This window comes from Micromonospora sp. NBC_01405 (assembly GCF_045040155.1).
Taxonomy (GTDB): Bacteria; Actinomycetota; Actinomycetes; order Mycobacteriales; family Micromonosporaceae; genus Micromonospora.
The window spans coordinates 7199130-7256800 of the sequence record NZ_CP109532.1 but is presented as its reverse complement, the minus strand read 5'-3'; the positions used below and the strand labels follow the sequence as shown (position 1 = coordinate 7256800).

The window sequence follows — 57671 nt, the reverse complement described above, 5'->3', positions numbered from 1 at the left end:
CCGGGGCCCTGCTGACCTGGACGGTGACCCTGCTGGTGCCGCTGGCCGTCGCGGTCGCCCTGCTGGCCGGGCCGATCGTCGAGGCGTTCAGCTCCGGCCGCAGCCCGGCGGAGCTGGCCGCCGGCGCCCGGATGCTGCGGGTCTTCGCCCCCCAGTTGCCGCTCTACGGCATCGGCATCGTGCTCACCGGGGTGCTCCAGGCACACCGCCGGTTCGCCTGGCCGGTCATCGCCCCGCTGCTGTCCAGCCTCACCGTGATCGTGGTGTACCTGGCGTTCAGCGCGGCCGAGGGGCGCCGGGCCACGGTCGCCGGGGTGAGCCGGGGCGGCGAACTGGTCCTCTCCGGCGGCACCACCCTCGGCGTGGTGGTGCTGTCGCTGTCGCTGCTGATCCCGCTGCGCCGGTTGGGCCTGCGGCTGCGCCCCGGGTACGCGTTTGACGCCGACGCCCGGGCCCGCGTCGGTGGGCTGGCGATGGCCGGTGTGGTCACCGTCACCGCCCAGCAGATCGCCCTCGCGGTGATCATCAAGAGCACCTCGGGCGGCCCCACCGGCTCCCTCCAGGTGTTCAACCTGGCCCAGACGATGTACCTGCTGCCCTGGGCGGTGCTGGCCGTGCCGCTCGCCGTCGCCGCGTATCCGACCCTCGCGGCGGCGTCGGCGACGGGCGACGAGGCCACCTACCGGGCCACCCTCGCCTCGACCACCCGGGGGGTGTTCCTGTTCAGCTGCCTCGGCGCGGCGGCGCTGGCCGGCACCGCCGCCCCGGTCGCCGCGCTCTTCCGCCCGGACGACCCCGCCCCGGTCGCCGCCGGGATCGCCGGCTTCGCCCCGGGCCTGCTCGGCTACGGGCTGTTCGCGGTGCTCTCCCGGGCCCTGTACGCCCGGGGCGACACCCGGCCGGCCACCGCCGCGATCAGCGTCGGCTGGCTCGCCGTGCCGCTGGCCGTCGCCACCCTCGCGGCACTGCTGCCCCGCGCCGACCGGGTGCTCGCGGTGACCCTGGCCAACTCGGCCGGGATGCTGCTGCTCGGCGTCCTGCTGCTGCTCGCGGTGCGCCGCGCGGCCGGTCACGTCGCGCTGGCCGGCGGGGCCCGCGCCGGGGTGGCCGGGCTGCTCGGTGGGGCCCTCGGCGCGCTCGCCGGAACGGGCGTCGCCCGGGTGCTGGCCGGGGCCGGCGACGGCACCCCGACGGCACCGGCGGCATTCGTGCAGGGCATGCTGTCCGCAGCCGTGGTCGGCATCGTGTTCCTCGCCGTCGTGTACCTGACCGACCGGCGGGACGTCCGGCCGCTGCTGGCCGCCGTGCGCCGCCGGCTGGGCGGGGCGGGCCGGGGAGCCGGGCGAGCCGTTGGGCCTCGGCAGGAGGGCGTGGTCCCCCCGGAGCGGGGCGACGGAAAGGAGACGGTGTCCGGGTGAGCGCGACGACGTGCGGCGGGCCGACGGCGATGGCGGCCCGGGGGTGGTCGCGGTGACGGACGCGACGCCGAACGTCCGCCCAAACGGAACCGTGGCACTGCTGCTCGCCTCCAGCACCGGCGGCGTCGGCCAGCACCTCCGCTCCGTTGCCCGGGGGCTCGCCGAGGCGGGTGTCCCGGTGCTGGTCTGCGGTCCGGCCGCCACCGAGGAGCAGTTCGACTTCACCGGAGTGGGCGCCCGGTTCCGGCCGGTGGAGATCCCGGCCAGCCCCACCCCCGCCGACGTCCGGGCGGTCGCCGCGCTGCGCCGCGCGCTGGCCGCCGAGCCCGTCGCCGTGCTGCACGCGCACGGGCTGCGCGCCGGGCTGGTCGCCGTCCTCTCCAGGCCGGCAGCCCCACTGGTGGTCACCTGGCACAACGCGGTCCTCGCCCGGGGGTTGCGCGGCGGGCTGTCCCGCCTCGCTGAGCGGGTCGTCGCCCGGGGCGCCCGGGTCGCGCTCGGCGCCTCGACCGACCTGGTCGAGCGGGCCGCCGCGCTCGGCGCCGCCGACGCCCGGCTCGCCCCGGTCGCCGCGCCGGCGCTACCCGCACCGCGCCGTCGCCGGACCGCTGTCCGCGCCGAGTTCGGGGTGGCCGCCGGCCAGCCGCTGATCGTCTCGGTCGGCCGGCTGCACCCCCAGAAGCGGTACGACGTACTCATCGACGCCGCCGCCCGGTGGCGCGGCCGGACCCCGCCGCCGGTCGTGGTGATCGCCGGCAGCGGGCCGGCGTACCTGCCGCTGGCCGCCCGGGTCTCCGCAGCCCGCGCCCCGGTCACCCTGCTCGGGCACCGCACCGACGTGGCCGACCTGCTGGCCGGGGCCGACCTGGCCGTCGTGACCAGCGACTGGGAGGCCCGCCAACTCTTCGCCCAGGAGGCGCTGCACGCCGGCGTGCCCCTGGTGGCGACCGCCGTCGGCGGCCTGCCGGGGCTGGTCGGCGACGCGGCCGTGCTGGTGCCCCCCGGCGACGTGGACGCGTTCGACGTCGCCGTGCGGGGGCTGCTCGACGACGCCGACCGCCGGGCCGCACTGGGCCGGGCCGGCGTGGCACGGGCCGGAACCTGGCCCACCGAGGCTGACACCGTCGCCGAGCTGGCCGCGCTCTACGCGGAGCTGGCCTCCGACGCGGCCGGCCCGGCCACCCCCGACACCCCGTCGACGGGACGCCGTTGATGCTGCGCAGAGTTACGCCGGCGCTGCTGACCCTGATGGTCGTGGTCCTCGGCGTCGCCGCCCTCGCCGCGCGGCCGACCGGGGAGGCCCCCAGGCGCACCGCCGACTTCGTGGTGCTGGCCGGGGTGGCGGGCCTGCGCTGGGACGACGTGGACCCGCAGGCCACCCCGACGCTGTGGCGGATGGCGCAGGAAGGCTCGATCGGCTCCCTGTCGGTGCGCTCCGCGCACCGGCCCACCTGCCCCGTCGACGGTTGGCTCACCCTCGGCGCCGGCAACTTTGCCGCCTGGAACGGCAGCCGCGGCACGGGTGCCTGCCCGTCCGGCGGGGTGACCGTGGAGCAGCCCGACGGCATCGGCGCGAACCTGCCCGACCAGGGGCGCGTCGTGCAGTACAACCAGCAGCGCCGGTCCTGGGGCGCGGTGCCCGGCGCGCTGTCCGAGTCGGTGCGTTGCTCGGTCGCGGTCGGCCCCGGCGCGGCGGTGGCCGCCGCCCGCCCGTTCGGCCGGGTCGACCGGTACGCCGCGCGGCTGCCCGACGACCCGGCCCCGCTGCTCGGCTCCTGCGTGCTGAGCATCGTCGACCTCGGTGCCGTCTCCGGCGAGGACCCGGCAGCCCGGGCGGAGCAGGCCCGCCGGGCGGACGCCGACCTGGCCCGGGTGCTCGCCGCCCGGCCCCCGCGCTCCCTGGTGCTGGTCGCCGGGGTCTCCGACACCGGCCTGCCGTCTCGGCTGCACGTCGCCGTCGCCGACGGCCCCGGCTGGGAGCGGGGTTGGCTCACCTCGCCCACCACCGGGCGGGAGGGCTACCTGCAATTGGTCGACCTGGCGCCGACCGCCCTCGCCGCGCTCGGCCGGCCGATGCCGGAGCGGCTGTTCCTCGGTCGGCCCGCGGTCACCGTCGGCGGCCGGCCGGCGGATCTGCCGGCCGCGCTCGCCGCCCCGGCCGACGCCGACCGGGAGTCCGCTGCCCAGCGGTGGGTCGCCGGCTGGTTCTTCGCCCTGCTCGCCGGCGCGCAGGTGTTGCTCGCCCTCGCGGTGCTTCCCCTGCTGCGCCGCGCCCGCCGGCACGCCGGGCCGGTCGGCCCGAAGCCGGTGCCCCGGCGGGTGGTGGCGACCGTGGAGCTGCTGCTCGTCGCCGTCGCCCTGGCCGTGCCGGCGGCCCTGCTCGCCGACGTCGTGCCGTGGTGGCGCGGCGACCACGCCGGCTGGTGGTTCGCCATTGTGACGGCGCTGCTGGTGGTCGGGGGAACCGCCGCCGTCCGGTTCGCCCCCGGGCACGCCTCGACGCTCGGCCCACTCGGCGCGGTCGCCGGCCTGGCCACCCTCGTCGTCGCCGCCGACGTGCTCACCGGGGCCCGGTTGCAGCTCAACGGGGTGGTCGGCTACTCGGCCCTGCAGGGCGGCCGGTTCGCCGGCCTGGGCACCGTCGGGCTCGGCGTGTTCATCGCCGGGTCGTTGCTCTGCGCCGGCTGGCTGGCCCAGCGGGTCCGCCGCCAGTGGCGGCCCATGGTGGTGGTCGCCGTCGGCGGGCTCGCCGTGGTGGTGGTCGGCAGCCCGTACCTGGGGACGGACTCGATCGGCGCGATCGCGCTGACCGCCGGGGTGAGCGTGGCCGCGGCGATCAGCACCGGCGGCTGGCTGACGGTCAGCCGGCTGGTCTGGGCCACCATGGCCGGGCTGGCCCTCACCATCGGTTACGCGGTGATCGACCTGCGCCGGCCGGCCACCGAGCGGGGCAGCCTCGGCCGGTTCCTGGCCGCCGTCGGCGACGGCACCGGCGGGCTGACCGTGCACCGGTCCGGCGGCGCCAACTTCGAGACGCTGGTCAACAGCCCGCTGACCGTGCTGGCCCTGGCCGGCGCCCTGCTGGTCTGGTTCGCGTTGCTCCAGCCGTGGGGCGGGCTGATGCGGCTGTTCGGCATCTACCCGGCGATGCGGGCCGCGATGGCCGGCACGGCGGTGGCCGCCGTCATCGGTGGGTTGCTCAGCGGCTCCGCCCTCGACGTCGCCGGGGCCGCCGGCGCGCTGGTGGTGCCGATGGCGGCCCTCGCGGCGCTGCGGGTGCTCGACCACTCCACCGACCGGACCCAGCCGGCCGACGGCGGCCCGGCCAACGGCCGTCCCGGCGGGTCCGCGCGAACCCCGGATCGCGTCGACCTGGACGCGGCGCCGGCCCAGTCGGCCGGTCCGGCGCCGGGCGGTCCAGCGCCGGGCGGTCCGGCCGGCGACGCCGGTGGTGCTGACCCGGCCCGATGCACGCCGGATCGGGACCCCCGCGCGTCAACCGAGGTCGCGACGGCCTGACCCCCCGGGGCTGCCCTGGCGGGGGACCTCGGGTGCGGCCTGCGGGTCCGGCCCGGGGAGGTGTTAGCGTGGAATCCCGTGGATCGCGTGATCACTTTGCTGATCGGCACGGCGGTCTGCACGACCGCGACGGACGACACGGGAGCAGGCCTTGGCCCCTTCAGCACGGACGACCAGGCACATTTTCGTCACCGGGGGAGTCGCCTCCTCGCTGGGTAAGGGCCTCACCGCCTCCAGCCTTGGCAGTCTGCTGAGCGCGCGCGGGCTGCGCGTGGTGATGCAGAAGCTCGACCCCTACCTCAACGTCGACCCAGGGACGATGAACCCGTTTCAGCACGGCGAGGTGTTCGTCACCGAGGACGGTGCCGAGACCGACCTGGACGTCGGGCACTACGAGCGTTTCCTGGACCGGAACCTGTCCGGCAAGGCGAACGTCACCACCGGCCAGATCTACTCCGAGGTGATCGCCAAGGAGCGGCGCGGCGAGTACCTGGGCGACACCGTCCAGGTCATCCCGCACATCACCAACGAGATCAAGGCGCGGATCCTCGGCATGGCCGACCCGGACGGCGACGGTCAGGCTCCGGACGTGGTGATCACCGAGGTCGGTGGCACCGTCGGCGACATCGAGTCGCTGCCGTTCCTCGAGGCGATCCGGCAGGTCCGCCACGACCTGGGCCGGGACAACTGCTTCTACCTGCACGTCTCCCTGGTGCCGTACCTGGCCCCGTCGGGGGAGCTGAAGACCAAGCCGACCCAGCACTCGGTGGCCCAGCTGCGCAACATCGGCATCCAGCCGGACGCGATCGTGCTGCGCTGCGACCGGGAGATCCCGGACAAGCTCAAGGAGAAGCTCTCGCTCTACTGCGACGTTGACCGGGAGGCGGTCGTCGCCGCCCCGGACGCGCCGAGCATCTACAACATCCCGAAGGTGCTGCACCGGGAGGGCCTGGACGCGTACGTGGTGCGCCGACTCGGCCTGTCCTTCCGCGACGTCGACTGGGCCAGCTGGGACGACCTGCTGGACCGCGTGCACCAGCCGCGCCACACGGTGACGGTGGCGGTGGTCGGCAAGTACGTCGACCTGCCAGACGCATACCTGTCGGTCAGCGAGGCGATCCGGGCGGCCGGCTTCGGCCACCGGGCCCGGGTGCAGCTGCGCTGGGTGCCCAGCGACGACTGCGTCACCCCGGCCGGCGCGGCGGCGGCCCTGGCCGGCGTGGACGGCATCGTCATCCCCGGTGGCTTCGGGGTGCGCGGCATCGAGGGCAAGATCGGCACCGCCCGGTACGCCCGGGAGAACGGCGTGCCCCTGCTCGGCCTGTGCCTCGGCCTGCAGTGCATGACCATCGAGGTGGCCCGCCACCTCGCCGGCCTGGACGGGGCGAACTCGCTGGAGTTCGACGAGGAGGCCGCGCACCCGGTCATCGCCACGATGGCAGACCAGGAGGACATCGTCGCCGGCCGGGGCGACCTGGGCGGCACCATGCGGCTCGGCGCGTACCCGGCGACGCTCGCCGAGGGCTCGCTGGTCGCCGAGGCGTACGGCAGCACCGAGGTCAGTGAGCGGCACCGGCACCGGTACGAGGTGAACAACGCCTACCGTGACCAGCTCACCAAGGCCGGGCTGGCCATCTCCGGCACGTCCCCGGACGGCCGGCTGGTCGAGTTCGTCGAGCTGGACCGCGCCCTGCACCCGTTCTTCGTGGCGACCCAGGCGCACCCCGAGCTGAAGAGCCGGCCGACCCGGCCGCACCCGCTGTTCGCGGCGTTCGTGAAGGCCGCCGTGACGTACTCCGAGGCCGACCAGCTACCGGTCAACCTGGACGCCGCCCCGGCGACGGAGGAGGCGGCCCGCCGGGCCGACCGCAACGGCGGAGCGGCCGCCGAGAAGAAGTCGGCGTCGGCGTCGTGAGCGCCGTGGAGCACCGTTACGAGGTGACCGGGCGGCGGCAGGTCTGGGCCGGGCGGATCTTCTCCGTGGTCACCGACGAGGTCACCATGCCCGGCGGCGGCACCTCCGCCCGCGACTACGTCAGGCACGTCGGCGCGGTGGCCGTCGTGGCGGTGGACGATGCCGGCCAGGTGGTGCTGATCCGGCAGTACCGTCACCCCGTCGGCCGGCACCTGTGGGAGCTGCCGGCCGGCCTGACGGACGTCTCGGGGGAGGACCTGGCCGCCGCGGCGGCCCGCGAGCTGGCCGAGGAGGTCGACCTCACCGCCGGCACGGTCGACGTGCTGGTCGACCTGCACAGCTCGCCCGGCTTCACCGACGAGATGATCCGGGTCTTCCTGGCCCGGGACCTGGCCGATGTGCCCGCCGAGCGGCGCCACCGGCGCAGCGAGGAGGAGGCGGACCTCCAGGTCATCCGGGTCGACCTGGACGAGGCGGTGCGGATGGTGCTGGCCGGGGAGATCACCAACGCGCCCGCCGTGGCCGGGCTGCTGGCCGCCGCCCGCGCCCGGGACACCGGCTGGTCGGTGCTGCGCCGCCCGGACGCGCCGCTACCGCGCTGAGCGGCCGGGCCGCCGGGCTGGCTGGCGGCCCGTGACCAGGGGCCTTTCACCAGGGCCGGGACCGGGGCCGGTGGAATCGGGGCCCGGCCGCCGGGTACGACGAGAAGAGGGGCCGTGCGGTTCGCCGCACGGCCCCTCTTCGTCGCTGTCGAACGTCAGTCGCGCAGCGGGCGACCCTGCCCGTCGACGCCGCCGTTGACCAGGATCAGGATGCCGTCGATGAGACCCCAGATGCCGCCGGCACCGCAGGTCACCAGGCTCACGACGAGCTGGATCACGCCGGTCTTGGTGTCGCCCATGTAGAAACGCCCGGCGCCGAAGGTGCCGAGGAAGATGCCGAGGAGGCCCGCGACGAGCTTGCTCTTGTCGGAGACGCCGCCCTGCGGGTACTGCTGATAAGGAGTGGTCATGGGGCGACACCCTAGTGATCCACTCACGTCCTGTCCGTACCGCCGTCCGACCCGTGGGACGATCGGGGTCGAATGTGTCCTGATGGCTGAGATGTCCTCCACCATTGGGTTCTGTTTATGCCTGACACATCGTCAGCACCGGCGGGGACCGGATGCCACAGTGTCGGCGCTGCGCGGCGGACGGCGCGCCTAGACTGCCGCCGACGGGACCGGTGGACCGCGGCGGCAACGGAGCCGCCGCGCACCGTGCGGTCGGGGTGGGACGCCCCGAAGAGAGGTGTCTGCATCGTGAAGGTCGGAATCCCCCGCGAGATCAAGAACCACGAGTACCGGGTGGCGATCACGCCCGCGGGCGTCAACGAGTTCACCCGCAGCGGTCATCAGGTCTTCGTCGAGTCCGGCGCCGGTGTCGGGTCCAGCATCACCGACGACGAGTTCGCCGCGGCCGGGGCGAAGATCCTGGCCACCGCCGACGAGGTGTGGGAGGCCGCCGAGCTGGTGCTCAAGGTCAAGGAGCCGATCGCCGAGGAGTACCACCGGATGCGCGAGGGGCAGGTGCTGTTCACCTACCTGCACCTGGCCGCGTCCAAGGCGTGCACGGACGCGCTGATCGACCGGAAGGTCACCGGTATCGCGTACGAGACCGTCGAGCTTCCCGACCGGTCGCTGCCGCTGCTCGCCCCGATGTCCGAGGTGGCCGGTCGGCTCGCCCCGCAGGTCGGCGCGTACCACCTCCAGCGGCAGGGCGGCGGGCGCGGCATCCTGATGGGCGGTGTCTCCGGCGTGTACGCGGCGAAGACCGTGGTCATCGGCGCCGGCGTGTCCGGGATGAACGCCGCCGCGATCGCGCTCGGCCTGCAGGCCGAGGTGCTGCTGCTGGACAAGAACGTCGCCCGGCTGCGCCAGGCGGACGCCATCTACCGGGGCCACCTGCAGACGGTCGCCTCCAACGCGTACGAGATCGAACGGGCCGTGCTCGACGCGGACCTGGTCATCGGCGCGGTGCTGGTGCCCGGCGCGAAGGCCCCGACGCTGATCTCCAACGAACTGGTCTCCCGGATGAAGCCGGGCAGCGTGCTGGTCGACATCTCCATCGACCAGGGCGGCTGCTTCGAGGACTCCCGCCCCACCACGCACGCCGAGCCGACGTACCAGGTGCACGAGTCGATCTTCTACTGTGTGGCGAACATGCCCGGCGCGGTGCCGCACACGAGCACCTACGCGCTGACCAACGTCACCCTGCCGTACGCGCTGGAGCTGGCCAACCGGGACTGGCGCGACGCGCTGCGCCGCGACCCGGCCCTGGCGCTGGGCCTGAACACCCACGACGGGCGGGTCGTCTACGGCCCGGTCGCCGAGGCGCACGGCCTGCCGGCCCTGCCGCTGGACGAGGTGCTGGCCTGACCGACGACGCGCGGGGCGCGACGACCGACGGGGCCGGTCCGGGCGAGGAGCCCGCACCGGCCCTGCGTCGCGCCGTGCGCGGCTACCTCGACCACCTCACCGTCGAACGTGGCCTGTCCGCGAACACGCTGTCGTCGTACCGTCGGGACCTGGAGCGCTACCTCGCGACGCTCGCCGCGGCCGGCGTCGCCGACCTGGCCGCCGTGGACGCCGGCCAGGTCGAGGCGCACCTGGCCCGGCTGCGCGCCGGCGACGACGGCCACCCGCCGCTCGCCGTCTCCTCGGCGGCCCGGGCGGCCAGCGCCGTACGCGGCCTGCACCGCTTCGCGCTGCGCGAGGGGCTGGCCGGCGCGGACCCGAGCCGCGACGTCCGGCCGCCGGCCCCGCCGCGCCGGCTGCCCCGGGCGCTCGCCGTCGACCAGGTCGTCCGGCTGCTGGAGACCGCCGGGTCGGTGGCCGCCACCGGCGAGGGCGCCACGCTCGCGTTGCGCGACCGGGCGCTGCTGGAGTTCCTGTACGGCACCGGGGCGCGCATCTCCGAGGCCGTCGGCGCCGCCGTGGACGACCTGGACGCCGCCGAGGGGACGGTGCTGCTGCGGGGCAAGGGCGGCCGGACCCGCCTCGTTCCGGTCGGCGGGTACGCCGTCGAGGCGCTGCGCGCCTGGCTGGTGCGGGCCCGCCCCGGGCTGGTCGCCGCAGGCCGGGGCACCCCGGCGGTCTTCGTCAACGCGCGCGGGGCGGCGTTGACCCGGCAGGGCGCGTGGACCATCCTGCGCCGGACGGCCGAGCGGGCGGGTCTGCCGGTGACCGGCTCCGGCGCGGTCTCCCCGCACACCCTGCGCCACTCGTACGCCACCCACCTGCTCGACGGCGGCGCCGACGTACGGGTGGTGCAGGAGTTGCTCGGCCACGCCTCGGTGACCACCACCCAGGTGTACACGTTGGTCACCGTGGAGCGGCTGCGCGAGGTGTACGCCACCGCCCACCCCCGGGCCCGGGGCTGACCCGCTCCCGCCCCGCGGCCGGGCCCAGCCCCGACCGGCACGGCGTACCTGCCGACACGCCGTACCGGTGCCGATCGCCCTGCTGGCCGGTGGCGTACAGTCGGCATGGCGCGGACCTTGCGGGGTGGATGACCGGGGTGCGCCGCGGCGCCGCGAGGGACGTCGGACGGCTCCGACACCGGGTGGTCGTCGGGAGGGGGCAACGAGGACATGGCTGGCAACGGTGACCGTGCCGAGACCTGGACGTCGGAGCTCCGCGAGCAGCAGGCCACGCTCGGTGCGGGGCTCGGCCCGGCGGACCCGGCGGCCTACACGATGCGTAAGCCGATCCCCGAGCCGATGCCCACCGACCGGCACGGGCCGGCCCGGATCATCGCGATGGCCAACCAGAAGGGTGGCGTCGGCAAGACCACCACCACCATCAACCTGGGCGCCGCTCTGGCCGAGTACGGCCGTAAGGTGTTGCTGGTCGACTTCGACCCGCAGGGCGCCCTCTCGGTGGGGCTCGGGGTCAACCCGCACAACCTCGACCTGTCGGTCTACAACCTGCTGATGCAGGACGACGTCACCGCCGAGGACGTCCTGATCAAGACGGACGTGGCCGGCCTGCACCTGCTGCCGGCCAACATCGACCTCTCCGCCGCCGAGATTCAGCTCGTCAACGAGGTCGCCCGGGAGATGGCCCTGGCCCGGGTGCTGCGCAGCATCCGCAAGGAGTACGACTACGTCCTGATCGACTGCCAGCCCTCGCTGGGCCTGCTGGCGATCAACGCGCTGACCGTCGCGCACGGCGTGCTCATCCCCCTCGAATGCGAGTTCTTCAGCCTCCGGGGCGTGGCCCTGCTGCTCGACACGATCGACAAGGTGCGCGAGCGGCTCAACTTCGACCTGGAGTTGGAGGGCATCCTCGCCACCATGTACGACAGCCGCACCACCCACTGCCGCCAGGTGCTCCAGCGGGTGGTCGAGGCGTTCGGCGACAAGGTCTACCAGACGGTCATCACCAAGACGGTGAAGTTCCCGGAGTCCACGGTGGCCGGCGCGCCGATCACCACCATGGACCCGGCCTCGTCCGGCGCCCGCAACTATCGCCAGCTCGCCCGCGAGGTGATCGCCCAGCAGGCGGAGCGGTAGCCCCCGTGCGTCGTCGTCCCAGCGTGTGCCCCCGATCCGGGGCGTGCCTTCCCGCCGGGGCCCGGGGAGCGTGGACTACGGTCGTCCGGTGACCGCCCCGCCCCTCGACCCGCCCGCCACGCTCCCGCCCGCCGGGGCCGGGGCGGCCGTCGAGGTCGACGCCGGCGCGGCGACCGGGTTCACCGTGCGGCTGGACAACTTCACCGGCCCGTTCGACCTGCTGCTGCAACTGATCGGCAAGCACAAGCTCGACGTCACCGAGGTGGCCCTGCACCGGGTCACCGACGAGTTCATCGCCTACATCCGGGCCATGGGCGACCAGTGGGACCTGGACGAGGCCAGCGAGTTCCTGCTGATCGCGGCCACCCTGCTCGACCTGAAGGCGGCCCGGCTGCTGCCCGCCGCCGAGGTGGAGAACGAGGAGGACCTCGCTCTGCTGGAGGCGCGGGACCTGCTCTTCGCCCGGCTGTTGCAGTACAAGGCGTACAAGGAGGCGGCCGCGCACATCGCCGCGCTGGAGGCGGTCGGCGGCCGGCGGTATCCCCGGGCGGTGACCCTGGAGGCCCGGTACGCCGAGGCGCTGCCCGACCTGGTTCTCGGCATCGGACCGGAGCGGCTGCTCCGGATCGCCGTCAGGGCGATGACCCCGAAGCCGGCGCCCGAGGTGTCCATCGCGCACGTGCACATGGTCCGGGTCAGCGTCCGTGAGCACGCCGCGATCCTCGCCGAGCGGCTGCGCCGGGCCGGCACCGCGACCTTCTCGCTGCTCTGCGTCGACTGCGAGGCCACCCTGGAGGTGGTGGCCAGGTTCCTGGCCCTGCTGGAGCTGTACCGGGAGGGCCTGGTCTCCTTCGTGCAGGAGCAGGCCCTGGAGGAGCTGACGGTCCGCTGGACCGGCCCCGCCGACGGAGCCGCCGACCTGCACGTCGACGAGTACGCCGGCACCCCACCCGACCCGGTCGCCGTGCCTCCCGACGGAGCCGGCGCGGCGCAGGGCGGGCCACGGGCCGAGGCGGAGGCGGAGGCCGAGGCCGAGGCGACGACGGAGGAGCGACCGGAATGAGCGAAGAGGAACGCCGCGACTCCCTGGCCGACCAGGCCGCCGCCTGGATCCCACCCTGGGACCGCCCCGCCCAGCCCTGCCAGGACCCCCCCGCACCGGTCGACCCCGACCAGACTGCGGAAGATCTTGGAAGCAGACGGCCCCCCGAGGGGCCGAATCCCTCCAAGATCTCCGACGGGGTCGCCGCGGCAGCGGACCCTGGCGTGGATCGGCACCTCCAGGAGGCGGAACCGCCCAGGGTCGCCGACGCGGGCACACCGGGGGAGGACGCGGGCACATCGGGGGAGGACGCGGCCGGCCCCGAGGCCCTCGCCGCAGGCGGAGCGGGTGGCGGGGCAGGTGGCGGTGGCGGGGTCGGCGGTGCTGCTGAGGGGGGCGCGCCGAGGCGGGGCCGGCGGAGGGCACCCGAGCCACCCCCGGCCGTGGTGCTCGACGACGCGGAGCTGCGCGGCGCGCTGGAGGCGATCCTGCTGGTGGTGGACGAGCCGGTCGGCGAGCTGACCCTCGCCCAGGTGCTGGAGCAGTCTCCCGAGCGGATCGGCCCGGTGCTCGACGACATCGCGGCCGGCTACACCGCCGCTGGGCACGGCTTCGAGCTGCGCCGGGCGGCTGGCGGCTGGCGGCTGTACACCCGGCCGGAATACGCTACGTACGTCGAGCGGTTCGTCCTGGACGGGCAGTCGGTCCGGCTGACCCAGGCGGCGCTGGAGACACTGGCCGTGGTGGCGTACAAGCAGCCGGTGACCCGGTCGCGGATCTCGGCCATCCGGGGTGTCAACTGCGACGGGGTGATCCGTACGCTGGTCTCCCGCGGCCTGATCGAGGAGTGCGGCACCGAACCGGACAGCGGGGCGTTCCTCTACCGGACCACCACGATGTTCCTGGAAAAGCTGGGGCTGAACTCCGTCGACGAGCTGCCGCCACTCGCCCCGTTCCTCCCCGACGACGTAGAAGAGCTTGCCGATGCCACGCGATGAACGTGCCCCCAAACCCGACGCGCCCGTCTTCGAGGGGGCCGAACGCCTCCAGAAGGTGCTGGCCGCCGCCGGCGTGGGCTCCCGGCGTGCCTGCGAAGACCTGATCTTCCGCCGTCAGGTCACGGTGAACGGCCGGGTGGCCACGCTCGGTGACCGGGCCGACCCGACCCGCGACGTCATCCACGTCGACGGCGAGCGCCTCCAGGCCGACGTCCGCCTGGTGTACCTGGCGATGAACAAGCCTCGCGGGGTGGTTTCCACCATGGCGGACGAGAAGGGACGCGCCGCGCTGTCCGACTTCATCAGCAACCGGGTGGAGCAGCGGGTCTACCACGTCGGGCGGCTCGATGCGGACAGCGAGGGCCTGCTGCTGCTCACCAACGACGGCACCCTCGCCCACCGGCTCATGCACCCGTCGTACGGGGTGTCGAAGACGTACCTGTGCGAGGTGGCCGGCCCGATCCCGCGCAACCTCGGCAGGCGGCTTGCGGCCGGGATCGAGCTGGAGGACGGCCCGGTGACGGTCGACTCCTTCAAGTTGGTGGACACCCTGGGCAAGACCGCCCAGGTGGAGCTGACCCTGCACGAGGGGCGCAAGCACATCGTCCGGCGCCTGCTGGACGAGGTCGGGCACCCGGTGGCCCGGCTGGTGCGTACCGCGATCGGGCCGATCCGCCTCGGCGACCTGCGCGCAGGGCGGACCCGCAGGCTCACCAACGCGGAGGTCGCCGCGCTGTTCAAAGCCGTGGGTGACTGACCCCGCGGTGCGGGGTACCACAACCGGTAGGCTTCCGTGGCGCCCCGGGCGGGGCGCAACGGTGGCGTGGGTCGCCACCGGCGGCGTCGCGCGCGGCCGGAATGCCGGCCGTGGGCATGATTGACGACGACGACAACCGCTTGCGAAGGGCCGCCGGGCCCCGCGAGGCACGGGCTGAGGAGGATCACGGTGGAGGAAAACGAACGGGCCGGGCGCTGCGTGGTAGCTGTGGACGGGCCGTCCGGTTCGGGTAAGTCCACCGTTTCCCGGCGGCTCGCCACCGGGCTCGACGCCCGCTATCTGGACACCGGCGCGATGTACCGGGCGATCACCTGGGCGGTGCTGCGTTCCGGGGTCGATGTGACCGACGCCGCCGCGGTGGGCAAGGTCGCCGCCGAGGTCGACCTGCGCATCGGCACCGACCCACAGGGGTACGGGGTGACCGCTGACGGGGTGACCGTCGACCGGGAGATCCGGGGTTCCGAGGTCACCACCGCCGTCTCCGCCGTGGCCGCCGTGCCGGCGGTGCGAGCGCTGCTGGTGGCCCGGCAGCGGGAGCTGATCGCCAAGGCCGGCCGGATCGTGGTCGAGGGCCGGGACATCGGCTCGGTCGTCGCGCCGGACGCGGACCTGAAGGTCTACCTGACCGCCTCCGAGGTGGCCCGCGCCCAGCGGCGCAGCGTCGAGGACGCCGCCGACGTGGCCGCCACGGCGGCCGACCTGGCCCGCCGGGACCAGCTCGACTCGACCCGAAAGGCCGACCCGTTGCAGCAGGCGGCCGACGCGGTGGTGCTGGACACCACCGAGCTGGGCATCGACGAGGTCGTCGACCGGCTGCGTGCGCTGCTGACTGAGCGGGGAGTGGCATGACCACCGACGAGGGCTGGGTGGAGCTGCGCGAGCCGGACCTCGACGCCGAGGAGTCGACCGGCCCCGTGCCGGTCGTCGCCGTGGTGGGCCGTCCCAACGTCGGCAAGTCCACCCTGGTAAACCGGATCATCGGTCGCCGGCAGGCGGTCGTGGAGGACGTTCCGGGGGTGACCCGGGACCGGGTCCCGTACGACGCGCAGTGGTCCGGCCGGGCGTTCACCGTGGTGGACACCGGCGGTTGGGAGCCGGACGCGAAGGACCGGGCCGCGGCGATCGCCGCACAGGCCGAGATCGCCGTCGTCACCGCCGACGTGGTGCTGTTCGTGGTCGACGCCATGGTGGGCCCCACCGACGTGGACGAGGCTGCGGTGAAGATGCTGCGGCGCAGCGCGAAGCCGGTGATCCTGGTGGCCAACAAGGCCGACAACACCTCGATCGAGATGGAGGCGACGTCGCTCTGGTCGCTCGGGCTGGGCGAGCCGTTCCCGGTCTCCGCGCTGCACGGTCGGGGCTCCGGCGACCTGCTCGACAGGATCCTGCAGGCGTTGCCCGAGGCGCCGGCGATCGTGGAGAACCGCCCGCGCGGCCCGCGCCGGGTGGCGCTCGTAGGCCGGCCCAACGTCGGCAAGTCCAGCCTGCTCAACCGGTTCTCCGGCGAGGAGCGGGCGGTCGTCGACTCGGTCGCCGGCACCACCGTCGACCCGGTGGACAGCCTGGTCACCATCGGCGGGGAGACCTGGCAGCTGGTGGACACGGCCGGGCTGCGCAAGCGGGTCGGCAGGGCCAGCGGCACCGAGTACTACGCCAGCCTGCGGACTGCCGGGGCGATCGAGGCCGCCGAGGTGGCGGTCGTGCTGCTCGACTCCAGCGAGCCGATCAGCGAGCAGGACCAGCGGATCCTGGCCATGGTCACCGAGTCCGGCCGGGCGCTGGTGATCGCCTTCAACAAGTGGGACCTGGTCGACGGCGACCGCCGGTACTACCTGGACAAGGAGATCGAGCGGGAGCTGCGCCGCATCCCGTGGGCGCTGCGGCTCAACCTGTCGGCGATGACCGGCCGCGCGGTCGACAAGCTCGCCCCGTCGCTGCGCAAGGCTTTGGCGAGCTGGGAGACCCGGGTGCCGACCGCCCAGCTCAACCAGTGGCTGACCGCGTTGGTGCAGGCAACCCCGCACCCGATCCGCGGCGGCCGGGCGCCGAAGATCCTCTTCGCCACCCAGGCGGGCGTCGCCCCGCCGCGGTTCGTGCTCTTCACCACCGCGCCCCTGGACGCCGGCTACCAGCGCTTCGTCGAGCGCAAGCTCCGCGAGGAGTTCGGCTTCGAGGGCAGCCCGGTGGAGATCTCGGTACGCCCGCGCAAGAAGCTCGGCCCGGGCGGCCGGGGCAAGGCGCACGGCTGACCTCATCCGCAGGACCTGAAGCCGGGCGGGGCAAGCGACCCCGCCCGGCTTCTCCGTCCTCCCCTCCCACCCTATCCTCCTAGGACGCCCTTAGGGGGTGTGAGGTGGCGGAGGCGGGCGGGGGCCGATGCGTGTGTGGGGAAGATCGTGCGCTAAGCTGTACCGGCTGTCGCAGGGAGAAAAGAACACCGCGCGGGAGCAATCGGGACGTGGCGCAGCTTGGTAGCGCACTTGACTGGGGGTCAAGGGGTCGTCGGTTCGAATCCGGCCGTCCCGACAGTGTTTCAGCAGGTCAGAGCCTTGATTCGTCTACTCGGATCAGGGCTCTTTCGCTGCTCCGTCTCACGTACGCTCGTACTGTTTCGATCTGTAGTCCTGGCGTCACCCGAACGTAGGTGGGCAAGGGTTCGTCGCGGCGGCTACCTTTCGGGCGGCGGCCGCGAGTTCGATCACGTCGTGGGCATCGTTGTCGAGCAGCGCGATGTTGGACTCTTGCGGATCACAGGTACGCCACTGTGGTGTCGTCGCCTGGTGTGGCCTGCGCCCACTGGCCTGCGCGGTCTGACCAGTATCGGGCTGCGGTGGTGTTGCGACGCCGGAGTCGTCAGGCACCTCTGGGAACGCGCCACACTCCCGGTGCTGATCGCTGCCGACCGCATGCTGCTTCACCTCCTCATGGCGGACGCACCCCGCGCCATGAGGAGGTCGCACCGATGCTCGGGGTGCCGCTTCTTCGCCGGTTCGGCAAAGAAGCAATCGGTGTAGGCGGCCGGCGAGTTGCTGCGTGGTCATCATGAGGCGTTCCTCCGGAGCGACGGCCCTGGTCGCAGGCCGAGATCGCTCGGTTGCGCCGGGAGTTGGAGTTGGCGAACCGGAAGATCGCCCGGACTGAGGCCGCGTTGGACATTATGGGAAAAGCAGACGCGCTCTTGGCCGAGATCTCCGAGAGCGCGGACACCGACACCAGGCCGACCAAGCCCTGACCGATTCCCACACGGCGTTACTGGCCGCGCAGACGTCGACCCGTGCAGCGGCCCGGCTGACCGGGATCGCCCGCAGCACCGCGCACCGACGCTCCCGCACCCCAGTGACGTGCGTACCCACGCCTCGGCCGGCACCGGCGAACCGACTCAGCGACACCGAACGCGCTCGCGTCCTGGCCGTGCTCGACAGCGACCGGTTCGTCGACACCACCCCGACTGAAGCGTTCGCGACGCTGCTCGACGAAGGCGTCTACCTGGCCTCGATCTCCACCCTCTACCGCATCCTGCGTACCAATGATCAGGTCGTCGACCGGCGCCGCCAGGCCCGGCACCCTGCCCGGGCACGCCCGGAGTTGACGGCCACCGGCCCGGGGCAGGTGTTCACCTGGGACATCACGAAACTGCCAGGCCCGACCAAGGGTGTGTACTACGACGCCTACGTCATGATCGACATCTGGTCGCGGTACATCGTTGGGTACCACGTCGCCGCCAGAGAGAGCGCCGAGATCGCCCACGGCTTCATCACCGAGGTCATCGCCGTGCACGGGGTCCCGCAGGTCGTGCACGCCGACCGCGGCACCTCGATGACCTCCAAACGCGTCGCGGCGCTGCTGGCCGACCTCCACGTCACCCGATCGCACTCCCGCCCGCGCGTGAGCACCGACAATCCGTTCTCCGAAGCCGCGTTCAAGACCGTGAAGTACCACCCCACGTTCCCCGAATCCTTCGGGTCACTGGCCGACGCCCGGGCGTTCTGTGACACGTTCTTCGGCTGGTACAACCACGAACACCACCACGCCGGGGTCGGTCTGCACACCCCCGCCGACGTCCACTACGGCCACGCCGCGACCCAACAGAAGCAACGCGAGCAGGCCCTCGACACTGCCTGGGCCGCCCACCTCGAACGCTTCTCCGGCCGGCCCAGACCGAAAGCGCTGCACCTGCCCGGCGCCGTCTGGATCAACCCGCCCGAACCAGCAACCGATCAATCACTATCCCAAGCGGCGTAAGAGGTCGGTCCGCAGTAACTTGGGGCCTGTCTCGCTAAGGGTGTTTCCGGCGATCTTGGTTAGTAGGTTTCAGCGGCTGGGAAGCGGTCGCTGAAGGTGATGGCGAAGGCGTTCAACGCGGGTTTCCAGCGCATCGTCCATCGGGTTCTGCCTGTGCCGGTGGGGTCCAGGGACCGGGTCACCAGGTACAGACACTTCAACGCGGCCAGCTCGTTGGGGAAGTGGCCGCGGGCCTTCACCGCCCTGCGGTAGCGGGCGTTGAGCGACTCGATCGCGTTGGTGGAGCAGATGACGGTGCGGATCTCCAGGTCGTAGTCGAGGAACGGGATGAACTCCGCCCAGGCGTTGTCCCACAGGCGGATCACCGCCGGATACCGGCCGCCCCACTTCTCCGAGAGGTCGTCGAACGCCGCCCTGGCCGCTTCGGCGTTGACGGCGGTGTAGATCGGCTTGATGTCCCGCTTCAACTCGTCCCAGTACCGCCGTGACGTCAGCCGGAAGGTGTTGCGGATCAGATGGATGATGCAGGTCTGCACCACCGTGCGGGGCCACACGTTCATCACGACCTCCGGCAGCCCCTTGAGTCCGTCGCAGACGAGGAAGAACACGTCCTTGACCCCGCGGTTACGCAGGTCGGTCAGCACGCTCATCCAGAACTTCGCGCCCTCACCACCCGTTCCGGCCCACAGTCCGAGGATGTCCTTCTCGCCGTCGAGGGTGACTCCGATCGCGGCGTAGAACGGCCGGTTCGCGACCTGCCCGTCACGGACCTTGACCACGATCGCGTCGATGAACACCGCCGCGTAGATCTCATCCAGGGGCCGATGGGACCAGTCGGTCATCTCCTCGATGACCTTGTCGGTGATCCGCGAGATCGTCTCCTTGCTGACCGAGGCGCCGTAGATCTCAGCGAAGTGGGCTGAGATCTCCCCGGTCGTGAGGCCTTTGGCATACAACGACAACACGACCTCGTCGACGCCGGACAGGCGCCGCTGCCGCTTGCGCACGATCTGCGGGGTGAACGTGCCAGCCCGGTCTCGCGGCACGTCGATCTGCACCACCCCGTTGGCCTCGGTCAGCACCGTCTTCGAACGCGTGCCGTTACGAATGTTGCCCGCGCCGGCGCCGGCCTGGTCGTGCTTTTCGTAGCCGAGGTGCTCGGTCATCTCCTCGTTCAACGCGGTCTCCAGGACCGTCTTGGTCAACTGCTTGAGCAGCCCGTCCGGGCCAGTCAGCGACAGGCCCTGTTCCTTGGCCGCCCGAACCAGGTCGACGGCGGCCTTCGCCTCCGCCGACGGCTCAGGCCGCTTCTTCCGTCCGGTCTGATCGTTCAATGTCGCGGTCATCACGGCACCCTCCTCACCAGGCACAACGCCTGGCAGGTCGGGCCGGAAACACCGTTAGATCCACAGACCCGTAACTTGATCTGATCTATACGTTGCGTCTGGTTGGTGGCCTTCCGGCGGGTTCGCTATGGATAGCAGTAGGTCGATGGGTTGAATGTGAGTTCTGGTCGTGACCGTCGGGCGGATGGGGCGTTAGCCCGGTCATGGGTGATCGAAAGCGGTATCCCAGTGATGTCACCGACGAGCAGTGGGAGCTGATCGGGCCGTTTCTGCAGGCGTGGAAGGCCAAGCGCGTCGCGGTCTCGGTGTCGGGTCGTGAGGGCGACTACGACCTGCGGGAGATCGTGAACGCGATCTTCTACCAGAACCGGACCGGTTGTCAGTGGGCGTACCTGCCGCACGATCTGCCGCCGAAGTCGGCCACCTACTACTACTTCGCGCTATGGCGTGACGACGGCACCGACCAGGTGATCCACGATCTCCTGCGCTGCCAGGCACGGGAGAAGGTTGGCCGTCGGGAGGATCCGAGCGCGGTCGTGTTGGACACCCAGTCGATCAGGGCGGCGAACCACGTCCCGGCCGCCACAACCGGCAAGGACGCGGCGAAGAAGGTGTCGGGGCGTAAGCGGGGCCTGGCCGTGGACGCGTTGGGGCTGATCATCGCGGTCGTGGTGACCGCAGCCTCGGTCACCGACAACGCCATCGGCATCCGGCTGCTCGACAAACTCGTCGAACACACCCCGACGGTGAGCCGCGCCTGGGTCGACGCCGGGTTCAAACAGGACCTCGCCCTGCACGGCGCCGTCCTGGGCATCGACGTCGAGATCGTCAAACGCTCCGACACCAAACCCGGGTTCGTACCGATCCGCAAACGGTGGATCGTCGAGCAGGTCAACGGCACCCTGATGCTGCACCGCCGCCTCGTGCGCGAGTACGAAAGCCGACCAGAGTCCTCGGTGTCACGAACCCTGTGGGCGTCGACGGCGAACATCGTGCGGCGGCTGACCGAAACCAGCACACCCTCCTGGCGGCACCGGTGAACCTAAGGGACGTCTCGTAACTTGGCAGTCAGTCCATGATGGATCATGTCGTGGTGCAGGTGATCTCGGCAGCTCGCCCGGAGTGGATCTTCCCGTTCACCGGGTTGCAGCCCGCTCAGTTCCGCAGGTTGGTTCGGCTGGTCGCCGAGCGTGGCGGTGATGCGATCGCGGACGGGCGGCCGGGCCGGCAGTGGTCTCTCGACCTCGCCGACCGGGTGCTGCTGGTCGCCGCGTACTGGCGCACGAACCTGACGATGCGCCAGATCGGCCCGCTGTTCGGGGTGTCGCACTCCGCCGCCCATCGGGTCATCGACACCCTCGGCCCCCTGCTCGCCCTGGCCCCGATGCGCCGACGTCGGGTCGACCAGATCAGCATCGTCGACGGCACCCTCGTCCCGACCCGGGACCACCGGCTGGCCGCCCCGAGCAAGAACTACCGCTACTCGACGAACCTGCAGGTCGCCATCGACGCCCACACCCGCCTCGTCATCGCCCTCGGCGACCCGCAACCCGGCAACCGCAACGACACCATCGTCTACCGCACCAGCGGCATCGACCAGAAACTCGCAGGTAGACCGGTGATGGCCGACGGCGCCTACCGCGGCAACCCTGAGGTGATCATCCCGTACCGCAAACCCGCCGACGGCAGCGAGCTGCCCGAGTGGAAGGCAGACCTGAACAAGCAGCACCGCACCGTCCGGGCGCAGGTCGAACACGCCCTGGCCCGCATGAAGTGTTTCAAAATCCTGCGCGACTACCGACGCGCCGCCCACACATTGGCCGACACCGCTTCCGGCATCGCCCACCTCCACAACATCATCCTCGCCGGGTGACACCAGCACTGTTCCGAGCCACGCCTTCACCGAGTTACGAGACATCCTTTACCCACCGTCCTCGACCTGATCGCCGACCGGGAAACCACCACACGCCAGGACGCCGACCGGCTCCGCGAGCAGATCACCGAGCTGACCGGTGAACTCGCCCGCCTCGGCGCCGAACTGGCCGACCTGGCCACCACCCGCACCACCCTGCGCACCCTCACCGCCGCCGAGTTCACCGCCGCCGACCCCACCATCGCCAGCGCCCCCTACCAGCAGATCCTGCACATCCTCAGCACCGCACCCACCGGCATGCGCGCCAAGGGCATCTGCCTCGCACTCGGCGTCGAACCCCTACCGAAACACGTCGAAGGCACCCGCGCGAAGCTGAAACGCATGGTCAACCACAACGTCCTCACCGAAAACGAACCCGGTGTCTTCACACTCAACCCGAAACGGACGTAGTACTGCGCACCGCCCTCTCAGATGCGGCCATCGCGTTCTCTCTTCCTTCTCTGACTTGGTCGTCTTGAAGGATCGACGCGATGGCCGCCTCTCATCTACGCAACACACCCAATGACGGGCACCTCCGTGGACGCGTCACCCGGGTCTGTGGATCTAACGGTGTTTCCGGCCCGACCTGCCAGGCGTTGTGCCTGGTGAGGAGGGTGCCGTGATGACCGCGACATTGAACGATCAGACCGGACGGAAGAAGCGGCCTGAGCCGTCGGCGGAGGCGAAGGCCGCCGTCGACCTGGTTCGGGCGGCCAAGGAACAGGGCCTGTCGCTGACTGGCCCGGACGGGCTGCTCAAGCAGTTGACCAAGACGGTCCTGGAGACCGCGTTGAACGAGGAGATGACCGAGCACCTCGGCTACGAAAAGCACGACCAGGCCGGCGCCGGCGCGGGCAACATTCGTAACGGCACGCGTTCGAAGACGGTGCTGACCGAGGCCAACGGGGTGGTGCAGATCGACGTGCCGCGAGACCGGGCTGGCACGTTCACCCCGCAGATCGTGCGCAAGCGGCAGCGGCGCCTGTCCGGCGTCGACGAGGTCGTGTTGTCGTTGTATGCCAAAGGCCTCACGACCGGGGAGATCTCAGCCCACTTCGCTGAGATCTACGGCGCCTCGGTCAGCAAGGAGACGATCTCGCGGATCACCGACAAGGTCATCGAGGAGATGACCGACTGGTCCCATCGGCCCCTGGATGAGATCTACGCGGCGGTGTTCATCGACGCGATCGTGGTCAAGGTCCGTGACGGGCAGGTCGCGAACCGGCCGTTCTACGCCGCGATCGGAGTCACCCTCGACGGCGAGAAGGACATCCTCGGACTGTGGGCCGGAACGGGTGGTGAGGGCGCGAAGTTCTGGATGAGCGTGCTGACCGACCTGCGTAACCGCGGGGTCAAGGACGTGTTCTTCCTCGTCTGCGACGGACTCAAGGGGCTGCCGGAGGTCGTGATGAACGTGTGGCCCCGCACGGTGGTGCAGACCTGCATCATCCATCTGATCCGCAACACCTTCCGGCTGACGTCACGGCGGTACTGGGACGAGTTGAAGCGGGACATCAAGCCGATCTACACCGCCGTCAACGCCGAAGCGGCCAGGGCGGCGTTCGACGACCTCTCGGAGAAGTGGGGCGGCCGGTATCCGGCGGTGATCCGCCTGTGGGACAACGCCTGGGCGGAGTTCATCCCGTTCCTCGACTACGACCTGGAGATCCGCACCGTCATCTGCTCCACCAACGCGATCGAGTCGCTCAACGCCCGCTACCGCAGGGCGGTGAAGGCCCGCGGCCACTTCCCCAACGAGCTGGCCGCGTTGAAGTGTCTGTACCTGGTGACCCGGTCCCTGGACCCCACCGGCACAGGCAGAACCCGATGGACGATGCGCTGGAAACCCGCGTTGAACGCCTTCGCCATCACCTTCAGCGACCGCTTCCCAGCCGCTGAAACCTACTAACCAAGATCGCCGGAAACACCCTTAGCGAGACAGGCCCCGTCACCCCGCGAGGATGATGTTGTGGAGGTGGGCGATGCCGGATGCGGTGTCGGTCAATGTGCTGGCGGCGCGTCGGTAGTCGCGCAGGATCTTGAAGCACTTCATGCGGGCCAGGGCGTGTTCGACCTGTGCCCGGATGGTGCGGTGTTGTTTGTTCAGGTCTGTCTTCCACTCGGGTAGCTCGCTGCCGTGGGCGGGTTTGCGGTACGGGATGATCACCTCGGGGTTGCCGCGGTAGGCGCCGTCGGCCATGACCGTGTGTCCGGCCAGTTTCTGGTCGATGCCGCTGGTGCGGTAGACGATGGTGTCGTTGCGGTTTCCGGGTTGCGGATCGCCGAGGGCGACGACGAGGTGGGTGTGGGCGCTGATGGCGACCTGCAGGTTCGTCGAGTACCGGTAGTTCTTGCTCGGGGCGGCCAGGCGGTGGTCCCGGGTGGGGATGAGGGTGCCATCAACGATGCTGATCTCGTCTACCCGACGCCGCCGCACCGGTGCCAGGGCGAGCAGGGAGCCGAGGGTGTCGATGACCCTGTGCGCGGCGGAGTGCGACACCCCGAACAGCGGGCCGATCTGGCGCATCGTCAGGTTCGTACGCCAGTAGGCGGCCACCAGCAACACCCGGTCGGCGAGGTCGAGAGACCACTGCCGGCCCGGCCGGCCGTCAGCGATGGCGTCTCCGCCACGCTCGGCGACCAGCCTGACCAGGCGGCGGAACTGGGCGGGCTGCAGCCCGGTGAACGGAAAGATCCACTCCGGGCGAGCCGCTGAGATCACCTGCACCACCACATGATCCACCATGGACCAGACACCAAGTTACGAGACATCCCTTAGGAGGCGCAGCTCGTCGTCATGGATCCAAATATGCGTGATGCTCTCAGCACCACTTTCTCCGGTCTCCGGATCAGCTGCGGCGACCACATCTCCGACTCGGAGGTCTTGCATCTCTTTTGTGGTGCCATCTGCCATGAGGACTTGCGTCTCAGCGGAGAAGCTACACAGTCCTGAAGCAACCTTGGTCCCGTTTGTCGCGCCTTCCGCAGCGAGAAGGCCGCCACCTATTCTAGCTGCCCACATGCCGGTGAGCAGCGCAACACCGTTGAAGATGGTCCAGGCGCAGGCTTCGCGGGCGCCTGTTGCCGCACAGTAGTAGAGGTCATCTACCCCGAGAAGCCCTTCGGCGGCGACCTCAGCGTTTTGCCATCCTTGGTAGACGGGCTGAAGGACCCATTCGGGGTTGTCGACGGTCTTGGCGTCTAAGGGATGTCTCGTAACTTGGTGTCTGGTCCATGGTGGATCATGTGGTGGTGCAGGTGATCTCAGCGGCTCGCCCGGAGTGGATCTTTCCGTTCACCGGGCTGCAGCCCGCCCAGTTCCGCCGCCTGGTCAGGCTGGTCGCCGAGCGTGGCGGAGACGCCATCGCTGACGGCCGGCCGGGCCGGCAGTGGTCTCTCGACCTCGCCGACCGGGTGTTGCTGGTGGCCGCCTACTGGCGTACGAACCTGACGATGCGCCAGATCGGCCCGCTGTTCGGGGTGTCGCACTCCGCCGCGCACAGGGTCATCGACACCCTCGGCTCCCTGCTCGCCCTGGCACCGGTGCGGCGGCGTCGGGTAGACGAGATCAGCATCGTTGATGGCACCCTCATCCCCACCCGGGACCACCGCCTGGCCGCCCCGAGCAAGAACTACCGGTACTCGACGAACCTGCAGGTCGCCATCAGCGCCCACACCCACCTCGTCGTCGCCCTCGGCGATCCGCAACCCGGAAACCGCAACGACACCATCGTCTACCGCACCAGCGGCATCGACCAGAAACTGGCCGGACACACGGTCATGGCCGACGGCGCCTACCGCGGCAACCCCGAGGTGATCATCCCGTACCGCAAACCCGCCCACGGCAGCGAGCTACCCGAGTGGAAGACAGACCTGAACAAACAACACCGCACCATCCGGGCACAGGTCGAACACGCCCTGGCCCGCATGAAGTGCTTCAAGATCCTGCGCGACTACCGACGCGCCGCCAGCACATTGACCGACACCGCATCCGGCATCGCCCACCTCCACAACATCATCCTCGCGGGGTGACGCCAGCACCGTTGCCAGGCAACGCCTTCACCGAGTTACGAGACATCCTTTAGCCGTCGCTGGTGGGTCAGTGGCGACGACCAACGACCACCCGTTCTGGAACGCAAGTGAAAACAAGTGGCAGCCCGCCGAGCAGCTCGAAATAGGTGAATCCCTTGTCACCAACAAGGGCACGCCTGTCGTTGTTCAAGGGCTTAGCGTGAGCGTCGGGACGCAGGCGGCGTACAACCTGACGGTCGCCAACTTCCACACGTATTACGTGCTCGCCGGAAACACGCCCGTCCTTGTTCACAATACGTGTGGAGTCGATTTCATCTCCAAGGGTGCTGGCGTGAACCTTCGGCGCTCTGCGGAGATCAACGGCGAGAAATGGCATTTCAACACAGGTCACGGATTCAACAGGGCGCACCATGGGCCCGACGGAACGATGAATGATCTCCGTACCACCACCCTTACTCCTGATCAGGTTGAAGGCGCTATCGCCGGCCACGTGAACGCATATAGGGGCTCTTCACAACTTGGGGTGTAGTTGGAGACCGAAATGCGCCGGGGCGCGCGTCAGTGATCGGCGCCGGCTCGATGCTGGCGGCGGCGCGTGATGCCGGATGGGGGCCGTCGGCGATGATGTCGGCGTGGAGTATGTGTCCAGGGTGCCCGGTCCGCCGCTGGACGGGCTGATCGACGACCTCTACTACCTGGAGGGCGCCCCGCCGTACTCCCGGTTGATGCTGCCGGCGGCGCCTGCGCCATTGCTTATCGTCAACCTCGGGGCGCCGTTTCTCATCCGCGCAGGCACCGACGTAGAAGCCGTGGAGTACGCCGACGGCTGCGCGGTCACCACGCCCACCCGCGCGTGGGAGTTCAGCTACCCAACCCCGACCCGGTCCGTCGGCGTCCACTTCAAGCCGTGGGGGCTGGCACCGTTCCTTCCGATGCCCGCGGCCGAGCTGTGCGACCGACCGGCGACGGTCGAGCAGATCTGGGGCCAGCCCGCTATCGCTGAGTTGCGACGCCGACTGACCTTGGCAGACGCACCGCACAAGATGCTGATGTTACTCGAAGAGGAACTGGTGCGACGGCTGCGGGCGATCGACGGTCTTGACCTGGTCCGCCAAGTGAGCAGCGCGATCGCGGCGACAGGCGGGACAGTGCCAATCAGCGACATCGGTGTGGCGGCCCGCGCCAGCAGCACGTACTTGGCGAAGCGGTTCAAGACCGTCGTCGGTGTCACGCCGAAACGGCTGGCTCGCAGCTACCGCTTCACCTCCACCGTGTTGGCGATCGACGTCGCTGCACCGATCGACTGGGGAGACGTTGCCGCCGACGCGGGCTACTTCGACCAGGCCCACTTCGTGCGCGAGTTCCGGGAGTTCACCGGTCTCACGCCGACCAGGTACGTCGAAGTCCGGCGGCGATTCCTGCGCGACCATCCTGGCCACGCACTGGGCGGCTGGCCGCTGCCAGCCGATTGATTTCGTACAAGAGCGACAGCTCACGCCGCACAAGACTGGGGACTCCCAACAGAGGAGGAATCCATGGGCAAAGTGGTCATGAACGCGTCGGTTTCGGTGGATGGTTTCATCGCAGCTGAGAACGACGATCCCGGTCCGATATTCGAGTGGCTGGTCAGCGGTGACGTGCCGTTGGACGGCGGTGGCGTTCTGAAGGTGTCGCAGGCGTCCTACGACCACATCCGGCCGTACTGGGACGAGATCGGTGTGACGATCGCCGGCCGTCACGTCTTTGACATCACAGACGGCTGGGATGGGACGCCTCCGAGTGGGATCGACCATGTGGTCGTCGTGAGTCACCGTGGTGCGCCCGAGGGCTGGGACCCCCAGGCGCCCTTCCACTTTGTCGACGGCATCGAGGCAGCCGGGGCCAAGGCGCGAGAGCTTGCGGGTGACCGCACTGTCGAGGTGGCCGCCGGCGACGTCGGCGGCCAGATGCTCGCCGCAGGTTTGGTCGACGAGGTACGCATGGACGTCGCACCCGTCGTGCTGGGCTCCGGCAAGCGCTACTTCGGGTCCGTCGACGCGCAGCACCTGTTGGAAGGCCCAGACGTAGTTGTTCAGGGCAACCGGGTGCTTCACCTGCGCTATCGGGTGCGCCGATGACCGATCTGAGTGGGTACGCGAAGAAGTCCGCTGCGGCGGTGACACGAGATCGGGCCTCCGGCTGCGTTTGTGCATCGCTGCCCCGGCATGGAAGTCGTGGTCTTCCAGATTGGCACACCTCGACTTGTCTGACGCTGCCTTTGCCTGCCCTGACCTGACCAAGTTCTGCCGGCTCGATGAGCTCGGCCTGGCCGTCACCGGCCAACGACTCAAGCCCGACCGTGCGGTGCTGGCATGCCGGGTCGTCGAACCGGACCAGTGGTGCCGTCGCTGTGGTTGCAAAGGCATACCGCGCGACACCGTGACCCGGGAGCTTGCCCACGAGCCGCTGGGCTGGCGGCCGACGACCCTCGTGGTGACCGTGCGCCGCTACCGGTGTACCGGTTGCGGTCACGTGTGGCGCCAGGACACCAGCCTCGCGGCTGAGCCGCGAGCGAAGCTGTCGCGTCGCGGGCTGCGGTGGGCACTCGAGGCGATCGTGTGTCAGCACCTGACCGTCGCGAGGGTCGCCGAGGGACTCGGGGTCGCGTGGAACACCGCCAACGACGCTGTCCTGGCCGAAGGCAAGCGGGTGCTGATCAACGACGCCACCCGGTTCGACGGCGTGGCCGCGATTGGGGTCGACGAGCACGTGTGGCGCCACACCCGCCGCGGCGACAAGTACGTCACCGTGATCATCGACCTGACCGGCATCCGTGACGGCACCGGACCCGCTCGGCTGCTGGACATGGTCGAGGGCCGCTCAAAGCAGGCGTTCAAGTCCTGGCTCGCCGACCGTGACCAGACGTGGCGCGACGGGGTGGAGGTGGTGGCGATGGACGGGTTCACCGGCTTCAAGACCGCCACCGCCGAGGAACTCCCCGACGCGGTTGCGGTGATGGATCCCTTCCACGTGGTCCGCTTGGCCGGCGACGCCCTCGACCGGTGTCGCCGCCGGGTCCAGCAGGCCATCCACGGCCACCGCGGGATGAAGAATGACCCGCTCTACTCCGCCCGCCGGACCCTGCACACCGGCGCCGACCTGCTCACCGACAAGCAGACCGACCGGCTCGCCGCCCTGTTCGCCGACGATGCCCATGTCGAGGTCGAGGCCACCTGGGGGATCTACCAGCGGATGATCGAGGCCTACCGCGAGCAGGACCGGGGTCGTGGCCGCGAGCTGATGGTCAAGCTCATCGACTCGATCAGCCACGGCGTGCCGAAGCCCCTCACCGAGGTCATCACACTCGGTCGAACGCTGAAGAAGCGCGCGGCCGACGTGCTGGCCTACTTCGACCGACCTGGAACGTCCAACGGACCGACGGAGGCCATCAACGGCAGGCTCGAGCACCTGCGTGGCTCCGCCCTCGGCTTCCGCAATCTCACCAACTACATCGCCCGATCCCTGCTCGAGACCGGCGGCTTCAGACCTCAACTACACCCTCATCTGTGATGAGCCCATATAGGTCCGGCGGTGGTGTGATCCCACGTGCCGGCGTAGGTGACCCTCATCAGGGCTTCGTCAGGGTTGGCGGCGCTAACATCGGATATCGTGTGGCTCAAACGCCGGACGGTGCCCTCCGGGTGAGTACCTACTGGAATCATAGTTGGAACTAAGGAGGTGAGGACATGTCTGATTTAATGACTACCGCGCGGGAATTCGCCAACGTGCTCGACGCCGGCGATAGCTCCAGAGAGCCTGAAGCGGCTCGGGAATTTGTGGAGAGCATCACTTTTGCCTCAGCTGATGAGATCACGGCCATGTTGCGCGAGATCCTGGCCAAGGATTGGATGGGGCTGCCTCCCTGGGCTCGGAATCTTGCGTATCGCTTAGCCTGTCTCCAACGGCCCAGCGATGCTGAGCTCTTAAGGGAAGCTGCTTCGGACTTGCTTGCTTTTGGGCCGGACTGGGACGCGCAAGCCGCGATTCTCAAGGAGGCTGCAACAGGGTGCGAGGATCCTTTACGCTGATGGCCTGCGTAAGGTCGGCCTGACGAGCAAGCCGTCCTATAAGATGACGTCTCACTCACGTATTTTGCCGGTTATGCGGGTTTAGCTGTATCGCCAGGTTGGGTTGGTTTCGGCGGTGAGGCGTTTGGCGAGGTTGTCGACCATGGCGATGGTGATCATGCTGGCGGAGTTGTCGGGTCGGGCTTCGTAGTCGCGTACGAGCCGTCGGTGGTGCATGAGCCAGCCGAGGGTGCGTTCGACGACCCATCGGCGTTTGATCACGCTGAAGCCCTTGACCTGTGGGTCCTTGGTGACGATCTCGACGTCGACACCGAGTTGGGCGCCGTGTTCGACGACGCGGTTCTTGAAGCCGGCGTCGACCCAGGTCTTGGTCAGGGTGGGGTAGGTGGTGGTGGCTTGGTCGAGCAGGTTCATGCCGATGGTGTTGTCGCTGGTACTGGCGGCGGTGACGATGACGGCGAGGAGTAGGCCGAGGGTGTCGGTGATGATGCCGCGTTTACGGCCGACGATCTTTTTCCCGGCGTCGATGCCCTGTGTGGGCAGTGGGACGTTGGTGGAGGTTTTCACGCTCTGGCTGTCCATGATGGTCGCGGTGGGTTCGATCGTGCGGCCGTGGTGGTCGCGTACGAGGCCGGTGAGCTGGTAGTTCAGTTCGGTGAAGATGCCTGCCTTGCTCCAGGCGGCGAAGTAGCCGTAGACGGTCGCGTGGGGTGGGAAGTCGTGGGGCAGGTAGCGCCAGGCGATGCCGGTGCGGTTGACGTACAGGATGGCGTTGAAGATGTCGCGGAGGTCGTGGGTGGGGGCGCGGCCGCTGACGCCGGCGTCGGTGCGGGCCTGTCGCCAGGCGGTCAGGCGGGGTGCGATCAGGGCCCACCGGGCGTCGGACAGGTCGGACGGATAGGGTCGCCGTTCGGTCATTCAGCAGGCGTACGGTGCCGGGGCGACGGCTCGGCGGACGCCATGTACGTCGATGTCGGGTGAAAGTGAACCAGACACGATCCCGGGGCTAAATACGCCGATTCCGGCCAGGGTTGCGACTGTCGAGATGCACTTTTACTGGGTCGGAACCCGTCGTTACCAGACCCCTTTCGGCAACCCGCGCGGATCCCAGGTCCCCTGGGCCAACCCGAAGGGCTTCGTCGGCGGCGACAACGACCCCAGTGGACTTACCCATCTCGGTGCCCGTGAGTACGACCCAGGCCTCGGCCGGTTCATCAGCGTCGATCCGATCATGGATCTCGCTGATCCACAGCAGTGGAACGCCTACGCATACAGCAACAACAGCCCCATCAACTTGGCCGACCCCAGCGGCCTCAAAGCCTGCTCCGACGACCGCTGCGGCGCTGGCGCCGATTATGAGGACTTGCACGGCAACTACGTCTCCGTCAAGGGCGACAACGACGGCTGCGACGGCCGTTGTGGCGATGACGACTGGATCAGCGCCCGCAAGAACCATGAAAAGACCAAAGCCAAACGAAAAACCGAGAACCTCCTCGACAAAGTCAAGGCCGGCCTCGACGAACTAGACGCCAAGACCGTCGACAACCCCGAATGGGTCCTTCAGCCCGTCTACCAAGGATGGCAAAACGCTGAGGTCGCCGCCGAAGGGCTTCTCGGGGTAGATGACCTCTACTACTGTGCGGCAACAGGCGCCCGCGAAGCCTGCGCCTGGACCATCTTCAACGGTGTTGCGCTGCTCACCGGCATGTGGGCAGCTAGAATAGGTGGCGGCCTTCTCGCTGCGGAAGGCGCGACAAACGGGACCAAGGTTGCTTCAAAACTCGGTCCTCATCGTCCTGCAGGAGTCGGCGATGACTGGACAGCGAGAACGGCTTATAATGGAAAGGGTAGTGTGTGGCAGGCTCCTGGATCAACGGGGAACGCGGACATGGTTCGCACTATGAACCCGACGAGCATGTATCCGAATGGGTATGTACGCTTTTATAACAGGCATGGTCAGCCGATCGGACTCAATGGAAAGCCGGGCTCGAAGGCCGAAACGCACATTCCAATGAATCCCGACGGAACATATTCGCTGCCGAATGGATGGTAGAAGTGGATCTCAACTTGGGAGGCCAGTCGGTAACCCGGGTCTGCTTCGATGCCAGTGTCACGATCCTTACCAGTGAGGACTGTGAACTGCGCATCGAGACCGAGTCGATCATCAAAACGCCTGCTGGCGACATGGTGAAGTTCGACCCAGAATCTCCAGGGAAAACCGCCATCTACCTGGCGCGACTAGTGCGTGAAATCGTCACTTCCGCTGAAGTGGGGAGCGTAGGGAATCTACTAGTTGCATTTGGGAGCGGTGCGGAACTGACTGTTGCTCCGCATGCCGAGTACGAGGCCTGGGGTCTTGTGGGGCCGAAGGAAAGGCGAGTGACCTGCATGCCTGGGGGTGAGGTTGCGCTGTGGAGCGAACGGAATTCGTCGTAGAGGGCTCTCCAAGACGCTTCCCATTGAGCCTTTGTCAGTAACGGCCGGTAGCTTAGATTCAAAGAGTCAAGGCAACACACTGAGCTGTTCTCGGTAACCAGGTGTGACGGTGTGTGACTACTGTAGCGGTTGGAGGCGGTGGATGACACGCCGACGGTGTCGCGCAGCCGCGACCTGGAGCTGCACCAGGCGATGAGCCGGCCGCTGGTCGAGATCGTTGCGGCGAAGGTGGGTGCGGTACGCGCGGACCACCGGAACCGGCCGGACCTGGCGGTACCCACCGGCGGGGCCGAGGCCGCCGGGACCGGTGCCTCCGCGGCGGCCGGCCTGGCCACGCCGCCCACCCCGACCACACCGCAGGGGCCGCCCGGCACCTGGGGCCTGCCGGACATCCCCGGCAGGCCGGACCGTCCCGACCCCGGCCCCGATGCCATCCCCCTGCCACAGCAGCGCACGGGACTGCTGCTGCGCTCGGCCGTGGTCGCCGGCTGGCCGGGCCTGGCCGTCGAGGCCAGCGCCAGCGGCCGGCCGGTGCCGCTGCTGCGGCTGGACCGGCTGTCCGACACCGTGCTGGTGGCGCTCTTCGACAGCGTGCCGGACACGGTGACGCTGACCGAACCCTGGCACGGCCTGCACTTCGGCTTCGGCGACGGCGGTGGCGAGGGCAATGGCCAAGGTGGCGGTGGCGGGCTGGTTCTGCGCCGGCCCGACGGCACCGAGCTGAACGCCCGGTTCCCGGCCGCCGGTCAGCCCGGCCTACACGCCGCCTTCACCCGCCCGGGCGATCCGTCGGTTTTGCGGGTGCGAGACCTCGCCGACGCCCTGCAGGCCCGGCTGGGGAAACTACTGCCCGGCACCACGGTATCGATGGGTCCCGCTCTGTTCGCCACAGAACTTCTCGCGTCGGCGCATCAGCTCACCTTCCACCACACGGCCCCAGCGCCGAGAGAGACGTGAGCCCGGTGGACACCACCCTGCTGGTCCCGATCCAGCTTCAGGCCCTCCAGGTCAACCCCGATGTGCGCGCTCAGGGCTTCCGGCGGTGGCGGATGGACTACACCCGGCTGCCCGGCTTCGACTCGCCCGAGCCCGACGCGTTCGCCGAGCCCGGGCTGGACTGGGCCGGTGACGCGGACAGCGACGGGGTGCACCTGCAGTGGGTCCTGCCCGCCGCGATGCGCACCGGGCACCACGACGCGGCGGACGGCACGACGGCATATCCGCTGGCGCCTAACCGCTGGCTGGTGGCCCGCAGCGCAACGCGAGCGGATCGGGCGCCCGGCGACCGGGTCCGGACCCGCGGGTGGGTCGTCGAGAGCGACCACCTCGGCCCGGACGGAGCCTCGCCGTACCTCGACCCGGCGGCCCGGACGCCGACGCCGACCCGGATCGGCCGGGTGCTGCCCCTGGCCGGCTGGCGCGAGCCGGCCGAGCGTCCGGCGCCGTTCCTGACTGCGGTCGCGCCCGGCAACATCATGTTCGCCGCCTATCAGCCGCACGCCGTCGGGGTGTTCTCGCTGCACGACCCGGCGGACGACGTCGAGGACGGTCGACACTGTCCTATGTGGTCGTCGGCTGGTACGCCGACCCCGCGTCGGACATCCTGGCCCCGGCACGGCAACCCGCCGGCCTCGCCGCCCGGCTGGCCGAGCTGGGCTGGTCCGCCGGCCCGGACCCGGCCGGGCGCGTCGCCGGCACGACCGTCTGCCACGGCGCGATCCGCGCCCTGACCTACTCGCGGACGTTCACCGCGCCGCGCCCGGCCCCGGCCGCGCTGGCCGTCGGCAACACCTCCGTCGACGCCGTGTCCGCCCTCATCCGCGAGCGGGCCGCCCGGCAGCCCGACGCCGGACTCGACCCGGATCTGCTCGAAGCCTTCCAGTACGACCTGCTGCACACCCTCGACGATCCGGACGGCCCGGCGCTGCTCGCCACCCGCATCCACGACGCCTGGTTCACGGCGCGCCCCGGCGGATCGGTGTGGCAGGTGGTCGCGGCGCAGCCCGACGGCGACGGGCCGCCGGCCGAGCCGAGCACCGCCGACCCGGACTGGCTCGCCGAGCTGAACGGGGCGCAGGCCCGCTACGATCTCGCCGCCCGCCGGTTGGCCGCGCTGCAACGCGAGCTGTACGAGCTGTGGTGGAAGCGCGGCCGGTACAACGCCCTGCAGTACCGTCCCGAGGGCCTGACCGACGCCCGGTCGCCGCGGAGCTCGACCCCGGCCGGCCGGAGAGCCTGGCCGGCCGCGTCGCGGCGCTGCGCCGGGAGGTCGAGCGGGCCCGGGCGGACGTGCCGTGGGGTGCCTCGCAGCAGGAGTTGGCGGCCGCGATGGACGCCTACACCGCGCGGCACCCGCTGCCCCGCGCACCGTGCTCAAGCGCGCCGACCTGCCGTCGTTCCGCAGCGCGGCCGACCCGGTGGTGGTGATCGTGGGGTACGGGCGGGCACGTTCGACGAGAACTTCGGCGCCGGCGCGGACGGGCTGTTGCCGTGCCGCTTCGCCGACCAGCTGATCACGACGCTGACCCTGCCGCTGGGCGGACCGGACGGCCGGCTGCCGGACGGCTCGGCGCCCGGCCCGACCCCGCCGTCCGGAGTGCAGATCCCGGTGCACGCGAGCGACATCGCGGGCGCGCCGGGGATCGTGCCCCTCACCGGCCAGCACGGCGGGGTCCCGGTGGCGGCGGCGTTCGTCGCCCTTCAGGCGGAGGCGTACCTCCTCGACCCGGCCCACGCCGTCGAGGTCGCGGGTGGGGCTGCCAGGGGCGACGGCCGAGCTGACCATCGCCGCCGAGCGGCTCATGGCGGCCGGGTACGGCGTGACCGGGACCCTGCCGGCGATCCTGCCGCAGCGCTGGCGACCGGCCTGAGCATCGCCGAGCTGATCGGCGGCGGCGGTGTCGCGATGCCGATGGTCGACGGGCCGGTGACCTACGGCCCGCCCGAGCCCGGTGGATTCCAGGCCCTGCGCGCCGGCCAGTTCGCCTTCGCACAGGTCAGGGTGGTCGACCGGTTCGGGCAGAGCATCGACGTGTACGACATAAGTCTCGCTCGCGCGCTCACCCCGACGATCGCGGAGGGGCTGGTGCCGCAGCAGTCGATCGGCACTGGGGTGGCGACGTTCATCCAGCTGCCGCCGCGGCTGCTGGAGCCGGCACGGCTAGACGTCGGCTTCGCACCGACCGGACCCGGTCGACCAAGCCGACCGGGCGAGGACGCTTCGGCCGCCGCCGACGTGGTGTGCGCCTGGATCGTGCCCAGCCCGCTCGACGAGGCCGTCGCCTGCTACGCCCCGGACGGCGCCGCCCTGGGCGAGCTGACCGAGACGGCCGGCCTGACCGGGCCGCAGATCTCGTGGCTGCCCGCCCCGGACTCGACCTGTCCCACCCTCGACTCGCTCACCGGGCCCTTCCCGGTGCTGGCCGGCTTCCTGCGCGGCCTGACCGTCGCCGGCCCGGCGGCCTTCGCCGACCTGCTGCGCACGGTCGACGCCACACTGTGGGCCATCGACCCGCCCGGCGGCGGCGACGAGACCTACCTGGCAGCCCTGGCCGGCCGCCCGCTCGCCCTGGTCTGCGCCACGCTGCACGGCAGGTCCGCCCGGCCGCCGCGCACCGACCCGCAGTGGCCGCACACCTTCGACCCGGTCCCGTCCCCGGTGCCCGCCCACGCCTTCCCGGTGCGGGTCGGCGACGCCGCGCTGCGCGGCGACGGCCTGATCGGCTACCTTTCCGGCCCGGACGCCGGGCACTTCCAGGCGGCCTACCGGCCGTCCGGCCTGACCACCGACTACGTCCGGCCGATCGGCCCGGACTCGTTCCCGGCGGTCAGGTTCGATGACGCGTCCCGCACCGACCTCGTCATGCTGATGGACCCCCGGCTGCCCGTCCACCTGGTCACCGACATCCTGCCGGTGACGACCCTGACCCTGCCGCAACGCCTGGTCGCCGACGCGATGGCGGCGATGGCGCTGACCGTCCGCTTCGGCCCGCTGCTGACCGACCTGCAACCCTCGGCCGCAGGGCCCGCGATCGTGCTCGCCCGGCCTCCGCAGGTCGACGGCACCTGGTCCTGGTCGGAACGGGACGGCGCCGGCGTCACCACCTTCGACATCATCCCCGGCCGACGGGGCCGCCCGCTTCCCCGGCACCCCGCCAACGGTGCGCAGCGGCTGGCTGCGGCTGCACGGCGGCGTACGCCCGCCGCAGTAGCGACGGGCACGGCCGGCTCGGCGGGTTACCCGGTGCAGGTCAGCGCGGGTACGGCGTTCGTAAGGGGCTGCGTCTGTCGACCAGGGTCAAATGACGATTTCCACCATTGGCATCGTTCCGTTTGGGATCCGATATCGATCGCCCCTCGGACACGCTTCTCCGGCATATCTGCGTGGTATGACGTATCGGTGGTCAAACGGGTGTGACCACCGAGTCGAGGCTTCTGGCCGACGCGACCATCTCCGGTCACGTCCGCGCTGGTGGTGTAGGAGACGGCCATCGCGGGATCCGGTTTGATGCTATGCGGCGATCGGGGCCGGGTCGGTGTGCTCGACGTCGTGTTGGTCTGGTTCGACGATGACGAGGCGGGCTTTGGCGAGGATTTCCAGGCCCATGTAGCGGCGGCCTTCGGTCCATTCGTCGGTCTGTTCGGTGAGGACGGCGCCGACGAGTCGGATGATCGCCGCCCGGTTGGGGAAGATTCCGACGACGTCGGTGCGGCGGCGGATCTCCTTGTTCAGCCGTTCCTGCGGATTGTTCGACCAGATCTGACGCCAGATCTCACGGGGGAACCCGGTGAAGGCCAGGAGGTCCTCTCGGGCGTCGGCGAGGTGGTCGGCGGCGGCCGGGAACCTCGCCTCGATCGTGGTCACGACTCGGTCGAACTGGGCTCGGACCGCATCAGCGTCGGGCTGGTCGAAGATCGTCCGGACAAGGGTGGCGATCCATGGCTGTGCCGATTTCGGGACCTTCGTGAGCAGGTTACGCAGGTAGTGGGTTCGGCAGCGCTGCCAGGCGGCGCCGGGCAGCGCGGCGCCGATCGCGCCGACGAGACCGCGGTGGGCATCGGAGATGACAAGCTGGACGCCGGTCAGGCCACGGGCGGTCAGGCTGCGTAGGAACGCCAGCCAGCCCGCGCCGTCCTCGTCGGAGGCGACGTCCAAGCCGAGGACTTCACGTTGACCGTCGGCGTTGACCCCGACCGCGACCAGGGCGTGGACGTTGACCGTCCGCCCGTGCTCGCGGACCTTCATCGTCAACGCGTCCATCCACACAAACGGATAGTGCCCCGCGTCGAGAGGCCGGCTGCGGAACGCCTCAACCTGGGCATCCAGGTGTGTGGCCATCTCCGACACCTGCGACTTGGACAGCTGCCTGACGCCGAGCTGCTCGACCAGCTTCTCCACCCGGCGGGTCGACACCCCGAGCAGGTACGACGTCGCCACCACCGAGACCAAGGCCTGCTCGGCCCGCCGGCGATGGGTCAGCAACCAGTCCGGGAAGTACGAACCGCTACGCAGCTTCGGCACCGCCAGATCGATCGTGCCCGCGCGGGTGTCCCACTCTCGCACCCGGTAACCGTTACGCGAGTTGACGCGGTCCTCGCTGCGCTGCCCATACGACGCACCGCAGACCGCATCCGCCTCGGCGGACATCACCGCCTGCGCGAACGTCTTGATCATCGCCTGCAACAGATCCGGCGACGCGCCCGCGATCTGCTCGCACAGCAGGTCAACAGGGTTCACACTCTCAGATGCGGCCATCGCGCATCACTCTCCTTCACTCGGACTTTGCCGTCTCGAAGGATCGCGCGGTGGCCGTCTCTCATCTACGCAACACGCCCATCACGGGCAAGTCGTACACCACTTCCCTGGACGCAACCCTCCCGCGAGCCGGAACGCCGTGATATCTCACCACCGTCTCACGGACGGTCGGAGAAGGCCGGGTATCAATTGGCATGCCCCAAACGATTAACCGGCCCCGACCTGCATGTACAGGCACGAGCTAACACCGGCCAGCAGCTTCCGGTGGCCCGGCTAGTTCACTGGGGGTCAAGGGGTCGTCGGTTCGAATCCGGCCGTCCCGACGCAGGTCAGAGGGCTGATTCGGACATCGGGTCGGCCCTTCCGGCGTTCTGGGGACCAAGATTGGTCAAGTTGGAGCGGGCCTGGCGCTGCTTGACCGTTGGTCAAGTTTCAGGTCCCTACCCTGGGTCATTTGCCGAATTGCTTGTTCTTTGGATCAAGGCGGCCCGCAAGGGGCCGCGCCGGGCCGGCCCCGGCCTGCTGGCGACCTCCGGCCGGCATCGGCCGGGCCGGCTGCCACACGTCGGGATTGCCAGACCGTGAAGACCTCGGGGCTCCGCCCCGAACCCCGGCCCTCTTCAGAGATCAGCCGGGTGCGGATCACCTCGCGGGGCACCACAAGGGCTACCAGCCTCACAGGACGGGGCCAAGGTCGTTCGGCTGGTGAGGCTCTCCACCTTGTCCCCGTCCCGGGAGGCTGGACGGTCGGAGACTGCCCGACGAGGAGATCCGCTTCTACCGTCGCCAGCAGCACCGCCACTTTCAACACCATGGGCACCACCGCCGCGCTGGCCACCGTGCTGACGTTGGCGGTCTGAGCCTCGGCCCCTGCGAATCATGGTGCGGAGCTTCGCTAGCCTCTGCACGTGATCTCCTACCGCGCTACCGCCCCCGCGGACCTCGATCGCGTGACCTCGTGGATCGTGACCGAGCCCGTTGGGTGGATCCCCGCCGACCGTTACCTGGCCGAACTGGCCGAGGACATGTATCGGCCGGAATGGACATGGATTGCCGAGCACGACGGCCAAGTCGTGGGACGGGCATCGTGGTGGGGGCCGAAGGGCAGCCCGCATCCGGTCGCGCTCGACTGCCTCGACGTGGATCCTGCCGTGGGCGACCGTGCCGCCGTTGCCGCCGAGCTGATCAGGGCCGCGCTGGCCGGGTTCCCGGAGCCGGTGCAGTACGAGATCAAGGTCGCCCGTGGCTGGCGCGAGGATCCGGCCACCTCGGCGGCCGTGGAGTGGCGGCGGGCGGCGGCGCACGCGGTGGGCCTCACCCGGGAGGTGGAGCGGCTGCAGTTCGAGTGGGCACCCGCCGACGGGGTGCCCCCCGCGGCTGGCAGGCTGCGGTTCGCCGAGGCCTCCGACGAGGAGTTCCTCGCGGTGTTTAAGAGAATCGCCGAAGGCAGCCTGGATGCCCAGACCCGTGCGAGCCTGGTCGCCAAGGGCGTGGACGCGACCGCGCGCGAAGAGATGGACTTTTACCTCAGGGCACCGGGCAAGCGGGAGTGGTGGCGGATCGCATACACGCGCGAGGGCGAGGTGGCGGGCATGGCGATTCCCTCCGCGACGCCGTACAGCGTGAACGTCGGCTATCTCGGGGTGGTGCCCGAGTTCCGCGGGCGCGGTTACGTGGACGAGGTGCTCGTCGAGATCACCCGCCTTCACGCGGCAAACGGGGAGTCGCGCATCACCGCCACCACCGACCTGGGCAACGCGCCTATGGCGGCCGCTTTCGGTCGCGCCGGATACCGCAACACGGAGATCCGGATCAACCTTTCCAACGACGTCCAGCCCTAGACGAGTAGAGGCCGACGCCGACATCGACACTGCAAGGCACGAGTTCGGACCGCCTCGCCGAGCTACGGATTGGAGGACAGGCCGGGCCATCCATGGGCCACAAGGTGGTGTTATCGGGGGCCAAACCAGGCCGCGCGGGACCGCGTTGAGCAGGCGTCCGGCTGCTTTCGTAGCCGATCTCGTTGCGATTCCCGAGCTGACAGTCGACCCGTGCTCACGTGCCGGTCGCGTGTCCGTTGGGGTGGGCCACGGCGGTCAACGGCGGTCAGCTCCTGGACGTGGGGGCCAGCGTGGCAGCGCAGGTCAAGCCAGGTTACTGCCGCGCGATTCCTAGCCGTGTTCACACTTCCTAAACCGTGCGCTGGTCATCGAGCGTGTCGGCGTCCCGGGGACCAAGTAGGGACCACACGGCCTGCGCGATGGTGCGCGGCACGACGTCGACCGCACGGCCTGATCTTGGAATAGCGTGCGTGACGTGCGTGGACGTGTGACGAAGCGTCCTGGGGGTCAAGGGGTCGTCGGTTCGAATCCGGCCGTCCCGACGGTTTGAGCTGGTGAGATAGACGCTCGCAATGAGCACATTGGACGATTACTGTGACCAAGCGGTCACGGTGATCGTCTTTTTGTGGTCCTGGGTAAGGTGGCAAAGCCGGTATTTAGCGCTATGGGCATGACCAGATGGTCTGATTTGGGTGACTCGCCGTGCGCTGCGCGGAACGAGGAATCAAGGGGTTGCTGTTCCGTCCGCTGCCGGATCGGCCTAACTGTGGCCCGTTCGCCTCTGCGACGGCTGCGGGTCGGGACGCCAACTCCGTCAGCGTCGCTTTCGCCTGCCGATGCGACTCCGCGACCCGACGGCGGGCGGCGGTCGCGTCGACCTCCTCGCCTGCCCCACCGGGCGAGACAGTCCCCGACCGTAGCCGCGGGCCTGGTCGCCACCGTCGCCGTGGGCGCCCTCTGCGCCACCGGCGTCGGCTGCCTCCTCCTCGCCGGCGCCGCAGCCGGCGCGCTCGCCGCAGGAACCGGCTTCATGGTCGACGTCTCCCGCGGCGACGAGGACTTCTCCTGGAGCGGCCTCGCCGGCTCCATGATCGAAGGCGGCCTCGACGGCGCCCTGTCAGCGGGACTCGGACGATTCGGCGGTGCTATCGGCACCAAGGCGCTCGGCGGCGCGGCCAGCCGTATGCCCAGCCTCGGCAGCCGGATGCCGGGCGGTAGCGCGGTGAAGGCCGGCGGCGGCTCCTCGGCCCGAGCCGCAGCCACGAAGAGCGGAGGCAGCGGCGGCTCGCTCGCACGGGCGTCCAGCCGATCCTCCGGCGGGAACTCGTCCGCCCCGGGTCCGGCCCGAAGGCAGGAGGCGGGCTGCCACAGCTTCGCCCCGTCCACCCGGGTTCTGCTGGCCGACGGCAGCAGCCGACCCATCTCCGACCTCAGCATCGGCGACGAGGTAGCGGCAACCGAACCGGAGAGCGGCAAGACCGAGGCGAAACGCGTCACCCAGCTCCACATCAACCAGGACCGGGACCTGACCGACGTCACCGTCCGCGACACGAAGTCGGGCAAAAAGACAGTCCTCAAGACCACCCAGAACCACCCCTTCTGGGACGCGACCGAACAACACTGGGTCAACGCAGGCCAGCTCAAGGCCGGACACCGCCTGCTGGTCCACGACAACAAACGCCTCGAAGGCGACGGCACCGGCGCCGGCATGGGCGGCGGCGGACCCGGCAGCCAGGTCACGGTCACCGCAGTACACAACTTCACCGGCAACCAACGGATGCACGACCTCACCGTCGCCGACATCCACACGTACTATGTACTCGCCGGTGACCAGCTAGTCCTCGTCCACAACTGCGGTGATGGCGACGATGACCTGATCGACCTATACCATGGAACAAGTTCGGGTGGTGCAGACAATATTCGAAAGAATGGCGTGGATACGCAGTACGCCAATCCGGATAAGGACTTTGGGCAGGGCTTCTATACAACAACCGGCAGGGCGCAGGCCGAGGACTGGGCTGCACGTAGGTATGGCAAGAATGGATCTGTACTTCATTTTCGGGCGAGCCGCTCGGCGCTTAACGGCTTGAACGGTTTGGATTTCCCTGGCGACGGTGGTGCCGCGTATAATCAATTTGTTCGCGGACAACGGACCGGCTCGGCGCCCATGCACGGATTTGATTGGGTTCAAGGCCCGATGGTTGCGAATGTGGGGCCGTTCAAGCGCGGGAAGTCCCCAGTGCTCATAGGTCAGCAGTTGTCGTTCCACACGGGCGCTGCGGCCGCGCTCCTAAGGTTGGTTGGTTAAGGTGACGGACAGATTCGAGTTCGCCTTCCCCGTCGTCGACGACATGCGGGAGTATGTCTCGTCGATCGTTGAGGAGATGGTGCGGATATATGGGATATCGAGCCCAGACGCGTTGGCCATTCTCAACGAACATTGGGCATCGGTTGAAATTGGGTCAGATGACCTTATCGGTCATGAGGAACCTGAATATTGGGCGTGCACGATATTTGACCAATATCGGGAGGGCCCTGAGAGGCGCGGCGAGTCTCGTCAAGTCGAGTGACGTGATCAAATGGGTTTGGCTGGGCGTGGGAAATGCTCAGCTGAGCCCTGTGCCGTGCCAAAACTGGCTCGACGGCCTTGACCTGGTGTTTTGAAGATCGGCTCAGGCTGCCGGTGGTATTCGTTGATCACGCCCAGCGAGCCGTCGTCGGCGCCGTACGGGCTTGTCAGGGGATTTTGGTGGCTGGGTCGTGGTTGGGTGGTCGCTGCTGTCAGCCTTGGTGTGGTCGCTGCGAGCGGCCGACAATTTTATGCTATGTCGGCCCAAGAGGATCCGATTGCCGTAGATGCGCTGGTGGGAGTCCTCCGCGATGAACAGGTCGTCCGCCCCTCGGCGACCAGGGCACGCCGCCTCCGCGAAGAGCGCACCGACCACGTGCCGATCTACAGCGAGCGGCACGCCCTGGCCGTAGTCAACGAACACAGCGACCACTTCAACAACCAGCGGCTCACCCTCAACTACCGCACTACCGTGCAGAACCTGCGCTACGCGTTGGCGGTGCTCGACGGCGGCGACCTCGTCGACCTCGAAAAGCAGGCGGAGGCCACCGGCTGCCGCTCGGCTCGATCGGGGCCGATACCGGCGGTGGGAAACGTAGAGTCGCTCGTCGCCGAACTCGACACGATCGCTGACCGTATCCGTTCCTGGCTCGACGGCGGGGTGAACCCCGAGATGATCGCCGTTCTCGTACACGACGAGTTCCAGCGTGAACGAGTTGTCAACGCGCTCAATGAGCGCGGCGTGCGGGCACGAGCCGTCGACCGCGATCGCCCGGCGGAAGGTCGGGTGCTCGTGGTGACCCTGCACAGGGCAAAAAAACATGGAGTTCGCCAATGTCGTACTCGCCGACGTCGATTCCAATCAGCTGTCGAAAAGGCCAGGCTCGGCGGCCTGGATGACATCGAGCGGCACGACGCCGAGCTGCCTGCCCGGTCACTGGTTTACGTAGCCGCAGCCCGTGCTCGCGATGAGCTCGTTGTGGTCCAGCGCCGACAGTTCCATCCGGGCTGACCAATCCGGCTCTTCACAACTTGGGGTGTAGTTGGAGACCGAAATGCGCCGGGGCGCGCGTCAGTGATCGGCGCCGGCTCGATGCTGGCGGCGGCGCGTGATGCCGGATGGGGGCCGTCGGCGATGATGTCGGCGTGGAGTATGTGTCCAGGGTGCCCGGTCCGCCGCTGGACGGGCTGATCGACGACCTCTACTACCTGGAGGGCGCCCCGCCGTACTCCCGGTTGATGCTGCCGGCGGCGCCTGCGCCATTGCTTATCGTCAACCTCGGGGCGCCGTTTCTCATCCGCGCAGGCACCGACGTAGAAGCCGTGGAGTACGCCGACGGCTGCGCGGTCACCACGCCCACCCGCGCGTGGGAGTTCAGCTACCCAACCCCGACCCGGTCCGTCGGCGTCCACTTCAAGCCGTGGGGGCTGGCACCGTTCCTTCCGATGCCCGCGGCCGAGCTGTGCGACCGACCGGCGACGGTCGAGCAGATCTGGGGCCAGCCCGCTATCGCTGAGTTGCGACGCCGACTGACCTTGGCAGACGCACCGCACAAGATGCTGATGTTACTCGAAGAGGAACTGGTGCGACGGCTGCGGGCGATCGACGGTCTTGACCTGGTCCGCCAAGTGAGCAGCGCGATCGCGGCGACAGGCGGGACAGTGCCAATCAGCGACATCGGTGTGGCGGCCCGCGCCAGCAGCACGTACTTGGCGAAGCGGTTCAAGACCGTCGTCGGTGTCACGCCGAAACGGCTGGCTCGCAGCTACCGCTTCACCTCCACCGTGTTGGCGATCGACGTCGCTGCACCGATCGACTGGGGAGACGTTGCCGCCGACGCGGGCTACTTCGACCAGGCCCACTTCGTGCGCGAGTTCCGGGAGTTCACCGGTCTCACGCCGACCAGGTACGTCGAAGTCCGGCGGCGATTCCTGCGCGACCATCCTGGCCACGCACTGGGCGGCTGGCCGCTGCCAGCCGATTGATTTCGTACAAGAGCGACAGCTCACGCCGCACAAGACTGGGGACTCCCAACAGAGGAGGAATCCATGGGCAAAGTGGTCATGAACGCGTCGGTTTCGGTGGATGGTTTCATCGCAGCTGAGAACGACGATCCCGGTCCGATATTCGAGTGGCTGGTCAGCGGTGACGTGCCGTTGGACGGCGGTGGCGTTCTGAAGGTGTCGCAGGCGTCCTACGACCACATCCGGCCGTACTGGGACGAGATCGGTGTGACGATCGCCGGCCGTCACGTCTTTGACATCACAGACGGCTGGGATGGGACGCCTCCGAGTGGGATCGACCATGTGGTCGTCGTGAGTCACCGTGGTGCGCCCGAGGGCTGGGACCCCCAGGCGCCCTTCCACTTTGTCGACGGCATCGAGGCAGCCGGGGCCAAGGCGCGAGAGCTTGCGGGTGACCGCACTGTCGAGGTGGCCGCCGGCGACGTCGGCGGCCAGATGCTCGCCGCAGGTTTGGTCGACGAGGTACGCATGGACGTCGCACCCGTCGTGCTGGGCTCCGGCAAGCGCTACTTCGGGTCCGTCGACGCGCAGCACCTGTTGGAAGGCCCAGACGTAGTTGTTCAGGGCAACCGGGTGCTTCACCTGCGCTATCGGGTGCGCCGATGACCGATCTGAGTGGGTACGCGAAGAAGTCCGCTGCGGCGGTGACACGAGATCGGGCCTCCGGCTGCGTTTGTGCATCGCTGCCCCGGCATGGAAGTCGTGGTCTTCCAGATTGGCACACCTCGACTTGTCTGACGCTGCCTTTGCCTGCCCTGACCTGACCAAGTTCTGCCGGCTCGATGAGCTCGGCCTGGCCGTCACCGGCCAACGACTCAAGCCCGACCGTGCGGTGCTGGCATGCCGGGTCGTCGAACCGGACCAGTGGTGCCGTCGCTGTGGTTGCAAAGGCATACCGCGCGACACCGTGACCCGGGAGCTTGCCCACGAGCCGCTGGGCTGGCGGCCGACGACCCTCGTGGTGACCGTGCGCCGCTACCGGTGTACCGGTTGCGGTCACGTGTGGCGCCAGGACACCAGCCTCGCGGCTGAGCCGCGAGCGAAGCTGTCGCGTCGCGGGCTGCGGTGGGCACTCGAGGCGATCGTGTGTCAGCACCTGACCGTCGCGAGGGTCGCCGAGGGACTCGGGGTCGCGTGGAACACCGCCAACGACGCTGTCCTGGCCGAAGGCAAGCGGGCTCATCACAGATGAGGGTGTAGTTGAGGTCTGAAGCCGCCGGTCTCGAGCAGGGATCGGGCGATGTAGTTGGTGAGATTGCGGAAGCCGAGGGCGGAGCCACGCAGGTGCTCGAGCCTGCCGTTGATGGCCTCCGTCGGTCCGTTGGACGTTCCAGGTCGGTCGAAGTAGGCCAGCACGTCGGCCGCGCGCTTCTTCAGCGTTCGACCGAGTGTGATGACCTCGGTGAGGGGCTTCGGCACGCCGTGGCTGATCGAGTCGATGAGCTTGACCATCAGCTCGCGGCCACGACCCCGGTCCTGCTCGCGGTAGGCCTCGATCATCCGCTGGTAGATCCCCCAGGTGGCCTCGACCTCGACATGGGCATCGTCGGCGAACAGGGCGGCGAGCCGGTCGGTCTGCTTGTCGGTGAGCAGGTCGGCGCCGGTGTGCAGGGTCCGGCGGGCGGAGTAGAGCGGGTCATTCTTCATCCCGCGGTGGCCGTGGATGGCCTGCTGGACCCGGCGGCGACACCGGTCGAGGGCGTCGCCGGCCAAGCGGACCACGTGGAAGGGATCCATCACCGCAACCGCGTCGGGGAGTTCCTCGGCGGTGGCGGTCTTGAAGCCGGTGAACCCGTCCATCGCCACCACCTCCACCCCGTCGCGCCACGTCTGGTCACGGTCGGCGAGCCAGGACTTGAACGCCTGCTTTGAGCGGCCCTCGACCATGTCCAGCAGCCGAGCGGGTCCGGTGCCGTCACGGATGCCGGTCAGGTCGATGATCACGGTGACGTACTTGTCGCCGCGGCGGGTGTGGCGCCACACGTGCTCGTCGACCCCAATCGCGGCCACGCCGTCGAACCGGGTGGCGTCGTTGATCAGCACCCGCTTGCCTTCGGCCAGGACAGCGTCGTTGGCGGTGTTCCACGCGACCCCGAGTCCCTCGGCGACCCTCGCGACGGTCAGGTGCTGACACACGATCGCCTCGAGTGCCCACCGCAGCCCGCGACGCGACAGCTTCGCTCGCGGCTCAGCCGCGAGGCTGGTGTCCTGGCGCCACACGTGACCGCAACCGGTACACCGGTAGCGGCGCACGGTCACCACGAGGGTCGTCGGCCGCCAGCCCAGCGGCTCGTGGGCAAGCTCCCGGGTCACGGTGTCGCGCGGTATGCCTTTGCAACCACAGCGACGGCACCACTGGTCCGGTTCGACGACCCGGCATGCCAGCACCGCACGGTCGGGCTTGAGTCGTTGGCCGGTGACGGCCAGGCCGAGCTCATCGAGCCGGCAGAACTTGGTCAGGTCAGGGCAGGCAAAGGCAGCGTCAGACAAGTCGAGGTGTGCCAATCTGGAAGACCACGACTTCCATGCCGGGGCAGCGATGCACAAACGCAGCCGGAGGCCCGATCTCGTGTCACCGCCGCAGCGGACTTCTTCGCGTACCCACTCAGATCGGTCATCGGCGCACCCGATAGCGCAGGTGAAGCACCCGGTTGCCCTGAACAACTACGTCTGGGCCTTCCAACAGGTGCTGCGCGTCGACGGACCCGAAGTAGCGCTTGCCGGAGCCCAGCACGACGGGTGCGACGTCCATGCGTACCTCGTCGACCAAACCTGCGGCGAGCATCTGGCCGCCGACGTCGCCGGCGGCCACCTCGACAGTGCGGTCACCCGCAAGCTCTCGCGCCTTGGCCCCGGCTGCCTCGATGCCGTCGACAAAGTGGAAGGGCGCCTGGGGGTCCCAGCCCTCGGGCGCACCACGGTGACTCACGACGACCACATGGTCGATCCCACTCGGAGGCGTCCCATCCCAGCCGTCTGTGATGTCAAAGACGTGACGGCCGGCGATCGTCACACCGATCTCGTCCCAGTACGGCCGGATGTGGTCGTAGGACGCCTGCGACACCTTCAGAACGCCACCGCCGTCCAACGGCACGTCACCGCTGACCAGCCACTCGAATATCGGACCGGGATCGTCGTTCTCAGCTGCGATGAAACCATCCACCGAAACCGACGCGTTCATGACCACTTTGCCCATGGATTCCTCCTCTGTTGGGAGTCCCCAGTCTTGTGCGGCGTGAGCTGTCGCTCTTGTACGAAATCAATCGGCTGGCAGCGGCCAGCCGCCCAGTGCGTGGCCAGGATGGTCGCGCAGGAATCGCCGCCGGACTTCGACGTACCTGGTCGGCGTGAGACCGGTGAACTCCCGGAACTCGCGCACGAAGTGGGCCTGGTCGAAGTAGCCCGCGTCGGCGGCAACGTCTCCCCAGTCGATCGGTGCAGCGACGTCGATCGCCAACACGGTGGAGGTGAAGCGGTAGCTGCGAGCCAGCCGTTTCGGCGTGACACCGACGACGGTCTTGAACCGCTTCGCCAAGTACGTGCTGCTGGCGCGGGCCGCCACACCGATGTCGCTGATTGGCACTGTCCCGCCTGTCGCCGCGATCGCGCTGCTCACTTGGCGGACCAGGTCAAGACCGTCGATCGCCCGCAGCCGTCGCACCAGTTCCTCTTCGAGTAACATCAGCATCTTGTGCGGTGCGTCTGCCAAGGTCAGTCGGCGTCGCAACTCAGCGATAGCGGGCTGGCCCCAGATCTGCTCGACCGTCGCCGGTCGGTCGCACAGCTCGGCCGCGGGCATCGGAAGGAACGGTGCCAGCCCCCACGGCTTGAAGTGGACGCCGACGGACCGGGTCGGGGTTGGGTAGCTGAACTCCCACGCGCGGGTGGGCGTGGTGACCGCGCAGCCGTCGGCGTACTCCACGGCTTCTACGTCGGTGCCTGCGCGGATGAGAAACGGCGCCCCGAGGTTGACGATAAGCAATGGCGCAGGCGCCGCCGGCAGCATCAACCGGGAGTACGGCGGGGCGCCCTCCAGGTAGTAGAGGTCGTCGATCAGCCCGTCCAGCGGCGGACCGGGCACCCTGGACACATACTCCACGCCGACATCATCGCCGACGGCCCCCATCCGGCATCACGCGCCGCCGCCAGCATCGAGCCGGCGCCGATCACTGACGCGCGCCCCGGCGCATTTCGGTCTCCAACTACACCCCAAGTTGTGAAGAGCCGGCAAGCGGGTGCTGATCAACGACGCCACCCGGTTCGACGGCGTGGCCGCGATTGGGGTCGACGAGCACGTGTGGCGCCACACCCGCCGCGGCGACAAGTACGTCACCGTGATCATCGACCTGACCGGCATCCGTGACGGCACCGGACCCGCTCGGCTGCTGGACATGGTCGAGGGCCGCTCAAAGCAGGCGTTCAAGTCCTGGCTCGCCGACCGTGACCAGACGTGGCGCGACGGGGTGGAGGTGGTGGCGATGGACGGGTTCACCGGCTTCAAGACCGCCACCGCCGAGGAACTCCCCGACGCGGTTGCGGTGATGGATCCCTTCCACGTGGTCCGCTTGGCCGGCGACGCCCTCGACCGGTGTCGCCGCCGGGTCCAGCAGGCCATCCACGGCCACCGCGGGATGAAGAATGACCCGCTCTACTCCGCCCGCCGGACCCTGCACACCGGCGCCGACCTGCTCACCGACAAGCAGACCGACCGGCTCGCCGCCCTGTTCGCCGACGATGCCCATGTCGAGGTCGAGGCCACCTGGGGGATCTACCAGCGGATGATCGAGGCCTACCGCGAGCAGGACCGGGGTCGTGGCCGCGAGCTGATGGTCAAGCTCATCGACTCGATCAGCCACGGCGTGCCGAAGCCCCTCACCGAGGTCATCACACTCGGTCGAACGCTGAAGAAGCGCGCGGCCGACGTGCTGGCCTACTTCGACCGACCTGGAACGTCCAACGGACCGACGGAGGCCATCAACGGCAGGCTCGAGCACCTGCGTGGCTCCGCCCTCGGCTTCCGCAATCTCACCAACTACATCGCCCGATCCCTGCTCGAGACCGGCGGCTTCAGACCTCAACTACACCCTCATCTGTGATGAGCCACCAATCCACGAGCCGAATCTGCCGGCAGACCGAGCACTTGATTCTCTGTGGTCACGGCCCTGGTCACAGGCCCGAGGGGAGGTGGCGGTGCTGGCGGCATTGCGGTATCGGGCGGTATCGAAGAATCCGGATTCGCGCACTTTTAAGTATGATTCGGCATGCCGTGACATAACTGTTATGTAACTGGGGGTCAAGGGGTCGTCGGTTCGAATCCGGCCGTCCCGACAGTAAAACAGCAGGTCAGGGCCTTGATTCACTTCGGTGGGTCGAGGCCTTCTTGCTGTTCGTCTCACAATTCATCACGTACGCGCGTACTGCTGAATTTCGGGCGCCGGAGTCACCCGAACAGCCCTGATTCGAGGTGCTCGGCCGCCACCTTCAGGTGGCTGCTGTCGGGGTGGACGTAGACCCGTTTGGCGAGCGTGCCGCCGTCCGCGTGACCGGCCCAGGCCGCCAGCACGACGTCGGGCACTCCAGCGCCGGCGAGGTAGGTCAGGCACGCGTGCCGCGCGTCGTACGGCCGGACCTTGCGTACTCCGACCTTAGCCATCAGCTCGTACACCCGGCGGCGGAGCCAGTCGCTGCGCTGCGGCTGGCCGAGTTCGTTGACCAGGACGTAGCCGCTGTCGACGTAGGCATCGCCCGCCTTCAGTCGTTCTTTCTTCTGCAGCGTCTGGAGTGCTTTCAGGGCCTTTGTGACTGTGGTGGGCATCGGTAGGCCGCGTTTGCCGGCCGCCGACTTGGCCTCCTTCTCTTCGATCTCGCCGTCGACGAGCGTCCGCGTGTTCTCGCCGGCGGCGATCGTGCCGGCCTCGAAGTCGACATCGGACCAGCGCAGCCCACACACCTCAGCGGGTCGCAGGCCCATGAGTGACAGCAGGCAGGGGGCGTGTAAGCGTTCGCCGGTGATGCCGGCCAGGAACGCCTTCACCTCGTCCTGAGTCCAGGGCTTGCGTTCTGCCCTCGCCTCAGCGGCGGCCTTCGCCAGTGACCTGGGGATGGTTACGAACGCTGCGACGTTCCGCACCACGAGCTGGCGGCGAACCGCGACGTTCAGCGCGGTCCGGAGCCGGCCGAGAGTCAGGCGCACCGATCGGACACCCAGCCCTGTTCCCGGCTTGCCGCCACGTCGCCGGCCCTCCGTCAGCATCCAGTCGATCAGTGAGACCCACCCGGCCCCTTCGAGGCCAGGGCCTGCTCACCACCAGCCCGCCACCGCTTACGCCACCCGTACACCGCCGTCTGCGACACCCGCAGCCGGCGGGCGACCTCCGGCACCGACACATCCTGGGCGAACCACCCGGCAGCCTGGTGTCGTACCGCCTCACGCTTCGCCCGCCCCCGCGCGGACAACCCACCTCCATCGGAATACCTCATCCCATCGATCTACACCAGCCCAAGGCCATCACACAGACCACATCGGACGAACCTGGCCATTCAAGATCTGTAGCGTCCGGTCTGGCCGGAGCAGGCGAAGCGGTACCGACCGCCATCAACGGCATCACCATGACGAGTCTGCGCCGGGAGAATGCCCGTCTCCGTCGCGACAACGAGAACCTCTCCGTGAACCTGGAAGTGGCGATCGCGAACATCCAGCGACTCACCCTGCAAGCGCACCAGCTCCGGGAAGCGCTCGAACACGCCAGCGGCGTCACCCGCCTCCCCCGGCAATCTCGCTGACGGGCCAACACCCGCCCGGGGCAGCGGGCGCTGGCGTAGATGCGCCTGCCCGGGTCGCCACAGCGTGGTTCGGGTGGTTCGAGCCGGCGATGACAAAGGTGTGCAGCGGTCCGCTGCATGCCTCGGTCGGGTTGGCCCAGGAGGCGTAGGTCGTGGTGAAACACACCTCGACCTTGTTCCTGTCCGCCCACTCCCGGATCTTGGTGCCTTGGTGGGGCCGGGCAACCCGGGGTCTCAAGCGCCGCCCCGGGCACCCAGCACGTGGGCAGCCGTGCTGTCTGGCGGGTCCGGTAGAGCCCTGGGGCCGGTGCGTCTGCCTGTTAGGGACCGTCAGTCGCGTAGGTCGCGGTGCTGGTAGCCGTAGGCACCGATGATCGTGAGCACGGTTGCGATGCCGACCATTCCAGCGGTCCCAGGCCAGTTCGGTGGTACGTCTGGGACCGGGGCGAGGTGTGCGAATGGAGATAGCTGGCCGACCCAGTGTGGTGCGCCGGTGCTGTCGGCGATGACTTGGAGGAGGAAGCCGCCCGCAGCGGGTAGGGCGCCGATGAGCGCGATGGCGCGGGGTAGCCAGCCGAGGGCGAAGATGGCTGCTCCCAGGCAGAGCACGGCGACCGGTACGACGTTCACGGCGCCCGTGAGGGCCTTGTCCACGTGTAGCGGTGCGCCGACGGCGGTTGCCCCTGCCCAGGTGGCGAGCCCAGCGGCGGCGGTGAGTATCACCGCACCGCCTGCTGTGACGGCGGCCTCGCCGGCGAGTAGCCGTGTCCGGGTGACGGGTTGGGCGTAGAGCAGGGTGAGCCGGCGGTCGGTTTCGTCGGCGGCGGTCGTGGCGATCCGTACGGCGGTGAAGATCCCGACAGGGATGGCGAGCAGCCCGAACGTCGCCGCCGCGTAGCCTTCGACGGAGCCGAGGCCGGCGAATCCGGTTTGTGCGGCGAGGTCGGCGAACTGCGCGTTGTCGGCGAGGAAGTCGGTCATCGAGACCGCGAGGAAGCCGATGAGCAGGTAGTAGGCGCCGATGCCGGCAGTCCAGCCGGCAAGGGGGCGCAGCAGACGCCGGACGGCGAACGCGGGTATCGAGCCGAGTAGGGCCAACCGTGGGGCACGACCCGTCCGGGGTGCGAGCCAGCCGCCCCGGATGTCGCGGTGCCGGGTGGTCGCGGGGATGGTGGCGAGCAGCGCGAACGCGGCCAGGGCCAGCACCATCAGCGGCAGGGCCCGGTTGGCGTCGTAGGGGCGGGAGAGTGCGATGAGTCCGAACGGGGACAGCCACCGCAGCCAGCCCAGTGCGTCGATGCCGTCACCGATCATCCGGATGAGTAGCCCGGCGCCGAGCAGAGTCGTAGCGGCCCCGGTCGCGGTGCCGCGGGCGGGGAAGATCTGCGCCGCGAGGGTCCCGGCGGCGGCGAAGAACACCCCGACCAGCGCGACGCCCGCGCCGTGCAGCAAAGCCCCGACCGGTGGGGTGCCGGTAGCGATGAGTGCGCCCGCTGTGGCGAGCCCGGCCAGCAGCAGGGCGCCGACGACCGTGGTGATGTGGCGCATCACGATGGTGGTCAGGGGGATCCGTCCGGCCAGGAGAAGATCCCAGCGGCCGGCATCCTCCTCCCCCCGGGTTATCCGGGTGGCGGTGAGTAGGCCCCATACTCCGACCAGGACGGCGAGGACGGTGCCGGTGCGCCATACGGTGAAACCGCCCGCAGTGCTCAGGGCGACCGGTTCGCCGAACAGGGTGCGGATGGCCGGGTTCTCGGCGAGTGCGGCGAGGGCGGCGGCGTCCATGGCGTCGCCGACGGTGCTGGCGTAGGTGGTGGCGACCATCGCCGACATGCCGGCGACGAGGAGTATCACGATGCTCGCGCCGTGCCGCAGCTGGCGGACGGCCAGCCAGGTCACCGTGCGACCGGCGGCTGAAGGTGCGGTGACCGGCGGTACCTGCGGCGCCCGCGTGTCGACGGCGGTCACCGGGACACCTCGGTGTAGTAGTCGAGGAAGATCTCCTCGATCGTCGGTTCGTGAATCTCCAGGGCTGTCACGTCCGCCGTGGCCAGGGCCCGCAGTGCCGGCGTGGGTGGGCCGGTGAGGGTGAACCGCAGCCGTGCTGGTCCGACCATCTCGACCGTCTCCACGCCGGGCACCCCGGTCAACTGGGGTGCCGTGCCGGCGAAGGTGACCTCGACCTGGCTGCGGTGTAGCCGCCGTAGGTCCGCGACGTCGGCGATTTCCACGAGGCGGCCGGCGCGCAGGATCGCGACCCGGTCACACACGGCCTCGACCTCGGGGAGTTGGTGGGAGCTGAGGAACACGGTCTGTCCCCGTTCGCGGGCCTGCGCCACGGTGTGTTGGAACTCCCGTTCCATCAGGGGGTCAAGGCCGCTGGTCGGCTCGTCGAAGACCAGTAACGGTGCGCGGGTGGCGAACGCGGCGACCAGGGCCACCTTCTGCCGGTTGCCGGTTGAGTACGTTCGGCCGGGTTTCGACAGGTCCAGCGCGAACCTCTCGACCAGTTCGTCGCGGTATTCGCGATCGACGCCGGGGCCGGTGCGTCCGAGTAGTTCGAGGGTTTCGGCGCCGGTCAGTCCCGGCCAGAGCGCCACGTCGGCGGGTACGTACGCCAACGACCGGTGCGCGGTTTTCACGTTTTGGGAGTCGGTGTCGAAGATCCGGGCCGACCCTGTGGTCGGGCGGGCCATGCCGAGTAGTAGCCGGATGGTGGTGGACTTGCCGGCGCCGTTCGGGCCGAGGAAGCCGAACACCGATCCGGTCGGCACGCTGAGGTCGAGCGTGTCGAGGGCGAGGACCCGCCCGTAGCGTTTGGTGAGATTTTCGGTACGAATGGCGAATGTATCCACGGGAGCCTTCTTCGGTCGACTCGATGATGCGACTGCCGACCAGACTTCCCGGCGCTCCACAACGGAGCCTACGCCCGAAAGTCACCGGTAGGAAGGCTCCGCTCGGGCGGGGCGGCGGTCAGCGCCGCAGGTCGTCTGTCTCGTAGGCGTCCGGTATGCCGTCGGCGTCGGTGTCGCGTTCCTCGACCGCGCAGATGCGCTGGTAGTGGCGGTTGCGGACTCGTAGCACGGCGGTCGCCAACAGGGCCGCGACCAGTGATCCGAGCAGGACGCCGATCTTGGTGTGCTCGTCGCGTTCGCTGCCGGAGCCGAAGGCCAACTCACCGATGAGCAGGGAGACGGTGAACCCGACTCCGGCGAGCAGGGCGAGCCCGAACACATCCCACCAACTCAATCCTTCGGCGAGCCGGGCCCGGGTGAACCGCTGCACCAGCCAGGTCGCCCCGGTGACCCCGATCGCCTTGCCGGCGACGAGGCCCACCGCGACGCCCAGGGCGACCGAGTCGGTCAGGGTGGCGCCGAGACCACCGGCGCCGGCGATCGAGACCCCGGCGGCGAAGAACGCGAAGACCGGTACCGCGATGCCGGCCGACAGGGGACGGAAGCGGTGCTCGAAGTGTTCGGCCAGGCCGGGCACTGGTCCTTCGGCCCGGCGGATCACCGGCACGGTGAAGGCGAGCAGGACTCCAGCGACGGTGGCATGGATGCCGGAGGCGTGGACCAGCGCCCAGGTGGCGGCGGCCAGGGGCAGCAGCAGCCACCACGACCGCATCCGCCGCTGCACCAACACCCCGAACACGGCGAGGGGGACGACGGCCAGGCCGAGCGGGACCAGGTGCAGCGAACTGGTGTAGCAGAGCGCGATGATCAGGATCGCGATCAGGTCGTCGACCACGGCGAGGGTGAGCAGGAAGGTCCGCATTGCCGCCGGTAGGTGGGTGCTGATCACCGCGAGGACGGCGAGGGCGAAGGCGATGTCGGTGGCGGTCGGGATCGCCCAGCCCGCCAGGGCGCCGTCCCCTGTACTCGTGTTGATCGCGACGTAGATCAGGGCGGGCACCGCCATCCCGCCGACCGCTGCCGCGACCGGTAGCGCCGCCCGGCGCGGGTCGCGCAGGTCACCGGCGACGAACTCGCGCTTCAATTCCAGCCCGGCGACGAAGAAGAAGATCGCGAGCAGCCCGTCGGCCGCCCACTGGCTCAGGGTGAGATCCAGATGCAGTGCGGCGGGACCGACCTGCGCGCTGCCGAGGGCGCGGTACGCATCACCCCATGGGGAGTTCGCCCAGACCAGGGCCAGCACCGCGGCGCCGAGGAGCAGCACCCCGCCGACCGTCTCGGTACGGAGGATGTCGCCGACCCGACGGACCTCGGGCCAGCTCCCACGACCGAACAGGTGCTGGTTGGGGCTACCGGGCGTTCCCATACGGCTCCTCAGGAGGGGTCGACAAAGACATCGCCGACCAGACTTCCCGGCGGACCCGCAGGGGTGTGCTGCGAGGGGCCGGCGGGGGCGGTCAACTGGTGAGGTCGCGGCGGTTGAACGCGGTGATTGCGGCGGACACCAGGAGGGCGATGGCTGCGGTGAGGATGCCCAGGTCGGCCCACTGGAAGCCGTTGCGGAGCGGTTCGTCGCCGATGTAGTAGTGGAACGGGGAGGCGTAGCGGGCGGCGTCGGCGCCGATCTGGGTGGCGAAGGTGTTCGCCGCGTAGGTGAGTACCCCCAGGACGGCGGTGCCCGCGAGCGCGGCGGCTTTGCTGCCGGTGACCGCGCCGATGGTGATGGCGGCGGTGCCGAAGAACGTGGCGAGCAGTGCCAGGGCCAGGCACTGGGCGGTGAACTGGGCGACGCTGACCGTGTCGAGTTGGGCGCCGGAGCGGATGGTGAGCATGGCCAGCCAGACGAGCCCGGCCAGGGCGAAGGCGCCGATGGTGAGGGCGAGGAAACGGTGCAGCAGCAGCCGGGTACGGGCGACCGGGTGAGCCAGGAGAAGGTCGAGGTAGCCGGCTTCCTCGTCTCCGGCGATGGCGCGGGTGCCGGTGGTGATGCCGTAGATGACGGCGATCAGCGGCACAATGATGCCGAACACGCTGGAGCCTAGATACCCGGCGGCAGAGGACAGGTCCTCCATGTTGAGCGCCTCCCGCATCGCGGGGGAGAAACCTTCGACGGCCTGACCCATCGCCCCGTCGGACACCTGGGGGTAGAAGCCCGCGTACATGGCGCCGACCAGGGCGGTCCCGACCGCGAACCCGGCGAGGCTGCGCCGGGAGTCCCACAGCGACTTCGTCATGACATCAGGCACGGGTGGCCTCCTTGGCTTCTCGGTTGGCCTGGTAGTAGCTGAAGAACAGCTCTTCGAGGTCGGGTTCGCTGGCCCGCAGGACGGCGACCCGGTGTTGGGCGAGAACCTGGATCAACGCGTCGGGACTGGCGGCGAGTTGGAACCGGGCGGTCGCGCCGTCGAAGCTGAGATCGGAGATCTCCGGGAGCACGGCGATGGCCGCCTGGTCGACCGGGCCGAGGAACGTGATCTCGAAGCGGTGAACGGCCTGGCTGCGGAGCCGGGCGACGGTGTCGAGGGCGACGAGACGGCCCTCGCGGATAATCCCGACCCGGTCGGCGACCGCTTCGACCTCGGTCATGATGTGCGAGGACATGAACACCGTCTGCCCGGCGGCCTTCGCCTCGCGGACCAGGTCGAGGAACGTCTGCTGGACCAGCGGATCAAGGCCGGACGTCGGCTCGTCAAGGATCAGCAGATCCGGCTGATGCATGAACGCCTGCACCAGGCCGACCTTCTGCCGGTTTCCCTTTGACAGGGCCTTGATCCGAGCCGACAGATCAAGATCCAGCCTGACGGCGAGGTCGTCGATGCGGGACCTCGGCACACCGCCGCGCAGGTCGGCCAGGAACGCCAGGCACTCGCCGACCTTTTGACGGGGGTTGACCACGAAGTCTCCCGCGAGGTAGCCGACGCGTCGGTGCAACTCGACGGCGTGCTCGCGTGGGTCGCGGTCGAACAGCCACGCCCGGCCACCGGTGGGGCGGATCAGGTCCAGCAGCAGCCGGATCGTGGTCGACTTCCCGGCCCCGTTTGGGCCCAGGTAACCGAATACCTCGCCCTCGGCCACGGTCAGGTCCAGGTCGACCAACCCCCGGCGGCTCCCGTACGTCTTGCTCAACTTCTCCAGCCGAATCACATCTCCCATGCCTCCGACAGTAGCGAAGCTTCAGAGATCTGCGAAGAGCCGAAGCTGTTAGTATTCCGTCAAGATGAGCGACGAGAGGACTCCGATGGCCGCCTTGAGTGACCCCGCGGAGCAGCTTGCCCTGACCCTCACCCAGGGCGGCCTGCAACGGATGACCGCACGGGTACTCGCCGCCTTGCTGTTCACCGAACAGGAGACAATGACGGCAGGAGAGATTGCCGAAACTCTCTCGATCAGCTCCGGCAGCGTCTCCACCGCTGTGAAGGCCCTCACCACCGTCGGCCTGATCCAGCGCGTACCCGCCCCAGGCAGCCGACGGGAACACTTCCGCCTGCCTGAGGGCGCCTGGGCAACCCTCATGTCCGGCCAGA

The 57671-nt window shown here is 69.4% G+C and carries 51 protein-coding genes, 1 tRNA gene and 2 pseudogenes (2 of these 54 cut by a window edge); 37 read left to right on the top strand and 17 right to left on the bottom strand.

What is annotated here, in order from left to right:
• The 5 genes from murJ to OG559_RS31025 form a co-directional block, all read left to right on the top strand.
• Window positions 1–1418 carry the 3' portion of a murein biosynthesis integral membrane protein MurJ gene (gene murJ, locus OG559_RS31045; protein WP_405110672.1) on the top strand. It extends 280 nt beyond the left edge of the window, so the window shows 1418 of its 1698 coding nt (coding positions 281–1698); its start codon lies off the left edge, out of view; the stop codon is at window positions 1416–1418.
• A gap of 52 nt (window positions 1419–1470) precedes the next feature.
• Window positions 1471–2631, top strand: a complete 1161-nt coding sequence (locus OG559_RS31040) for a glycosyltransferase family 4 protein (RefSeq protein ID WP_405110669.1) — start codon at window positions 1471–1473, stop codon at window positions 2629–2631.
• Complete coding sequence (locus OG559_RS31035; protein ID WP_405110666.1) at window positions 2631–4937, top strand: hypothetical protein; 2307 nt, start codon at window positions 2631–2633, stop codon at window positions 4935–4937. Before OG559_RS31040 ends, OG559_RS31035 begins: the two co-directional genes overlap by 1 nt.
• 151 nt (window positions 4938–5088) lie before the next feature.
• Window positions 5089–6852, top strand: coding sequence for a CTP synthase (locus OG559_RS31030; protein WP_405110663.1), 1764 nt, complete (start codon window positions 5089–5091; stop codon window positions 6850–6852).
• The gene (locus OG559_RS31025) at window positions 6849–7454 is read left to right on the top strand and encodes an NUDIX domain-containing protein (protein WP_405110661.1); all 606 of its coding nucleotides are present in this window, start codon (window positions 6849–6851) and stop codon (window positions 7452–7454) included. Before OG559_RS31030 ends, OG559_RS31025 begins: the two co-directional genes overlap by 4 nt.
• Before the next feature lie 155 nt (window positions 7455–7609).
• Here the strand turns inward: OG559_RS31025 and OG559_RS31020 are convergent, their stop codons facing one another.
• Window positions 7610–7966: a TM2 domain-containing protein gene (locus OG559_RS31020; protein ID WP_405117100.1), complete on the bottom strand. Its 357-nt coding sequence runs from the start codon at window positions 7964–7966 to the stop codon at window positions 7610–7612.
• 186 nt (window positions 7967–8152) lie between these two features.
• Between OG559_RS31020 and ald the strand changes: the two genes are divergently transcribed.
• From ald to OG559_RS30975, 9 genes are all read left to right on the top strand, one after another.
• On the top strand, window positions 8153–9268 hold the full coding sequence (gene ald, locus OG559_RS31015; protein ID WP_405110658.1) for an alanine dehydrogenase: 1116 nt from the start codon (window positions 8153–8155) through the stop codon (window positions 9266–9268).
• A complete protein-coding gene (locus OG559_RS31010) occupies window positions 9265–10272 on the top strand; it encodes a site-specific tyrosine recombinase XerD (protein ID WP_405117097.1) in 1008 nt (335 codons plus the stop codon). Before ald ends, OG559_RS31010 begins: the two co-directional genes overlap by 4 nt.
• Before the next feature lie 210 nt (window positions 10273–10482).
• A complete protein-coding gene (locus OG559_RS31005) occupies window positions 10483–11406 on the top strand; it encodes a ParA family protein (RefSeq protein WP_405110656.1) in 924 nt (307 codons plus the stop codon).
• A gap of 88 nt (window positions 11407–11494) precedes the next feature.
• Window positions 11495–12469 (top strand): segregation and condensation protein A, encoded by a 975-nt coding sequence (locus OG559_RS31000; protein WP_405110653.1) that lies wholly within the window; start codon window positions 11495–11497, stop codon window positions 12467–12469.
• Window positions 12466–13446, top strand: a complete 981-nt coding sequence (gene scpB, locus OG559_RS30995; RefSeq protein ID WP_405110651.1) for an SMC-Scp complex subunit ScpB — start codon at window positions 12466–12468, stop codon at window positions 13444–13446. Before OG559_RS31000 ends, scpB begins: the two co-directional genes overlap by 4 nt.
• Complete coding sequence (locus OG559_RS30990) at window positions 13433–14203, top strand: pseudouridine synthase (protein ID WP_405110649.1); 771 nt, start codon at window positions 13433–13435, stop codon at window positions 14201–14203. The genes scpB and OG559_RS30990 overlap by 14 nt, the downstream gene beginning before the upstream one ends.
• Before the next feature lie 189 nt (window positions 14204–14392).
• Window positions 14393–15073, top strand: coding sequence for a (d)CMP kinase (gene cmk, locus OG559_RS30985; RefSeq protein ID WP_405110647.1), 681 nt, complete (start codon window positions 14393–14395; stop codon window positions 15071–15073).
• Window positions 15070–16473: a ribosome biogenesis GTPase Der gene (gene der, locus OG559_RS30980; RefSeq protein ID WP_405110645.1), complete on the top strand. Its 1404-nt coding sequence runs from the start codon at window positions 15070–15072 to the stop codon at window positions 16471–16473. The genes cmk and der overlap by 4 nt, the downstream gene beginning before the upstream one ends.
• Before the next feature lie 203 nt (window positions 16474–16676).
• Window positions 16677–16750: transfer RNA gene (locus OG559_RS30975), tRNA-Pro, on the top strand.
• A 104-nt stretch (window positions 16751–16854) separates the two neighbouring features.
• Here OG559_RS30975 and OG559_RS30970 read toward each other — a convergent pair.
• A complete protein-coding gene (locus OG559_RS30970) occupies window positions 16855–17268 on the bottom strand; it encodes a hypothetical protein (protein ID WP_405110642.1) in 414 nt (137 codons plus the stop codon).
• Window positions 17269–17635: 367 nt separating this feature from the next.
• Between OG559_RS30970 and OG559_RS30965 the strand changes: the two genes are divergently transcribed.
• On the top strand, window positions 17636–18466 hold the full coding sequence (locus tag OG559_RS30965; RefSeq protein ID WP_405110639.1) for a transposase: 831 nt from the start codon (window positions 17636–17638) through the stop codon (window positions 18464–18466).
• A 59-nt stretch (window positions 18467–18525) separates the two neighbouring features.
• Here the strand turns inward: OG559_RS30965 and OG559_RS30960 are convergent, their stop codons facing one another.
• Complete coding sequence (locus OG559_RS30960; RefSeq protein ID WP_405110631.1) at window positions 18526–19812, bottom strand: IS256 family transposase; 1287 nt, start codon at window positions 19810–19812, stop codon at window positions 18526–18528.
• Between the two features lie 203 nt (window positions 19813–20015).
• Here OG559_RS30960 and OG559_RS30955 point away from each other — a divergent pair, with 203 nt between their 5' ends.
• On the top strand, window positions 20016–20852 hold the full coding sequence (locus tag OG559_RS30955) for an IS5 family transposase (RefSeq protein ID WP_405110636.1): 837 nt from the start codon (window positions 20016–20018) through the stop codon (window positions 20850–20852).
• Window positions 20853–20905: 53 nt separating this feature from the next.
• On the top strand, window positions 20906–21685 hold the full coding sequence (locus OG559_RS30950) for a transposase family protein (RefSeq protein ID WP_405116622.1): 780 nt from the start codon (window positions 20906–20908) through the stop codon (window positions 21683–21685).
• A 48-nt stretch (window positions 21686–21733) separates the two neighbouring features.
• On the opposite strand, the gene OG559_RS30945 is transcribed toward OG559_RS30950, so the two are convergent.
• A complete protein-coding gene (locus OG559_RS30945) occupies window positions 21734–21958 on the bottom strand; it encodes a hypothetical protein (RefSeq protein ID WP_405110634.1) in 225 nt (74 codons plus the stop codon).
• A 388-nt stretch (window positions 21959–22346) separates the two neighbouring features.
• Here OG559_RS30945 and OG559_RS30940 point away from each other — a divergent pair, with 388 nt between their 5' ends.
• Window positions 22347–23633: an IS256 family transposase gene (locus OG559_RS30940; RefSeq protein ID WP_405110631.1), complete on the top strand. Its 1287-nt coding sequence runs from the start codon at window positions 22347–22349 to the stop codon at window positions 23631–23633.
• Between the two features lie 39 nt (window positions 23634–23672).
• Here the strand turns inward: OG559_RS30940 and OG559_RS30935 are convergent, their stop codons facing one another.
• Window positions 23673–24452 (bottom strand): transposase family protein, encoded by a 780-nt coding sequence (locus OG559_RS30935; RefSeq protein WP_405117094.1) that lies wholly within the window; start codon window positions 24450–24452, stop codon window positions 23673–23675.
• A gap of 524 nt (window positions 24453–24976) precedes the next feature.
• Here OG559_RS30935 and OG559_RS30930 point away from each other — a divergent pair.
• The 6 genes from OG559_RS30930 to OG559_RS30905 all read left to right on the top strand — a co-directional run bounded on the left by OG559_RS30930 (window position 24977) and on the right by OG559_RS30905 (window position 29823).
• Window positions 24977–25756, top strand: coding sequence for a transposase family protein (locus tag OG559_RS30930; RefSeq protein ID WP_405117094.1), 780 nt, complete (start codon window positions 24977–24979; stop codon window positions 25754–25756).
• A gap of 70 nt (window positions 25757–25826) precedes the next feature.
• Window positions 25827–26285, top strand: coding sequence for a polymorphic toxin-type HINT domain-containing protein (locus tag OG559_RS30925; RefSeq protein WP_405110628.1), 459 nt, complete (start codon window positions 25827–25829; stop codon window positions 26283–26285).
• Between the two features lie 103 nt (window positions 26286–26388).
• On the top strand, window positions 26389–27228 hold the full coding sequence (locus OG559_RS30920; protein ID WP_405110595.1) for a helix-turn-helix domain-containing protein: 840 nt from the start codon (window positions 26389–26391) through the stop codon (window positions 27226–27228).
• A 63-nt stretch (window positions 27229–27291) separates the two neighbouring features.
• Window positions 27292–27873, top strand: coding sequence for a dihydrofolate reductase family protein (locus OG559_RS30915; RefSeq protein WP_405110598.1), 582 nt, complete (start codon window positions 27292–27294; stop codon window positions 27871–27873).
• A gap of 124 nt (window positions 27874–27997) precedes the next feature.
• A complete protein-coding gene (locus OG559_RS30910) occupies window positions 27998–29305 on the top strand; it encodes an ISL3 family transposase (RefSeq protein ID WP_405110601.1) in 1308 nt (435 codons plus the stop codon).
• A gap of 176 nt (window positions 29306–29481) precedes the next feature.
• Window positions 29482–29823, top strand: a complete 342-nt coding sequence (locus tag OG559_RS30905; protein ID WP_405110625.1) for a hypothetical protein — start codon at window positions 29482–29484, stop codon at window positions 29821–29823.
• 81 nt (window positions 29824–29904) lie between these two features.
• Here OG559_RS30905 and OG559_RS30900 read toward each other — a convergent pair whose 3' ends face one another.
• Complete coding sequence (locus OG559_RS30900; protein WP_405110622.1) at window positions 29905–30741, bottom strand: IS5 family transposase; 837 nt, start codon at window positions 30739–30741, stop codon at window positions 29905–29907.
• A gap of 52 nt (window positions 30742–30793) precedes the next feature.
• Here OG559_RS30900 and OG559_RS30895 point away from each other — a divergent pair, with 52 nt between their 5' ends.
• The 4 genes from OG559_RS30895 to OG559_RS30880 all read left to right on the top strand — a co-directional run bounded on the left by OG559_RS30895 (window position 30794) and on the right by OG559_RS30880 (window position 36676).
• Window positions 30794–31876, top strand: coding sequence for an RHS repeat-associated core domain-containing protein (locus OG559_RS30895; protein ID WP_405110619.1), 1083 nt, complete (start codon window positions 30794–30796; stop codon window positions 31874–31876).
• A gap of 2 nt (window positions 31877–31878) precedes the next feature.
• Window positions 31879–32259: a DUF6188 family protein gene (locus OG559_RS30890; protein WP_405110617.1), complete on the top strand. Its 381-nt coding sequence runs from the start codon at window positions 31879–31881 to the stop codon at window positions 32257–32259.
• 138 nt (window positions 32260–32397) lie between these two features.
• On the top strand, window positions 32398–33216 hold the full coding sequence (locus OG559_RS30885) for a hypothetical protein (protein ID WP_405110614.1): 819 nt from the start codon (window positions 32398–32400) through the stop codon (window positions 33214–33216).
• Window positions 33217–33823: 607 nt separating this feature from the next.
• Window positions 33824–36676: a hypothetical protein gene (locus OG559_RS30880; protein ID WP_405110613.1), complete on the top strand. Its 2853-nt coding sequence runs from the start codon at window positions 33824–33826 to the stop codon at window positions 36674–36676.
• Window positions 36677–36769: 93 nt separating this feature from the next.
• On the opposite strand, the gene OG559_RS30875 is transcribed toward OG559_RS30880, so the two are convergent.
• Window positions 36770–38014 (bottom strand): IS256 family transposase, encoded by a 1245-nt coding sequence (locus tag OG559_RS30875; RefSeq protein WP_405110610.1) that lies wholly within the window; start codon window positions 38012–38014, stop codon window positions 36770–36772.
• A 908-nt stretch (window positions 38015–38922) separates the two neighbouring features.
• Here OG559_RS30875 and OG559_RS30870 point away from each other — a divergent pair.
• The 6 genes and pseudogenes from OG559_RS30870 to OG559_RS30845 all read left to right on the top strand — a co-directional run.
• Window positions 38923–39855: a GNAT family N-acetyltransferase gene (locus OG559_RS30870; protein ID WP_405110607.1), complete on the top strand. Its 933-nt coding sequence runs from the start codon at window positions 38923–38925 to the stop codon at window positions 39853–39855.
• Between the two features lie 946 nt (window positions 39856–40801).
• Window positions 40802–42163: a polymorphic toxin-type HINT domain-containing protein gene (locus OG559_RS30865; RefSeq protein ID WP_405110604.1), complete on the top strand. Its 1362-nt coding sequence runs from the start codon at window positions 40802–40804 to the stop codon at window positions 42161–42163.
• Window positions 42164–42680: 517 nt separating this feature from the next.
• Complete coding sequence (locus tag OG559_RS30860) at window positions 42681–43436, top strand: hypothetical protein (protein ID WP_405117135.1); 756 nt, start codon at window positions 42681–42683, stop codon at window positions 43434–43436.
• 134 nt (window positions 43437–43570) lie between these two features.
• Complete coding sequence (locus OG559_RS30855) at window positions 43571–44410, top strand: helix-turn-helix domain-containing protein (RefSeq protein WP_405110595.1); 840 nt, start codon at window positions 43571–43573, stop codon at window positions 44408–44410.
• Between the two features lie 63 nt (window positions 44411–44473).
• Window positions 44474–45055: a dihydrofolate reductase family protein gene (locus OG559_RS30850; RefSeq protein WP_405110598.1), complete on the top strand. Its 582-nt coding sequence runs from the start codon at window positions 44474–44476 to the stop codon at window positions 45053–45055.
• 124 nt (window positions 45056–45179) lie between these two features.
• Window positions 45180–45626: pseudogene (locus tag OG559_RS30845) on the top strand (ISL3 family transposase); the annotation flags it as partial.
• 5 nt (window positions 45627–45631) lie between these two features.
• Here OG559_RS30845 and OG559_RS30840 read toward each other — a convergent pair.
• The 3 genes from OG559_RS30840 to OG559_RS30830 all read right to left on the bottom strand — a co-directional run bounded on the left by OG559_RS30840 (window position 45632) and on the right by OG559_RS30830 (window position 48548).
• A complete protein-coding gene (locus OG559_RS30840) occupies window positions 45632–46939 on the bottom strand; it encodes an ISL3 family transposase (RefSeq protein ID WP_405110601.1) in 1308 nt (435 codons plus the stop codon).
• A gap of 124 nt (window positions 46940–47063) precedes the next feature.
• Window positions 47064–47645 carry a dihydrofolate reductase family protein gene (locus OG559_RS30835; RefSeq protein WP_405110598.1) on the bottom strand — a complete coding sequence of 194 codons (582 nt, stop codon included), beginning with the start codon at window positions 47643–47645 and terminating at the stop codon, window positions 47064–47066.
• Between the two features lie 63 nt (window positions 47646–47708).
• Window positions 47709–48548, bottom strand: coding sequence for a helix-turn-helix domain-containing protein (locus tag OG559_RS30830; RefSeq protein ID WP_405110595.1), 840 nt, complete (start codon window positions 48546–48548; stop codon window positions 47709–47711).
• 127 nt (window positions 48549–48675) lie between these two features.
• Here OG559_RS30830 and OG559_RS30825 point away from each other — a divergent pair.
• Window positions 48676–49545: pseudogene (locus OG559_RS30825) on the top strand (ISL3 family transposase); the annotation flags it as partial.
• Between the two features lie 344 nt (window positions 49546–49889).
• On the opposite strand, the gene OG559_RS30820 reads toward OG559_RS30825, so the two are convergent.
• Together OG559_RS30820 and OG559_RS30815 are read right to left on the bottom strand one after the other, a co-directional pair.
• Window positions 49890–50642 carry a tyrosine-type recombinase/integrase gene (locus tag OG559_RS30820; RefSeq protein ID WP_405110593.1) on the bottom strand — a complete coding sequence of 251 codons (753 nt, stop codon included), beginning with the start codon at window positions 50640–50642 and terminating at the stop codon, window positions 49890–49892.
• A gap of 68 nt (window positions 50643–50710) precedes the next feature.
• Window positions 50711–50929: a helix-turn-helix domain-containing protein gene (locus tag OG559_RS30815; protein ID WP_405110590.1), complete on the bottom strand. Its 219-nt coding sequence runs from the start codon at window positions 50927–50929 to the stop codon at window positions 50711–50713.
• Window positions 50930–51058: 129 nt separating this feature from the next.
• Here OG559_RS30815 and OG559_RS30810 point away from each other — a divergent pair, with 129 nt between their 5' ends.
• The gene (locus OG559_RS30810; RefSeq protein WP_405110587.1) at window positions 51059–51232 is read left to right on the top strand and encodes a hypothetical protein; all 174 of its coding nucleotides are present in this window, start codon (window positions 51059–51061) and stop codon (window positions 51230–51232) included.
• 330 nt (window positions 51233–51562) lie between these two features.
• Here OG559_RS30810 and OG559_RS30805 read toward each other — a convergent pair whose 3' ends face one another.
• The 5 genes from OG559_RS30805 to OG559_RS30785 form a co-directional block, all read right to left on the bottom strand.
• Window positions 51563–53200 (bottom strand): ABC transporter permease, encoded by a 1638-nt coding sequence (locus OG559_RS30805; RefSeq protein WP_405110584.1) that lies wholly within the window; start codon window positions 53198–53200, stop codon window positions 51563–51565.
• Window positions 53197–54087, bottom strand: a complete 891-nt coding sequence (locus OG559_RS30800; protein WP_405110581.1) for an ATP-binding cassette domain-containing protein — start codon at window positions 54085–54087, stop codon at window positions 53197–53199. Before OG559_RS30800 ends, OG559_RS30805 begins: the two co-directional genes overlap by 4 nt.
• Before the next feature lie 118 nt (window positions 54088–54205).
• The gene (nhaA, locus tag OG559_RS30795; protein WP_405110577.1) at window positions 54206–55513 is read right to left on the bottom strand and encodes a Na+/H+ antiporter NhaA; all 1308 of its coding nucleotides are present in this window, start codon (window positions 55511–55513) and stop codon (window positions 54206–54208) included.
• 91 nt (window positions 55514–55604) lie between these two features.
• Complete coding sequence (locus OG559_RS30790; RefSeq protein ID WP_405110574.1) at window positions 55605–56393, bottom strand: ABC transporter permease subunit; 789 nt, start codon at window positions 56391–56393, stop codon at window positions 55605–55607.
• On the bottom strand, window positions 56386–57300 hold the full coding sequence (locus OG559_RS30785) for an ABC transporter ATP-binding protein (protein WP_405110571.1): 915 nt from the start codon (window positions 57298–57300) through the stop codon (window positions 56386–56388). Before OG559_RS30785 ends, OG559_RS30790 begins: the two co-directional genes overlap by 8 nt.
• Before the next feature lie 64 nt (window positions 57301–57364).
• Here OG559_RS30785 and OG559_RS30780 point away from each other — a divergent pair, with 64 nt between their 5' ends.
• Window positions 57365–57671, top strand: the 5' portion of a protein-coding gene (locus tag OG559_RS30780) for a GbsR/MarR family transcriptional regulator (RefSeq protein WP_405110569.1). It continues 170 nt past the right edge of the window; the window shows 307 of its 477 coding nt (coding positions 1–307); it begins with the start codon at window positions 57365–57367; its stop codon lies off the right edge, out of view.

Coding starts and splice junctions, on each gene's coding strand:
- OG559_RS31005 (WP_405110656.1), top strand. CDS start 10,483: ATGGCTGGCAACGGTGACCGTGCCGAGACCTGGACGTCGGAGCTCCGC.
- OG559_RS30850 (WP_405110598.1), top strand. CDS start 44,474: ATGGGCAAAGTGGTCATGAACGCGTCGGTTTCGGTGGATGGTTTCATC.
- OG559_RS30955 (WP_405110636.1), top strand. CDS start 20,016: ATGGGTGATCGAAAGCGGTATCCCAGTGATGTCACCGACGAGCAGTGG.
- OG559_RS30810 (WP_405110587.1), top strand. CDS start 51,059: ATGACGAGTCTGCGCCGGGAGAATGCCCGTCTCCGTCGCGACAACGAG.
- OG559_RS30905 (WP_405110625.1), top strand. CDS start 29,482: ATGTCTGATTTAATGACTACCGCGCGGGAATTCGCCAACGTGCTCGAC.
- OG559_RS30875 (WP_405110610.1), bottom strand. CDS start 38,014: ATGGCCGCATCTGAGAGTGTGAACCCTGTTGACCTGCTGTGCGAGCAG.
- OG559_RS30960 (WP_405110631.1), bottom strand. CDS start 19,812: ATGACCGCGACATTGAACGATCAGACCGGACGGAAGAAGCGGCCTGAG.
- OG559_RS30915 (WP_405110598.1), top strand. CDS start 27,292: ATGGGCAAAGTGGTCATGAACGCGTCGGTTTCGGTGGATGGTTTCATC.
- OG559_RS30900 (WP_405110622.1), bottom strand. CDS start 30,741: ATGACCGAACGGCGACCCTATCCGTCCGACCTGTCCGACGCCCGGTGG.
- OG559_RS30785 (WP_405110571.1), bottom strand. CDS start 57,300: ATGGGAGATGTGATTCGGCTGGAGAAGTTGAGCAAGACGTACGGGAGC.
- OG559_RS30940 (WP_405110631.1), top strand. CDS start 22,347: ATGACCGCGACATTGAACGATCAGACCGGACGGAAGAAGCGGCCTGAG.
- der (WP_405110645.1), top strand. CDS start 15,070: ATGACCACCGACGAGGGCTGGGTGGAGCTGCGCGAGCCGGACCTCGAC.
- scpB (WP_405110651.1), top strand. CDS start 12,466: ATGAGCGAAGAGGAACGCCGCGACTCCCTGGCCGACCAGGCCGCCGCC.
- OG559_RS30895 (WP_405110619.1), top strand. CDS start 30,794: ATGTCGGGTGAAAGTGAACCAGACACGATCCCGGGGCTAAATACGCCG.
- OG559_RS30970 (WP_405110642.1), bottom strand. CDS start 17,268: ATGATGACCACGCAGCAACTCGCCGGCCGCCTACACCGATTGCTTCTT.
- OG559_RS30990 (WP_405110649.1), top strand. CDS start 13,433: ATGCCACGCGATGAACGTGCCCCCAAACCCGACGCGCCCGTCTTCGAG.
- OG559_RS30860 (WP_405117135.1), top strand. CDS start 42,681: ATGTCGGCCCAAGAGGATCCGATTGCCGTAGATGCGCTGGTGGGAGTC.
- OG559_RS30835 (WP_405110598.1), bottom strand. CDS start 47,645: ATGGGCAAAGTGGTCATGAACGCGTCGGTTTCGGTGGATGGTTTCATC.
- OG559_RS30815 (WP_405110590.1), bottom strand. CDS start 50,929: ATGAGGTATTCCGATGGAGGTGGGTTGTCCGCGCGGGGGCGGGCGAAG.
- OG559_RS31035 (WP_405110666.1), top strand. CDS start 2,631: ATGCTGCGCAGAGTTACGCCGGCGCTGCTGACCCTGATGGTCGTGGTC.
- nhaA (WP_405110577.1), bottom strand. CDS start 55,513: ATGGGAACGCCCGGTAGCCCCAACCAGCACCTGTTCGGTCGTGGGAGC.